Raw genomic sequence first — 57,671 nt, 5'->3', positions numbered from 1 at the left:
GACACTTTACCGTCTAATCCGTAAGCAATCGTTGTTAGTAGTCCCCGATTGGATAAAGTAGGTACTTCGCCCGTATTCATCACGATAAAAGCACCGGTACCATATGTATTTTTAATCATTCCTTTTTCTAATGCCATTTGACCAAATAAAGCGGCCTGTTGATCCCCAGCAATTCCGGCGATGGGTACTTGAACACCAGAGAAACTGTAGCCAGCTGTATAACCATAAATTTCAGATGATGAATGTACTTCTGGCAATAGCGAACGAGGAATATTCAATAGTTTTAGGATTTCATCGTCCCATTTTAAGTCATGGATATTAAACAACATAGTTCGACTAGCGTTAGTATAATCAGTCGCATGCACCTTACCATCTGTTAACTTCCATAAAATCCAAGTATCAATGGTACCGAATAATAAATCACCATGTTCGGCCTTTTCACGAGCTTCTGGAACATTATCCAAAATCCACATAATTTTAGTGGCAGAAAAATAAGAATCAATAATTAACCCCGTTTTATCATGGATGAGGTCTTGATAACCATCTTCTTTTAATTGATCAGCAATGTCACTAGTTTGTTTAGATTGCCAAACAATTGCATTGTAGATGGGTTCCCCGGTGTTTTTGTCCCAAATAACGGTTGTTTCTCGTTGATTAGTTACTCCAATGCCTCTAACTTTATAAGGAGGAATCTCTGATGTGATTAAAGCTTCGGAAATGACTGTTTGCACTGCATTCCAAATTTCGTTTGCGTCATGTTCAACCCAACCAGAATTAGGAAAATATTGGGTGAATTCACGTTGAGCTTGTGCTACGATTTCACCTTTATGATTAAATAAAATGGCGCGGGCACTAGTAGTACCCTCATCAATTGACATAATATATTGTTGATTGCTCATTAAAAATTCTCCGTTCTAATAAGTTGTGACAATTCAATCTCTCGAACTTCAGTATAGTAGATTTAATGTAAAAATACCTTAATTTTAGACATTTATTATTTTTACTTAAGATAATAGTCGTTGGTTTCATTGCAATAGCATAATATAAAAAGATCAAATTATACAAATATTATACATGGAACTATCAATTATTACCTAGTAATTAATCATTATTTTAATAAGAAATGGACGCCTACTTTTAATGTTACAATCCCACTGACTATGCGCTATAGGACTGAGTTTATGATATAATACTTTGACAAATAATTTAGAACGGAGAATAAAAATGTCTGAAAAACAATTATATTCGGCTTGTACGAGTATTATTATCGGCAAGAATGCAAGCGTTGATGGCTCAATTATGATTGGCCGAAACGAAGATTCTAAAGCCTCATGGCCTAAAAATTACATAATGCATGACCATGAAGAATTTAATGATGAACAAAAATTTGTTTCTAAAGATAATCAATTTGAAATGCAACTCCCTAAAATCAAGTATAAATACTCAGCAACACCCGAATGGACCGAAAAATTTGGTCTTTTCGAAGAAGATGGTATCAACGAATTTAATGTAGCAATGAGTGCGACTGAAAGTGCATATACTAATGAAAATGTTCTTAGCGTCGATCCTTTGGTTCCTAACGGCATTGGTGAAGAAGCTATGGTCACAGTTACCCTTCCATATGTTAAAAGTGCTCGTGAAGGTGTAGCTCGCTTAGGTCAGATTGTTGAAGAACATGGTACTAACGAAACTAATGGAATTTTATTTGCTGATCAAAATGAAGCTTGGTATATGGAAACAGCTGGTGGTCATCAATGGGTTGCTCAACAGATTCCAGATGATGGTTATGCAGTAATCGCCAATCAATTAGCTATTCAAGAAATTAATTTTAATGATCCCGAACATTTTATGTGGGCTACAGATATTCAATCATTTGTTGAAAATAATCATTTAAACCCTGATCTTTCAGGTAACAGTTTTAATTTTAGAAATATTTTTGGTACTGATAGTCTGCAAGATAAATACTATAATTATCCCCGTGTTTGGTATGGTTTGAAAATGTTTTCTCCAGAATTAGAATTTGAACCGTCCAGCAACGATATGCCTTTTGTTAATCACGCTAATCGAAAATTGAGTATCTTAGATGCCCAAAACTTCTTGAACTCACACTATCAAGGTACGCAGTACGATCCCCTTGGTGATGGTTCTGAACATGATAAGAAGAAATTTAGACCTATTAGTTTAGCTAGAACTCAAGAAGCCCATATTCTACAATTACGCAGTAATGATAATAAATTGATGGCCGGCGTTCAATGGTTATCAATGGGTGTTGGTGCTCAAAGTGTCTTTGTACCTTTCTATACAGGCGCCAATAGCACGCCGGAAAGTTATCAAAATGCTCACGAAAAATATAATCCTGAAGATGCATATTGGATTTATAAATTAGCAGGAGTGTTAGTAGATGCTCATTATTCAGAATTGGGAGCTAAACTAAATGATACTCAGGCTGAATTGCGAATTGCTTTTAGAAAATCCATTTTAGATACTGATAAAAAATTAACCAATATGAACGCTGAGTCAGATATTATTGATGAACTTACCAAAGTAAATTTTGCTAATGCTGCCTTGGGAATTAAGAAGTATCGTGAGCTAACCAGTGAGCTAATCTATCTAGCTACTGATTTTTCACTATTAAATTATCATCACGATGTTAACTTATAACTAAATATTAAGGAGTGTTAGACTAATGACGACAAAATCCAAAATTTCTTTGGTAGGGCTAATCCTGATGATTTTTTCATCTATTTATGGATTTGCCAATACTCCCATTGCCTTTGCTCAAATGGGATATGCTAGTATTATTTGGTATATTTTTGCAGCAATTATTTTCTTTTTACCAGCTGGTTTGATGTTTGCTGAGTATGGTTCGGCTTTCAAGGATGAACATGGCGGCTTTTATTCTTGGCTTTCTAATTCAGTCGGTGAAAAATTTGCTTTTATTGGTACTTTTATCTGGTTATCTAGCTGGATTATTTGGATGGTTTCTACCTCTTCCAAGATCTGGGTACCTTTGACCACTATGTTTGCTGGTTCTGATCAAACTCAAACTTGGCATTTATTTGGTTTAGCTCCATTACAAACCGTGGGTGTTTTAGCTATCGCCTGGATGATTTTAGTCACATTTTCCACCGCTAAGGGTGTGGACTCTATTGCTCGAGTTGGTTCAGTTGGTGGAACTTTTGTAATGATTTTGACGGGAATATTTTTTATTGCTTCCATTGTGATTGTCATTGCTAATCATGGACAACTAGCCCAACCAATCAATGGTATGAGCAGTTTTATCAAATCGCCTAACCCTGATTTCCAATCACCGATTGCCCTATTATCATTCGTGGTTTACGCAATCTTTGCTTATGCCGGGATGGAATCATTAAGCGGAATTGTTGATGATTTAGATAAGCCAGAAAAAACTTTCCCTAAAGGGATTATGGTTGCTACTTTCTTTATTACCATCTTTTATTCCCTTTCCATTTTTCTTTGGGGTATCAGTGCCAATTGGATGAAAAACATTGGTGCTAGTCATGTTACCTTGGGAAATATTACTTATGTTTTAATGAACAATTTAGGGATTACGTTTGGTAATAGTATCGGCTTATCTCATTCTACTTCTCTGTTGATTGGTTCATTATTATCCCGTTTTACTGGCTTGGCCATGTTTTTAGCTTACTGTGGTTCGTTCTTTATTATGACTTATTCACCACTTAAATCATTCATCATGGGATCTCCCAAAGAGCTTTGGCCTAAAAGAATGACTAAATTAAATAAAAACGGTATGCCAGGTTTTGCCATGTGGATTCAAGCGGCCGTGATTTGCGTTATCATTGTTCTTATTTCCTTTGGCGGTTCCGAAGCACAAAAGTTCTATCAAATTTTAACTAACATGGGTAATATTTCAACATCAGTACCCTATCTCTTCTTAATTGGCGCCTTTCCAGCCTTTAAGAAGAAAAAAGATTTAGATCGACCTTTTGTAGCTTATCGCAATCCAGTTTTTACTAATTTTGTAGTTGGTTTTATCTTATTAGTAATTTCTTTAGGAATTATTTTCACGATTGCGCAACCGATTTTAAGCCATAATTATATGAGTGCCTTTTGGACAACAATTGGACCTATTTTCTTTGGTGGTGTTGCCTTAATCTTTTATGAAGTACAAACTCGAAAACAAAATCGAAATAAATAAAAAGAACCGCCATAATGGCGGTTCTTTTTATTTTTGTGGTTCTTCTTCATAATCTCCGTTAGGACAAACAACTTGTGTACCACCTTTAATCTTCTTTTCAACTAAGAAGTGGTGATCTTTAGGACAATCACGTCCGACCGGTTTATCCCAGGAAACAAAGTCACATTCCGGAAAACGGGAACAACCATAAAAGACTCGATTTTTCTTTGATTTTCGTTCAATAACTTGACCTTCTTTACATTTAGGACAAGTTACCCCAATTTCTTTAACAACGGCTTTAGTATTACGACAATCTGGAAAACGAGAACAAGCATGAAACTTACCATATCGGCCCATTTTGACAACCATTGGTGCCCCGCAAATATCACAGTTAAAACCGGCAGGATCATCCTTAATTTGAACTTTTTCCATATTCTCAGTAGCTGATTTCACTTCTTTAGAAAAAGGCTTATAGAATTGGTCAATTACTTGAACCCAATTCTCTTGTCCTTCTTCAATTTCATCTAATTCATTTTCTAGATTAGCGGTGAAATCAACATTAACAACATCCGGGAAATAGTCAACAATGATAGAGTTAACAATCTCTCCTAATTCAGTAGGTTCGAAGCGCCGACCTACTAATTTGACATAGTAACGTCGCTGAATGGTATCTAGAGTTGGTGAATAAGTAGATGGACGTCCTACACCGTTCTCTTCCAAAGTTTTAATCAACGTTGCTTCGCTAAAACGTGCGGGCGGTTGAGTGAAATGTTGATCTGGTTTGTTATTAACCATTTGGACAGTATCGCCTTTTTCCAAATCTGGTAAAAGATTATCTTTTTCTTTACCGTCACCATAAACTTTTAAGAATCCATCAAATTTCAACTTAGATCCGTTAGCTCTAAAGGAAACTTGATTTTGTTCAATAGTCACACCCATGGTATCCATAATAGCCGGAGTCATTTGACTCGCCACGAATCGTGACCAAATTAGTTGATACAATCTAAATTGATCTTTATTTAGATATTCTTTGATGCTTGCTGGTGTTCGATAAACGGAAGTTGGCCGAATACCTTCATGGGCATCTTGGGCCCCTTCTGGGAGTTTACCCTTAATGGGTTTAGTAGCCGCATACTCTTCACCATATTCCTCATGTAAAAACTTTGATGCTTCATGTTTAGCCACTGTCGAAATTCGAGTAGAATCAGTTCGCATATACGTTATTAATCCTTGATTACCATCTTTACCAAGATTAATACCTTCGTATAATTGCTGTGCTGCCATCATAGTTTTTCGTGTTCTAAAGTTTAACTTACGGTTAGCTTCTTGTTGCATAGTACTAGTGGTAAACGGTGGTTGTGGTTGACGTTTACGTTCCTTTTTAGTGACTTTAGTAATATCAAAGTCGCCTTTTAAATCAAGTTGTTCTAGTACCGCTTGAACGGCGTCATTATCATTTAGCTCTGTTTTTTTACCATTGATTCCGTAAAAACTGGCATTAAATTTACTACGACCTTTTTTAAACTGGCTATCAATCGTCCAATATTCTTTAGGAACAAAATTATTTATTTCATTTTCTCGTTGAATGATCAACCAAAGAGCAATGGATTGAACACGACCTGCACTCAATCCCTTTTTAACTTTTTGCCAAAGAAGCGGCGAGATTGAGTATCCGACTAATCGATCTAAAATGCGGCGAGCCTGTTGGGCATCAACTAAATCCATATCGATTGATCTAGGGTGGTTAAAAGACTCCTTAACCGCCTCTTTAGTAATCTCGTTAAATACTACCCGATTATCTTCATTGGGGTCTAACTTTAAAATATGGGACAAATGCCAGGCAATTGATTCTCCTTCTCGATCCGGATCGGCAGCCAAGTATACTTTCTTAGCTTTTTTAGCTGCTGATCTGAGTTCCTTAATGGTTTCTCCCTTACCACGAATGGAGATGTAGTGAGGTTCATAATCATTTTCAATATCAACGCCCATCGTACTTTTAGGTAGATCTCTAACATGCCCTTTACTCGCAATAACTTTATATGATCGGCCTAGGTATTTTTCGATGGTTTTAGCCTTGGCTGGTGATTCAACAATTACTAAATTCTTTTTAGGTGCTTTTCGTTTAGTTTTACGTTTTGGTTTTGGTTTTGCTTTAGTTTTAGTCGTACTTGTCGTCAAAATACGTGTCTCCCTTTACTGCAGTCTAGGTTAATTTTTACTTCATAATATAGTAGAAATAAAAACTACGAATCTATCACATAATATTGCACCAAAAGAAAACTGTCAACTAACAAACTCTTCTAAAATCGCTTCCGGCCGTAAAATAGGTTTAGCTCCTGCTTCAATTAATTCATTAGTTCCTATTGAAATGGGACTTAAAATAGATCCTGGGACAGCTAAAACATTGCGGTTATTTTGTAGGGCCAAATTAGCAGTAATTAAGCTACCTGAGTGCTGAGCCGCCTCCGTAACCAAAAGAGTTTCTGTGATGCCAGCAATAATTCTATTGCGTTCGGGGAAATGGCTTCGGTACCCACGGGTGCCATTTGGATATTCACTAATAAGTAAATGATTGTTAGCAATATCTTGTTGTAATTTTTTATTTTTAGCAGGATAGAAAATATCTAATCCCGTTCCAATAACAGCAATTGTACTACCCTGTAAATAAATAGATCGATAATGAGCCAAACTATCTACCCCGTCAGCTAATCCAGATACAATGGTTAACTTTTGACATATTGTCGGTGTTAAAAGTTTTTCCAATACTTTTAATGAATAGTTTGTGGCCTTTCGAGAACCAACTATTGCTAGACTGGGTGTATTTATTAATTGCCAATTACCTCGATAAAATAAAATTAGTGGTGGTTCATATCCTTCTTTCAATTTTAAGGGGTAACTGTCGTCACTAATACATACCCAACGTTCTCCCATCACTAATTCATTAACCGTCGTCGGTGATTGCATTAACCAATTATACGAATTACTAAATTGATGACGAAATTTAGTGATATGACCAACTTGACATAATTTTTTAGCTGAAATATCGTCCCATTTGGACTGCTGTTGAGCCCATTGGTAGATTAATCCTTTTCCTTTAATTCCAATTCCCTTACACAAATGAATTCGCAATAAAAAATCTCTTAAAAGCATGCTAACACCCTTTTAAGAGAAATACGTAAACCTTTTATTTAATATTTAATGCGTCCATAACCGGTTTAAATGATCTTCGATGAATGGGAGTTACCCCAAACTCAGCTAAGGCCTTTAAATGAGCTTTTGTACCATAGCCATCGTTATGAGCAAATTCATATTCTGGATACTGTTGATCATATTCACTCATCATCTGATCTCGGTAAACCTTAGCTAAGATACTGGCCGCTGACACACTAATGCTTTTGGCGTCAGCTTTAATCAAAGATAGCTCTGGTATTGCCATATCAATAGACATAGCGTCAATAATTAACTGTTGCGGAGTAATGTTAAGATCATTAACAGCCGCACGCATAGCTAATTTAGTTGCTTCATATATATTGACTTCATCAATTATTTGATTATCAATAACGCCAAAACCATATGCCAGTGCTTCCTGCTTAATTTGGGGTGCCAAGAGCTCTCTAGTAACTTTAGATAGTTGCTTAGAATCATTAACAGCAATAAGATCAAAATCACTAGGCAAAATAACGGCCGCCGACACTACTGGACCAGCTAGTGGTCCGCGACCAACTTCGTCAATTCCTGCGACATAGTTAATCCCTTTATGCCAAAAACTTTGTTCATAAGTAAACCGTTGCCGAAAAGCCTGTTGCTGTTTTTCAGCTGTTTGGAGTCGCTTAATAGTTTTACTGATTGCTAATTGAACACCCTTACGATCATCTTGAACCCAGTTCTTTAATCGTTCGTCATCTAGTGAATGAACTTGTTTTAATTGATCGTTAATTTCTTTCACAGTGATTCGTTTTGAACTACTCATCGTTATCAACGTCTTCCAATCGATCTAAAGTATAGCGACCAACTTTTTGGCTGCGAATATCTTGAATAATTCTTACTGCGGCTCGTTCGTAATCATCACGCATACCAATTTTTTTGGTAATTTCTAATAATAAATCAGGAGTTGTATTTTCTAAATCAGTCTCAGATAAATGATAACGTTCTTGTAATTGAGTTGGGTAATATTTCTTGAAATAATTTAATCCAAAAATTGCCACATCATCACTATGAAAGACACTATCTTTAACAGCACCCGTTAACGCTAATTTATCAGCAATGGTTTGATTTTGAAACTTAGGCCATAAGATTCCGGGAGTATCCAATAATTCTAATTCTTTTCCAGCTTTTAACCATTGTTGTCCTTTAGTAACACCTGGTCGGTTACCAACTTGAGCTGCTCTTCGTTTTACCAAACGATTCAATACAGTTGACTTACCAACATTAGGCACACCTACTGCGATGGCCCTAATTGGGCGTTGCTTCATACCCTTTTCTTGTTCACGAGCTAATTTATCCTTCACTAGTGGCATAATAGTGGCAATGATCTCATTCACGCTAAAACGTCCCTTAGCATCAATTGCAATCGCTGCACTATCTTGTTTATGAAAATATTCTAGCCATTGTTGTGTTAGTCTTTCGTCAGCTAAGTCTCGTTTAGTTAAGATATAAAGATGGGGTTTTCCCTTAGAAATACGAGCAATTTCTGGATTGAGCGAGGAATAAGGGGCCCGTGCATCGATTAATTCAAATACAATATCTACCAGAGAAACGTTTTCTTCGAACTGTCTAATTGCTTTGGCCATGTGACCAGGATACCATTGAATTGTAACTGCCATAGTAACCTCCTAATTGCTTTCTTTATATTCGGACCATATTTCATCAAAAATAGTCATACTAGGTAAATAACTCGCGTTCTCCTCTAAATACTTAGATAAATCATCAAAATTATCTGCTTGCTTAGGAAAAGATTGATCATAAAAAGCATTATTTGCAAATTCCGCTACTGCTTCGGTGCTATCCGGATTACGTTTGGTCATTAAAAATTGATAAAAGGTTCGTCTCATGGTGAACTCCAATCTTTTTTAAGAATTTTGGTTTGGTAAAATCATTTCAAATACAAATTTACCAGAGCCACTCATATCCATTTTCTTAGCCCGATAATTAATACCATCATTATTGATGTGATTGATATCTAAGTATATTTCATTTTTAGCCGGGTTCATTGTCACCCAATCAGGTAATTTATAGCTTTTTTGCACTAACGCCATCACCACACTAATAGGTAATCGGAGTTTCCCTACGGATAATTTAGTTGCCTTTAACGTAACATTACCGTTGGACTCTACATTAGGAGTTAAAAAGAGTGAATAATTAACCGGACTTCCCAATACAGTTACCGTTCCGTAAACAATGGCTTGATCCTCTATTTTAAAATGGTATTGGTTAGTTTCACCAGCCTGTTGCTTGTTTAAATAATAATCAGACAACGCGTTAATTTGTTTTTTATTAAAAGTAGCTGCTACTGGTGTATTTTGGGTGCTACTTACACCAGTAGTAACTGGCTTTTTTGGATTACTCTTAATTAAGAATATAGTAGTCAATAATCCTAATACTATTAGAATTATTAGTCCCATAAAGCCCCATTTCCAGGGATTAATTTGTTTTTTGGCTTGATTTCTCATTGTATTACTCCTTTAACCAATTTTCATGTTGTTTCATTTCTTGATACAAATCATTGGTCATGATTTGATATCCCTTGTTATTGGGATGAAAATGATCTTGATTACTAATATAGCGATTAATTTCTTTACCTGAACCACTAAAAATATCTGATACCGATTTCGAATTGAGCATATTAGCATTATTCATGTTTCGTGATTCTTTTTCCAATTTTTGTTGTTCAACACGACTATTAAATTGACCATGAGATAACTGTTTATCAATGGAAATAAAATAAGCATCCTTAGTTTGCTTAACCACTTTTTCGCTTGTTAAATTCAATTGATTAACAGCCTTGGAAATGTTTTTAACCTGTGGGAAATAAACATATAGTGGGTTGTAAATACCAAACACATAGATTTGAGCATTAGCATTAAGCTTTCTGATTTCACCTAGTAGTTGTGATTCATGCTGTTCAAATTTTAAATTATTTTGATTTAAATTGCGAGACAACTGATTGCCAGTATCTGTGGGATGATTTTTAAAAAATCCAATCAAATCATTACCACCTGTTGTAATAGTAATAACATCAGCCTTTTTTAAACTATTTCGGACCTTACTATTATGCTGAACCCGTTGTGTAATTGGAGCCGTGGTTTCACCAGCAATTCCATAATTATCCGTAACCATTTCAGCCTTATTACTTCGATTAATTTTTTGGCGAATTAAACCGACATAACCACCCTTATTAGTATCGTCACCAACTCCTTGAGTTAAAGAATCACCGACTGCTGTAAGTTGAATATGTGGTTTAGATTGATGCTGTATTTGGTTATTACTATAAAAAATACCTCCTCCAATAGCTAACAGCATGATAATTAAAAAAATAAAAACTTTATTGCGCTTTTTTTTACTTGTTGATTTAGTTGGCATTATGTTCACCTTTAATGACTTTGTTATTTGAATAATTCATTTTAGCAATTTTAATGATTAACAATCCAATTAAAGAGTTATTTTTATAAAAAATAAAAGACTGGTTTAAAAGAGCTCGACCAGTCTTTTTATTTATCGATGATCATTATAATAAAGCAATGCGAATGCTCCCTCGCCCGTATGGGTCGCAATAATTGGAGTCGTTCTCCTAAATAAGAAAGAAACATCTGGGAACGTTGTTTTAAGTTGTTCCGCTAATTCTAAAATTAAATCCGTTTCAGTAACGTATGAAATACAAATTTGTTGAATATTATTTAGGCTTTTCATATTTTCAATGACGTTATTGAAGTATTTTTTAACTGATTTAACCCCGCGACCTTTGGAACGAATTTTAATCTTACCATCATCATCAGTCACTTCTAGAACCAATTTAATATTTAAAAAGTTAGTAATCGCACCAGCAACTGGATGAATTCGCCCACCCTTGACAATATTATCTAAGGTCATCACACCCAGAAATAAATAACTATTGTCCTTAACAAAATTAACTTCATTAAGAACCTCTGTCATACTGGCGCCAGTTTGTGCTTTTTTAGCAGCAGCTAATACTTGATATCCCAAGCCTCGATCGGTTGTACCACTGTCAAACACAGTCACATCTGCATCACTAATAGTTGCCGCCTGTCTAGCTGAATTAACAGTTCCACTAATGGATTCCATCATATTTATTGATAGCACTTGACTACCATCAGCACCTAATTCATTAAATGTATCTACAAACTTGCCAATCGCTGGTTGACTAGTTTTAGGTAAACTTTTACTAGTCATCATTTTTTCGACAAATTCATCGTTATTAATATTTTCACGATCTACATAGATTGTGTCATCAATCATAACGGTTAATGGAATGATTGTTATATTATATTTTTTAATTTCTTCTTCGGTTAATCCAACCGAGGAATCAGTCACAATTTTAATGTTTGCCATTGACTCCACTCGTTTCCTTAATATTTCTAACACTATCTCACATTATAACAGACAATGTAATTATATCCATTGTGAAATTACACTCATTTTTGTCTTTCAAAAATCTCAAAAGTACAAGCATAAGAATTATAATCATCAGCAATGACATTGTGAGAACTAACTAATTTAAACTGGGAATAATCAATTACTGGCATAAAAGTATCGCCAGCAAAATGACCGTGTATGGTTGTTTTATACAGTTTATCTACATACGGTAATAGTTGTTTAAAAACTTGGGCCCCGCCAGAAATAAAATACTCTTTATCGGGATTTTTACTCATCAATTCCAATAATTTAGTCAAACTGGTGACCTTGGTAACTTCATCAGATAGATCATTTATTTGAGTAGTTAAAACGATATTTTCTCTTCCTGGTAAAACTCGTTTATAACTATCAAATGTCCGTTTACCTGACACTAACGGGTGGCCCATGGTGGTATTCTTAAAATATTTCATATCAACCGGTATATGCCATGGTATCTTACCATCCCGACCAATGACACCATCAATATCTTGAGCCCAAATAAAGGAAATCATCTTATCCCTCCCTAAACTGCTACTGGTGCTTTAATAGCTGATTGAGCATGATAGTCAACTAACTTAATATCATTCATCTCAAAATCTGCTAACTTCGTTTTAGCCGGATTAAGCCATAAAGTAGGTGCCTTTAAAGGAGTCCTGGTTAACTGCTCATTAACTTGATTTAAATGATTAGAGTAAATATGGGCATCTCCTAAAGTATGCACAAAATCTCCCACCTCTAATCCAGTTTCTCTAGCAATCAAATGAGTTAATAATGCATAACTAGCAATATTAAAGGGAACTCCTAAAAAGATATCTGCTGAACGCTGGTAGAGTTGGCAACTTAGCTTACCATTAGCCACGTAAAATTGAAACATCGTATGACATGGTGGTAAAGCCATACTAGGAATATCTTCTGGGTTCCAGGCCGATACAATTAGTCTCCGAGAATTAGGATTATTTTTAATTTGTTCAATAACGTCATGAATCTGATCAATTGTTTCACCAGATGAAGTTTTCCATTTACGCCATTGACTGCCATATACTAGTCCTAAATCACCATATTTATTAGCGAAATTGTCATCAGATAGAATCTGATCACAGAAGGCTTTCTTTTGAGTTTGATAAATTTGATTAAATTTTTCATCATCCTCTGCTCGATGTGCAAAGTCAGTCATATCTGGACCTGAATAATCATTAGAATTAACGTATTTTTCAAAAGCCCATTCATCCCAAATATGATTATTATGCTCTAACAAGAATTTAATATTAGTATCACCTTTTAAAAACCAAAGTAATTCACTTTTAATTAACCCAAACGGAACCTTTTTAGTAGTTAAGATCGGAAATCCTTCGTTTAAATCAAATCTCATTTGGTATCCAAAGGTGCTCAGAGTTCCTGTATTAGTTCGATCACCTTTTTGATGACCATGATCTAAAACATAACGCTCTAGGTTTAAATACTCCATTTCATTCATTTTAATTTACCTTTCCCACTAGTCTACGTACTGACTCAAATATTCCCAGCGTTCCATCTTTTGATTGATTTGTTGATCTAATTGATCTTTTTGCGTTTGCAAGTCAGCTAATTTATCATAATTAGCACTGTTTTCTAACATTTGATCATCGATAGCGACTTTTTGATTCTCGAGTTTATCGATATCATCTTCTAAATGATCCCATTCCATTTGTTCCGCATAGGTTAGCTTCGTTTTAATTTTTTTAGCAACTGGTTCTTTTTTACTGCTCTTAGTAACAGAATGGTTATTGGCATTTTTTTCGTTTACCTTGGCCTGCTTAGTTGCCGTATTTAATTGATTTAAGAATTCAGTAAATAGTCCACGTTGTTCCTCGATAACCCCATTTCCTTTAAAGAATAGTAAACGATCCGCTACTTTATCTAAGAAATAACGATCATGAGAAACGGTAATAACCGTTCCTTGAAATTGTTGAACGTAATTTTCTAAAACGGTTAATGTTGCAATATCTAAGTCGTTAGTTGGTTCATCAAGCAACAAAACATTGGGCTGCTCCATTAAGAGCTTTAATAAATATAGTCGTCGTTTTTCGCCACCTGATAATTTACGAATTAAAGTACCGTGCATAAATTTTGGAAACAGGAATTGTTCTAACAGTTCGGCAACGCTAATTTTTTCGCCATCCTTATTAACTACTTGTTGTCCTATTTCTGATAAATAATTAATGACTCGTTTATCTTCTGGGATGGGTTCAATTTGTTGAGTGTAGTACCCAATTTTAACCGTCTCGCCCACTTTTAAAATACCACTATCTAAATTTAGACGTTCGGCTAAAACATTTAATAAACTAGATTTACCAGCACCATTTTCACCACTAATACCGATGCGTTCGCCACCTTGAATAAGGGTATTAAAATCTTTAAGAATAACTTTATTTTCAATGGTTAAATTACCATCTTCAATTTCAAAAACCTGTTTACCTAATCGTTGTTGCCCTAAATTGATATCCACGGTTTCTTCAGTTTGCAAGGTATTGACATTTTCTTTTAGTTCATTAAATCGATTAATACGTGCTTGTTGTTTAGTGGAACGTGCCTTAGCTCCAGCTTTCATCCAATCTAATTCTGTTTTATATAGTTGTTGCCGTTTGTGTTCGGCGGCCACTTCACCTTCAACCCGTTCAGCCTTTAAACGAACATATTCTTGATAATTACCTTGGTACTGATAAAGATTGCCAAACGATAATTCCCAAATCTGGTTAGCGACTCGGTCCAAGAAGTAACGATCATGTGTTACTAATAAAATAGCTCCTTTATAAGCGGCCAAGTATTTTTCTAGCCATGCAATAGAATCAAAATCCAAATGGTTAGTGGGTTCATCTAATAATAATAAATCTGGTGATTGAATTAACACTTGGGCTAACCCGACTCGCCGACGTTGTCCCCCAGATAAGTCTTTTATTTTCTGTTCATAATCATAAATCTTTAACTGAGTTAGGATAGTTTTAACATTATTTTGAACGTTCCATGCATCAAATTCGTTCATTTTGGCCTCAGCATTTTCATACCGTTTTTGCCATTTTTCGTTTTCTGGTCGATTAGAATAATTATTTAGGGCATTTTCATACTCTCGAATTACTTGATAAATTGCTTGGGATCCAGAAAATACTGCTTCCATGATAGTCATATCGGCTGGTAATTCTGGATCTTGTTTTAAGTAAGCAATTGTATACGAATTTGAAGTAGTAATTGTTCCCGTAAAATCATGATCGGTACCCATCAATGCATTAAGCAATGATGATTTTCCCGTTCCATTGGTTCCAATCAACCCAATTCGATCTTGTTCATTAATAATGAAATTTAACTTGTTAAAAAGTATTTTTTCACCATAAGTCTTAGTAAGATCTTCTACTCGCATTGTTTGCATTAGTTATTTATCTCCATATATTCTTTACTAGCATTAATTAATGCTTCTTGTTGATTGGGTATTTGTCCATTAACTACTTGTTGTTCTAAAAAGGTCAGTAAATTACCAAGTTGTGGTCCAGGAGTTACAACTTTTTGTTCCATCAAATCTTTGCCAGTTACTACTAAATCTTTCTTATTAGTAATTGGTAATTGATGTAATTTCTGCCTTAACTGTTCAAAGTCTCGCTTGGGTTGAGTGATATTTGCTACTGCAATCGCATTTTCTACTCCGATTGTACCCGCTTGATAAATATCCCAAACCGTAGCCGATTGGATTTTATTTAATAATTTAACCGTGACTTCTACATCATTAATTATCTTATTAGAAGTTTTCCACCGTCTTAACCACTTAGCAACTTGCTGATCGTTAATTCCAATTGTAATTGCTAACAAGCTCCAAACCTGAGCTTCATTATTTAATGCAATATCATTTTGAGATAGTTGCGATAACACAGTGGCACTATCGGATAACCCTGGTAAATACTGGAATAAATTAGTTTCTATTAGCTGAGCCAAACCATTTGCTGCCGCTTGACCTAGCATTAACTTAATAAACTCTTCATGGATTCGTTCTAACGCAATTTTTTCTAGTAATTGAGCGTGATCTTTAATTGCCAATTTGGTATTAGTTTCAATTGAAAAGTTTAATTGACTGCTAAAACGAACGGCTCTCATCATACGTAATGCATCTTCATGAAAGCGTTCGTTAGGATCACCAACGGCCTTAATAACTTTATTGGTTAAATCAGTTAATCCGCCAAATAAATCCGTAATATCGCCATGATCGTCCATTGCCAAAGCATTAATTGTAAAATCACGACGTTTTAAATCATCTTTTAACGAGCGGACAAAAACTACTTTATCAGGACGACGATAATCTTGATAACCAGATTCAGTTCTAAAAGTTGTTACTTCATAGCCAGTTCCATGATCTAATACCATCACTGTACCATGTTCAATGCCCGTATCTACCGTTCGATTAAAAATTTCCTTAACTTCTGCTGGATAAGCACTAGAGGCAATGTCTACATCATGAATTGGTTTTTCCAAAATAGTATCGCGCACTGATCCTCCAACAAAATAAGCTTCATAACCAGCGGCTCGTATCGTTTCAATTATTGGAAGAGCCAGTTTAAATTGTTCTGGTAAATTCGTTAATTTCATGGTCTCTCCTCCTCGTTAAATGTGTCTATGATTTATGATAACAGATAATATTGACTGACAAAAGCGGTCGTTATAATCCCTGTGAGGACAAATAAAAAATCCTTGGCTTAAATACTTGCCAAAGATTTAATAATTATTCATTGTAAAGTTCTTCATCTAGTAGTTCAGTAATTTCTGCATCACCAGGTACCAGTTTTAAGTAATTGGTAAATAGTTGTGTGGCCTGTTCATGATCGCCAGTGGTCCGGAAAAACAATCCCGCTTCTTTAAGAAAATCAGCATTATCTTGTAACTCTCTTTCAGCAATTTCATAATTATGCTTAGCTGCTTTCCCATTCCCTAATGAATTATTGGCTGTTGCTAAGTTCCACGCCAACATAGCATCAAATTGATCTGTTTCTTGCATTGGTTCTAGCAACTCAATTACATCACTAAAGTCTTCATGTTTGATATACCAGGCTGACAGTCTGGTAATAATAGCCAAGTTATCTGGATCAACAGCTAGTCCTTGTTTTAAATAATTTAAAGTCAAATCATCTTCACCCACCATTTGAGCAATATTGGCAGCCTTTAGCCAAAGTTGTTCATTATACTGATCCACACTAAGACCTTCTTGGATAGTTTTAAGAGCTTGACTGTTTTCATTTTTTTGAACATAAGCATCCGATAAATAGGAATATAAAGTAGCATACTGAGGATCAGTATCACGTAATTCCTCGAATTCTTTGATTGCTGCTTCGTAATCTTTTAGATTGAAATAAGTAAAAGCTAACTCAAATCGAGTATCTGGAGTTAAATCCACTGGTTTAATTTGTTGTAAGTAACCTAAGGCTTGTTCAAAGTGGCCTGTTTCAGCATATGAGACCCCTAAACGATCAACTAAGTTAACATTAGCCATCGCTAAATTGCCTCGCTTAATCAAGCTTAAATAGAGATTAACGGCTTTGTTAAAGTTTCTGGTAGAAAAATAAAATTCGGCTAGAGCAAAACTAATAATATCTTCATCTGGTGCCAATTGACGAGCCATTAATAATTTTTGTTCACTAATCTCAAATAATTCTTGAGTTTGATAAAGATCAGCCGCTACCAACAGTGATTGAACGTAGACTGGGTCATCTCGATTAATTTGAGATAAATAATCCAGTGCTAGTTCATCGTCTTCATCATCAATTGCCAGTTCGGCCAAATGAATTTTAATTTCTCCTTCATCAGGATACTTACCTAATAATTGTTGATAGATTTCTTTAGCATTTTCCGTAAATCCTAATGAATACAATTCTTCTGCTAAGGAAAACAATAAATCATCGGTATCATTTTTTAATGCTAACTGAAAAGATTTTTGAAAATCATCTAGTTGACCTGATTCTAATTGATCTAGTGCTGTTTCTGAATAGCTCATAAAATCACCTCATTGTGTTGTTCAACCAAAATAAAAAAGCCAGGCGACAAATGCCGTTCTGGCTTAAACAGATGAATACTATTTAACAGCATCCTTCAAAGCTTTACCAGGCTTAAATGCTGGTACTTTGCTTGCAGGAATTTGAATTTCTTGACCTGTTTGTGGGTTGCGACCCTTACGAGCGGCACGTTGACGTACTTCGAAGTTACCGAAACCGATCAATTGTACTTTTTCACCCTTAGCTAAGCTAGCTTGGATTGATTCAAATACAGCATCAACGGCAGCAGTAGCATCTTTTTTAGTCAAACCAGTTGCTGATGCAACATCACTAACTAATTCTGCTTTGTTTGCCATGAGTAATTCACCTCCTCAACAAATAGGTATGTAAAACTACGGAATTAAACAAAACCATAATTTTAGAAAAAAATACTAATCAAGTACCTTTTCTTTTTCAAAGATAGCACAAGAACCGCGTCATTGCAATGTTTTTTACCTTAATTATAGTTGTCTAGTTGATAGTTTTACCAATTTTTATTTTCTATTTCGTTTAATTAATCTAATCGGAGTTCCACTGAAATCAAAATGATCTCTAATTTGATTTTCCAAAAAGCGAGCATATGAAAAATGCATCAATTCGGGATCATTAACGAAAACAACAAAGGTTGGTGGTCCAACTGCTACTTGAGTAGCATAGTAAATTCGTAGTCGTTTTCCACTAACTGTTGGGGTCGGATGAATAGCTACCGCATCCATAATAACATCATTTAAAGCCGATGACTGAACCCGACGCTTATGATTAATGTTAACTTGTTTAATTAAATCAGGTAGTTTTTCAATTCGTTGTTTAGTTTTAGCGGATACAAAGATAATAGGAGCATAGCTCAAATACTGAAATTCGTTTCTAATTAAAGTTTCAAAATCTTTTTGAGTATGATTGTCCTTTTTCAAGGTATCCCATTTATTAACAACAATGATAATTGCTCGACCAGCCTCATGGGCGTATCCCGCAACCTTTTTATCTTGTTCCCGTAAGCCTTCTTCGGCATTAATCACAAAGAGGACCACATCACTTTCATCAATTGCCTTCATTGCACGCATTACACTGTAACGTTCAGTATTTTCATAAACCTTACCGCGTTTTCGAATACCGGCAGTATCAATCATAGTGAAATCAGTATCGTCAGTTGTAAAGTGCGTATTAATGGCATCACGAGTAGTACCAGCAATATCTGATACAATAACTCGTTGCTCCCCTAAAATAGCATTAACCAATGATGATTTACCGACGTTAGGACGACCAATTAAACTGAATTTAATACTTTGATCATCTTCATCATCAGTTTTTTCACTGAAATGACTAATAACTTGATCTAGTAAATCACCTAATCCTAATCCGTGAACTCCAGAAATGGGATATGGTTCACCAAAGCCCAATGCATAAAAATCGTAAATATCTTCACGCTTTTCTGGATTATCAACTTTATTCACCGCTAATACAACTGGTTTATCAGAACGATACAAGATTTTGGCCACTTGTTCGTCATCGCTAGTTAAGCCTTCTTTACCACTAACAATAAAAATAATTACGTCAGCTTCATCAATCGCAATTTCGGCTTGACTCTTAATTTGTTCAACAAACGGAGCATCACTAATTTCGATTCCACCAGTATCAATCATGGCGAATTCACGACCCAACCATTCCCCGTGGGCATAAATTCGATCTCTGGTTACACCAGGAGTGTCTTCAACAATAGAAATTCGATCTCCAGCAATTCGATTAAAAATCGTTGATTTACCGACGTTAGGACGACCGATAATAGCAACTATTGGTAGTGTCATAATTATCACTTCCTTTTCAATTCATTTCATTTTTATGAAAAAAAGATTATCCCTTCAACAAGGATAATCTCTTTTAAAGTTTGTTAACCTAGTTTTGGTCAGAATCGTTAAGATCTTTTCCAATAATATCGCCTAAAGTAAAACCAGTTTCTTCTTCAGGAGCATTCTGAATTGAATTATCTGAAACAGGAGCTGATTCTCGCTTGTTGTCTTGTTTCTTGGCACCTTCTGGTTCAGGTAACAATGCCTTGATAGAAAGAGCTAAACGACGACGTTCTGGATCAACACTTAATACCTTAACTTGAACTTTTTCACCAGTGGTCAACTTATCAGCTGGAGTGGCAATATGTTCATGGGCAATTTGTGAAATATGAACAAGTCCTTCAACACCAGGGAAGACTTCAACAAAAGCACCAAAGTCAGTAAGACGCTTTACAGTACCTTCAAGAACGGCTCCTGCAGGGGCTTTATCTTCAATACCATCCCATGGTTCTGGCAATGTTTGCTTAATTGAAAGTGAAATACGATCACGGTCAAAATCAACTGAAAGTACTTTAACAGTAACTTTTTGTCCCGCTTTCAATACATCAGAAGGTTTGTTAACTCGTTCATATGAAATTTCAGAAACATGAACCAATCCATCAACACCACCAAGGTCTACGAAAGCACCAAAGTTAGTTAAACGTGCGACAGTACCTTCCATAACGTCGCCGTCTTTAATAGTTTCCATTAATTTTGCTTTATTAGCTGCCTTTTCTTCTTGCACAATGGCTTTGTGTGAAAGAATAAGACGATTTGAAGCTGGATCAATTTCGATAATTTCAACTTCGAGTTCTTGACCCTTAAATTGATTTAAATCTTCAACGAAACGATCTGAAATCATTGAAGCAGGAATAAATCCACGAACACCAGCATCAACTACTAAACCACCTTTAACCACTTGGGTAACAGGTACTTTGATAGTTTCTTTATTTTCAGCTTTTTGTGCTAATTCATCCCAAACTTTGCGTGCTTCTAATCGACGTGAAGATAGCAAATAGCTACCGCCTTCTTTATCGTTACCAATCTTAGAAGTAACGACGAGGCTCAATGTATCTCCGGCCTTAAAATCATCTACTGATTGGTTAGATGAAAGTTCACGTTGTGGAACAACACCTTCAACACCAGTACCTTCAATCCCAACAATTAATTGTTGACTATCATCAATGGCCAAAACTTCACCAGTAACTACGTCTCCGATCTTAACCTCACTCACACTATTTAAAGCATCAAGCAAGTCTTTGTTTTCACTGCTATCTTGTTCACTCATGCGACATTTCCTCCTTGAAACAACTCTATTATAGATTTTAGCGTAAAATGACAATTAATGCTAGTTAATTGCCTAATTACTAGTTAAATATTTTTCAATGATCGTTGAAATTTTTTCAACAACCTCATTAATAGTCATTGAAGTTGTATCAACTTCAATGGCATCCTTGGCTTTTACTAACGGTGATAATGCCCGATGAGAATCTTTATAGTCTCTATCTCTAATTTCTTGTTTTAAGACTTCTAGAGATGTATCCATTCCTTTAGCTATGTTTTCTTTATAGCGACGTTCTGCCCGTTCATCGACACTAGCGATTAAAAATATTTTAACCTCAGCATTGGGCAATACGGTTGAACCGATGTCTCTTCCATCCATTACAATACCACCCTTAGCAGCAAGAGCTTGTTGTTGATCACTTAATTGCTTTCTAACAGAACCTATAGCCGAAACTGCCGAAACAGAATTAGTTACTTTTTCAGAACGAATAGCCTCAGTGATATCTTCACCGTCAATAAATACTTTTTGACCATTTTCAGTTGGCTTAAATGAAATCACTGAATTTTGCACAATTTTAGTAATTGCAGCTTCATCATCTAAATCAACTTTATTTTGTAATACTTTATAAGTGATGGCCCGATACATTGCTCCGGTATCACAGTAAATATAGTTAAATTTTGTAGCTACTAGCTTTGCTACTGTGCTTTTACCAGCCGATGCTGGGCCATCAATTGCTACTTGAAGTCCATTTTTATGCATTTACATTTCCTACCTTAAATAAAATTACTATTTCACTTTTAACTGTTGACCCGGATGAAGTTCAGACGCTGATGATAAACCATTCAACGCCATTAATTCAGAAACGGTCATTCCATTATTGACCGCAACTCGATAAATTCCTTGTCCTTTACCAACAGTGGCATAGTGAGTACCAGTACTAGAACTGGCAGTTGCAGAAGTAGCTGAACTAGCACTGTTACTTGTTGCACTAGAATTATTAGTATTAGCTGTATTACTGTTGTTAACAGTATTTTGACTAGTAGTAGATGATTGGCTAGAAGCATCATTTTGACCATAGTTATTATTTTGACTACTATCATCAGTCTTGCTATTGCTATTACTGCTTTCACTAGTGGAACTCGTTTTGTCCTCTACACTCTCACTACTTGCATCAGTAGAATCTGTCTTCTTAGATGATTCTGTAGCTGACTTCTCTGAAGATTTTTTTTTTGAAGAACTGGTAGCTTTAACCTGCTTACTAGTTCTCACACTACTAGATGCCTGAGCCTTAGACTCCTCTTTACCTAATGCACTTTGCTTAGACAACCCATAGACAATGGAAGCCACTGCAATTAATGCAATAATTGCGATCAATCCGACAGTCAATAAATTATGGCTTTTGTTTGCTTTTCTCATTTGAGTACGAGAAAGGTTACCGTTAGCATCCCGACTTTCGGAAAAAGTTTGGTTCCATGGTTGATCCTTTTTATTATCTGGTTCCATTTAATTAATAGCCTCCCTACACTTAAGAGCATATAAATCATTATTAAGTGTACCATCTTTTGCAATCAAGAATTTTAATTTTTCACTAAAAATAATTGGTGTAAAATTGTTCGCCACTGAGTTTGTGAAGTGTTTGCTTTAGTCGGCTTTAGCCATCGCTTATTAAATTCCTGCCAAGCTAACTGACCTTCATCCTTATCACAACAAAAGTCCTGAATATTATTATTTACTGATTGTTCATCAAAATAATTCAAGATAAATTGACGACGACATGTTCTAGTAAAAACATAATTTAACATTTGTTGTAATTCATTTTGTCGAGTAAACTCACGTTGCTTAAATATTTGTTGTACTTTTTTAACTTCGTAATCATGCCGCCAATAATAAGTTAATAGTTGTGCCTGTTCTGACTCATTATCCGGTTGGGGATGTCGCCAATAATAATCAATGATATTACTATCAATCACTGAATGACTATTTAATGAAACTTGAATATATTCATCTCCAGGCGCATATAATAATATTGCTAAACTAGGTTGTCCGTCCCGTCCTGCACGACCAATCTCTTGAACGTAATTTTGTAGATTGCCTGGTAAATGATAATGCACTACATACCGAATATTATCCTTATCAATCCCCATTCCAAATGCACTAGTAGCACAAACTACATCAACTTGATTTTGCATAAACTGTTGTTGAATAGTTAATCGTTGATCAGCATCTAAATCGGCATGATAAGCTAAAATTTTTTTATCCGTTTTCTTATTCAATAAATCGGTGATTACCTCGGCCTGTTTTTTACTACTAAAATAAATAATCCCCGCACCGTTTAATTGTTTAACTATTTTAATTAATTGTTGATCTTTGGCTTTCACGTTTTCAAAGTTTTGACCGGTTAAAAAAATATTAGAACGATTAACTGATTCCACAACCTGATAAACCGCATCGATCTGTAAATTTAATTTGGCTAAGATATCGGTGCGAGTTTCTTCATCAGCAGTTGCTGAAAGCATTAAAGTTACCGGATGATTTAAAGTTTTAATTACGTCTTTAATAGATAAGTATTCTGGACGAAAATCCGATCCCCATTCTGACACACAATGGGCTTCATCAATAACCAATAAGCCGATTTTAGCTGTTTTTAACGCCCTAATGACCTCTGGTTGGGCCAGCATTTCTGGTGAAAGGTAGATGTAATTGTATAAACTTAGATGGCTTAGTATAAACTGCTTTTCACCATAAGACAACATTGATGTGATTGCTACCACCTGACGTGAGCCCATGGCTTGAAGGCGACTGACTTGATCTTGCATTAGCGAAATTAACGGTGACACAATTAATACTTTTTGACGAGTTAACAAGCCATAGTATTGATAAATTAAAGTTTTACCACTACCGGTCGGCAAAACTGCCAACGTGTCCTGGCCTCGCTGCAGTGCAGTAATTACCTCCTCTTGTCCCGGGCGAAATTCGTCGAATGAAAAATTATTCTTTAAAAAGGTAATTCTCTCTTCATGTTTCAAGCCGTTTACTCCTATATATCTGATAAAGCCTAAATTCAAAAAAATCAATTTCGTTCTTATTACTTAACTGAGTATAACTCATGGTAATTAAGTCATCCGTAGCAATATCATGTAGTTCGGTAACAATTTTTGCTGAAATAAATCGCTGATAATCAAATTTTTCTACTGGTAACCAGATAGCTACTTCTAGTAAATGTTCTTTTATGGTGGATGTTTTCACCTGACGGTAACGTGCTAAATCAGCAAAAGAAAGATTTTGTTGTTCACTCATTTCATATGTTTGCCTAGCACTATGAGAGATAACTGGTCGACCTAAGCTTCGCGACAACGGTTGCCATAAGGAAAAACCAGCTTCATCTACTTGTAAGAAAAATAACCAAATTAACTGGTTTTTAACAAAGATCACAAAAGTTAGATCTATATCATATTTATCGGCCAATTGCTGATTAGTTAACCCCGAATAATTATGCCCCCGAAAATTACTAATAAAAAAATTAGCTAAATTAGAATTCAACGGTTGCAAAAAGTTAGTGAGAGTTTGATTAATTTTTTGGACTAGTTGGTTAGTCTTATTATTGTGAAACCAGTTTTTGACGACTAAACTATCAAAAAGGCCAGTCGGACTGGGATAATAAGAACGATTCTGATAACTAAATTCAGAAGCTACCTGAATCGCTAAAATCAACCGTTGACCAAAATGATTCAAATCAATATCTATAGGTTGAGTAATAGGAGCTAAGGGCAGAATACTTTGTAATTGTTTTTTTCTGTTTGCTCCTTTGGTAGTTAATCTAAATTCGTGATGATCGTTCAATTCAACAATGTTATCTTGTTTTAATTTAAGCAACATTGCGGACTCAAACGATATTTTTTCTCCCCTCAATAGTCCCACTTCATTAATAATTTGATATTGTAATCCCCAATAAAGGGTGGAAACGGTCTTTTTGCCACCTAAAATATTTTCAATCACTTTGGGGCGGCGCCATTGAACCGCTGATCCGTGCCAAATAATAAGATCAAATGAATTCACACATTTCTCCTTTAGTTTTAGCGCTGCTTTATTTGTGGGGTGGGATAACACGATAACTGAAATCGATCATTAATAAATTCAGCAAAATAAACTTGCGAAACACTATCAATTCCACGCTTAGTTAATTCATCTCGCAACCAATTTAAATCTTTTCCCATCGATTCTAGCGTGTCAAAGTCAACGGTTCCATCTGTAATAACAGGGAAATTAGTATTATTTTCTCCCTGTAAAATGACGGTTAACTGACCATTAGTTTCTAAAATGGCTCGCTTAACTGTTTGAATATCTGTTACCCCAGCAATCCGCAATTTTAAATAAATATCTTTTGCCGCCAGATTAGCTTTTAAACAATTATCAACTAAAATTTCACCGTTTTTAATAATGGTAATGGGTATCCCCGTGACAAATTTTTTAAAGCGCCCCACATGAATAGTTAAATATCGCATAATTAAAATTAGGAGTGACCAGATAACCAAAACCATTACAAATTGCAATAGAGTAATTGCCGGGTTGTAAATAACACCACCAACAATTCCCCCTAAAACATAATTCTGAATTTGGTCCATTGCTGAACTCGGAGCTAAATTGCTCTTCCCAGTTAGATTAATTAAAATCACAATAAAAATAAAGCCAACTATTAATTTTACAATGATATCAGAATAATTAAACATTATTTTTGACCCACCACTTCTATTTTGGTATTTACGGTATCTATTTGCATTTTTTCAATTAGATATCCTTGCTGATTGCTATCCATCAAAATTTGATAATAAGTATTATCATGAGTATCTCGGATAATCATATTAGTATTAATTGTAGCAGAATTAATTTGTAAATCATGAGTGGCACTATGATTATGCTGAGCTATTTTATTCATAATTTTAATCATGGACTGGCTTTGTCCCTGAAGATTACGAATATCATTAATTTGATTTAATTGTACAAAAGTTAAAAATAGACCCACAAAAATAAAAATAATGGATAAATCACGATATTTAATTAAAGTTTTATTCTGACGATACTTGATAGAGAAAAAGGCAATTACCACAATTAGTAAAATAATTATTGCAATTTTAACTGGATTGAGTGGCTGTTCTTGTCTCACTAAGTAATCATACGTATAAAAAGTCAAAATTCTTCTCCTGGTAATTTATTTTTTATAAAATGAATAGCTACATTTAATTGCAAAAATAGTACCCAACTTCTCAAACAGAAGTTGCGTACTATTAATTAACTTTTTAGTCTAGGTAAAACCCGTTGCACTACTATTTCAAAGAGGCCTCCCACTAAAACTCCCTTAATCAAGTTAAAGGGGGCAACGGCGTAAACCACTAATTTAGCAATAGGTAAAGATAGTTTTAACCCAACTAAATTAAGGTATAGTGGCGTGACTACTAACCAGTTTAAGATTGACATAAAAATCATTAAGCTAATTGCCATCCCTAATAAATTAACTGTCCAACGAATAGCTTTAGAACGATTTTTAGTCCAACGACTGAAATAGTAATAGCTTTCTAGCAAAATTATGGAAGCGGCAAATGAGGACCCCACCCCGATTAAATTAGCTATGGATGCCCCGGTCGTAACCCAATATAGCAATGACTTAACGGCGGCAATTATAACACCGCCAATTGGTCCCATTAAGACGGTTCCAATTAAGACTGGTAAATCACTGAAATCAATCTTCATATATGGAACTAAGGGAATAATGGGAAACGAGAAAAACATTAATACATACGAGCACCCCGCCAAAACAGCCGAACGAACAATATCTGAAGTAACCAACCTGGTATGACCATGGTTTTCCATTGAAAACACTCCTTATCCAATGATTATCTTCAAAAAAAGACCCCGCCAAAAACAGGGTCTCTGTTCAATCAAACTTCAATTGAACCTTCTTTATACCAGACTTTACTGTCGGTTTCGGAGTTACACCGAATCAACTAGATTACCCACCATAAGGATAACTAGGTCGCGGACTTTACCGCCGGTCGGGAATTGCACCCTGCCCTGAAGATACATCAATTATTTATTTATCCTAAATATATCAAAGACAAAATAATTGTCAACTTATTTTAATCCAACTTTTTTCTTTAGTTCTTCAACTTCATGTGGCTTTAAGCGACGCCATTCACCTGGTTGGAGTCCTTGTAGGGTTAAAAAGCCATATGATTCTCGACTTAATTTCATTACTGAATGACCAACGGCACTCATCATTTTTTTAACTTGATGATTTCTACCTTCGTGAATTGTTAACGAAACAATACTAGTTTTGGCGTCTTCATTGGTTTTAATTAATTTAACTTTAGCTGGAGCACTTTTTTTATCATCAATCATGACTCCAACCCGCAATTGTTTTAAATCGTTATTGGATACAATCCCTTTAACTTTTGCTACATAGTTTTTTTCAAATTCATATTTGGGATGAGTCAATCGGTTATCTAATTCACCATCATTAGTCAGTAATAATAAACCGGAGGTATCGTAATCAAGTCGTCCCACTGGATAAATTCGTTCTGAAACGTTCTCAAAAAAATCTAAAACCGTTTTTCTTTTTTTATCGTCCTTTACAGTAGTTACAACCCCACGAGGTTTGTATAACAAATAATAAACATGTTCTTCTTTACTAATAGGAACCCCATTTACAATAATGGTATCTTTGTCAGTTACTTTGGTTCCTAATTCCTTTACTACCTTACCATTAACCTTAACTTCACCATCGGTTATCATACTTTCGGCTTTTCTACGAGAAGCTACTCCCGCTTGAGCCATTACTTTTTGTAATCTTTCAGCCATAATGTTTCCTCTCTTGTTTAATTCAACGAAATATTTTGATCAATCGTGTCCGGTAATTTAGGTAAATCATCAAGTGATGAAATATTAAAGTAACTTAAGCCAAAATTACTCAATGAGTATAACTTAGGATGGCCTACTTCTTCTTTAATACCAGTAATTACCAATATGTTTAAATCTAATAAATGTTTAATACTACCACTAGAATTAACTCCTCTGATTTGATCAATTTCTATTCTAGATATTGGTTGATTGTAAGCCACAATCGCTGCAACCTCAATCGCTGCAGTCGATAATTCATGCGGTCGATTGTTACTAATGATATTATTGATTTCCGTTGCTAATTGAGTCTTAGTAGCCAGTCGATACGCTCCATCAGTAACCGTAACTTCAATACCTAAATTGGGGTCGTTCTCAAATTTAGTCATTAGTTTTTCCACTAATTGTCGACAAGCCGCTTCTGATATATTCATCGCCATTGCCAAATCACGAAGGTTAATTCCGTCACTACCAACAGAATAGATTATGGCTGATAGTTTTGCTAAATTACTCATCTGATTGTCCTCGTTTTGTAATCAAAATATCAGTATTTAAGGTTTGTGATAAATGAACCTCACCACTACGACTCATTTCTAAAATACTTAAAAAATTAGTTACTAAAGCTTGTCGATCATGGTGAGGTAACGTCTTAAAGTAAAATGAATCATCCATTTTTAAACGGGTCCTAATTAGCTCACTCTGATGTTTAATTGAATATTGCCAGTGAACCGTTACTTCTCCAGCTAAAAGGTGCTTATTTTGTTGTCTTAATCTATAAATATAAGCATTAGCCAAATTTTTAACATTTTTTTTACTAGGAATTATCAGTACTGTGGTCTTTTTTTCTAATTTAACAGGGGGAATTGTAAACTGCTTTCTAGCAAGCCGTTCCCCCTTTTTTAAATACTCAAAAATTGGTTGATAACGTTGATACTCTAATAATCGTTGTTTCAATTCTTTCCGAACTTTTTCATTATCTTCCGTATCCTGAGCATTTTGCTCAGTTATTGGAAGTAATGAATATGCTTTTAGTTTCATTAATGTTGAAGCCATCACATAATATTCACCGATAATCGGCAAATTTAATTTTTCGGCGTTTTCAATAAAATCAATATACTGATTAGTAACTTGCACTATTGAAACATTAAAAATATCCATTTGATTTTTTTTAATCAAATGTAGTAACAACTCCAAAGGTCCACTAAAATCGGTTAATTGTAACGTTGGCAGTGACCTAACCATGACGCAGACTCTCTTCCCATCGCTGACAAATGTTTCTAGTGTCTAAATTACCGACAATTTTACTTTCCGGAAATCTTTGGCTTAATTCAGACAATATTTTATTATAAGTCAATTGTTCTTTGTTACTGGGGGTACATACTAATTGATGAAGTACCAACTGTGAGTTTTTTTGTTCTAATCCAACCAGTCCAGACCAATTATTGTTATCATCTCGATATAAAAACAAGTAACGAGACTCAGATCCGTCATACCATTGCATTTCTTGATTGACCAAATCCATGCTAGTCAAATTATCTACTAACGATAAGAGTCCCATCGTAATCTTTTCATAGTCTTTACGATATTGATAAAGCATTTAAACACCTCTTTATTACTTTACGCTCGGGGATGAAATTGATTATACATTTCCGTTAAATGTTGATGAGAAATGTGCGTATAAATTTGGGTAGTAGAAATATCTGAATGTCCTAATATTTCTTGGACAATTCGTAAATCTGCTCCGTTTTCTAATAAGTGAGTGGCAAATGAGTGTCTTAAAGTATGGGGATGAATATCTTTAGTAATATTAGTCTTAGTAACGTATTTTTTAAGCATTTGCCAAATACTTTGACGAGTTAAGTGATTTCCTCGAGCATTTAAATAAACATAATCATTATTTGAAGACTTAGCTTGTAAGTTAGGACGAACCTCAGTTAAATATTGATTCAACCAATCAATTGCAACATCACTTATAGGGATAATTCGTTCTTTATCACCTTTACCAATTGTTTGAATTAAATGCATTGTTAAATGTAAATCGCCTAACTTAAGGTTGATTAACTCGCTCACCCGTAACCCAGTTGCATACATAGTTTCTAAAATACTACGGTCCCTTAATCCTAATGGCTTTTTAATATCTGGAGTAGCTAAGAGCTCGTTGACTTCATCAACAGTTAAAACATCTGGCAATGTTTTAGCCTTTTTAGGAGTGTCGATTTTAGCCATTGGATCCGTTTTAATATATTGGAATTGTTGCAAAAACAAAAAGAATTTTCGTAAACAAGAAACCATTCTAATAACAGTATTACGTGCTTTATTTTCTCCGGACAATTCATCTAAAAAATCTAAAATTAAAAATTGATCCACAGCTCCCCAACGATCAACTCGTTGACTAAAATAGCGTTGTGCTTCAGTTAAATCCTGACGATAACTAACTAAAGTATTATGTGATAGGCCCCGTTCTACTTGTAAATAATGTAAATAGTCATTAATTTCATTTATCATCATTTTGTTCAATTAATTCAATACCAGTTTCCGTTTGCTTAATCATTTTAGCTTTAAGTAAATGACCTACAGCCCGCTTAAATGCGCCTTTGCTAATACCAAAAAAAGCTTTGATATCAGCAGGATCACTATGATCAGTATATGGTAACGAACGTGATATTTCATGTTGTAAAGTAGCTAACAACATGGCCGCATCACCATCAATGGCTTGATAAGCACGTGGTTTGGTTGATAAATTAATACTGTCATCACGTAAATAACCAATTACTCGTGCCGAAACTTGTTCACCTAAACGAGGTTCTTCAACTCGTTCGCTGGGGTGCAAAAAGGCCAAATTATAGTCTTCCGTTAACAATCGTGTTCCCGCCATTTTCAAACGATAGGCCGTAGCTTTAATATCTTTATTTTTTAAATCTTTTTTTGGTGGACGAGCAATGGCAGCAAAAATCTCTTCATCAGCCAAATGCCCCCATAAGCGGCCCTTTTTATCGATACCAAGATCAATCAGTAAACGATCGCCTTCTTTAGGCCATAACGAACGCACCGTTGGTAATTCATCTAGTGATACCACAACATCTTTATTAGGTAAGCCAATATCAACAAAGACTCCCAGTCCATGACGTTGACTAACTACTGTAGCAAAACCATAATGATCAACCTGGATTTCTGGTTGAAATCTAGTAATTTGTAGTTTATGTTGTTCATTTTCGTAAGTAAAGCCAGTAAAGTTAGAACCTAACTTAAGTGGTTTTTTAATTTCTGTTTTATCTAACTGATATGTTGTCCCATCAATTTGAACAAAATAATTTTGATCATTTTGATCGGTCACTTGACCAGTTTGGACGTACCCTATTTTTTCGATTGTGTCCAACTCCGTTTCCTTATTCTGATACCATTCTACACGTTTTAACTCTTAATTTCGACTTATAAAGAAAAAGAGCTTGGGAAATCCCAAGCTCTTTTAATTGTTATTCAATTAAATTAAATTGAGTTTGAAGCACCATGATACACAATTCCACGATGAGAATCAACAGTAACTAACTCACCATCAGAAATCTTGCTAGTGGCACCTTCAGCGCCAACAATAACTGGTAATCCCATTGAAATACCAACTACGGCTGCATGTGAAGTTAAGCCACCATTTTCAACGATTAAAGCACTAGCTTTTTCGATAGCTGGCATGTAGTCTTTATCAGTTGTTTTAGTAACTAATACACTACCTTCAGTTACCTTACTAACTGCATCAGCAGCGTTATCTGCAACAACCGCTTTACCAATAACAGTTTGGTCACCAACACCTTGACCTTGAACCAATTTAGAACCGATTAATTGGACTTTCATCAAGTTGGTAGTACCACTTTCCCCAACTGGCATACCACCAGTAATAAGAATTAGGTCACCTTCTTGAGCAAGACCAGTTTCGACTGCCTTCTTAGAAGCAAGTTCAAAGATTTCGTCAGTACTTGCAGGTTCGTCAACAACGATCGGAGTAACACCCCAGTTAATCATCAAACCACGACGAGTTTGTTCGTCAAAAGTAATTGCCAAAATATCAGCATCTGGATGATATTTAGAAATCATACGTGCAGTATAACCTGATTTAGTAGCAGCAACAATTGTCTTAATACCCAATTCTTTGGCAACACGAGTTACGGAATCACCAATGGATTCAGTAACATCATTAGCAGCAAAGGCTGGACGTGGAGTACCAAATTCAGGGAAGGCATTTTCTGCCTTAACGTCAATTCTAGCCATAGTAGCAACAGCTTCTACAGGGTAGTCACCATTAGCACTTTCACCAGAAAGCATAGTTGCATCAGTACCATCAAAAACAGCATTGGCAACGTCAGATGCTTCGGCACGAGTTGGCCGTGGATTTTCTTGCATTGAATCAAGCATTTGAGTAGCAGTAATAACTGGCTTACCAGCCGCATTACACTTACGAATCAAAGTCTTTTGAACCAACGGAACGTTTTCAGCAGGGATTTCAACACCCATGTCACCACGGGCAACCATCAAACCATTAGAAACTTTGATGATTTCGTCGAAGTTATTAATACCTTCTTGAGATTCAATCTTAGGGAAGATTTGAACATGTTCCATATTCTTTTCTTCAAGAAGAGCCCGAATATCAAGAACATCTTGAGGTTTACGAACAAATGAAGCAGCAATAAAATCAATATCATGATCCAAACCAAAACGAATGTCGTCTGAATCTTTTTCAGTAATACCAGGCAAGTTGATTGAAACACCAGGAGCGTTAACCCCTTTACGTGATCCAAGCATACCATCATTTTGAGCAACAACAACTAATTCTTTATTAGCATCGTCTTTCTTTTCGATAACTGTATCAAGCAAACCATCATCAAATAATACGTGACCGCCTTCATGAACATCATCGTATAGACCTGGGTAGGTAACTGCAATCTTTTCAGGAGTTCCTTCAATACTATCATCCATAGAAATACGGAAAGTGTCTCCGGTATGGAATTCAATTTTGCCACCTTTTTGAACGGTAGTTCGAATTTCAGCACCCTTAGTATCAAGCATAATACCAACAGTCTTACCAGTTTTCTTTTCAGCTTCATGAACTTTATTCATTCGATCTAAATGTTCTTCATGATCACCATGTGAAAAGTTGAACCGGAAAACATTTGCGCCAGCTTCAATCAACTGAGCAATAATATCAACATCGGTACTTGCTGGTCCTAAGGTACTTACGATCTTTGTCTTTTTCATAAGTAGTATCTCTCCTTTTAGCTTGCGAATTATCATCTTGTCCTAATTCAAAATCTGAGTCAGCACTTGATTTTTCGCCATATTCAAAAGGTATTCTAACACTTTTATTTTACAATGTCTTGTAAATGTTACTGAAGCTTAAAACAGTTATTGACGGGCATTGTTGATATTTAGTGAAAGAAAGCCCTTACTTATATTTTTAATTTTTTACTGTAAAATAACGTTATTTTCACCGAATAATTCTTTTAATCGTTGATTAGTTTGTTCGTCATTACGCAAATCATATCTAGCATTTAATTTCCTAGTAATTCGATGATTGGCCTCAAAAATAATAACAGAAGTATTACCTACTACCCCTTGGCCTAACTTTGCAATATTATTAACCGCCTGATTATACTGAGTCATATCCGTAATTCTAATAAACCATGTCTGTTGTTTGGCAGATGATTTTATTTTACGAGCAACATTTTCAGCAGGTTGCAAACAATTAGCAATAAACTGCATTTCTTGCCGATATTCAACTGAACCATTAACCATAATTACCATTTCTTTGTGTAACCATGATTCGTTTTGATCGAATTGTTTAGGGAAAATGGTTACTTCAATATCACCAGTTTGATCAGAGCCAGATAAAAAGGCCATTTGCTGTCCTTTTTTGGTTCGAATGGTTTTTATCTTTGAAACATATAATAAAATGGTTTTATTTTTTTGACCAACAACTAAATCAGCAACGTTAGTTAACGAAAATTGTTGATTTAATTTTGTAAATTTTTCGACTGGATGCCCCGATAAATATGCTCCTAAATATTCATTTTCTTTTTCCAATTTATCAGTTAAAGAAAAATCATCCCGTCTAGTAATCTGTGGAGCTAGTATTTGCAGTAATTCAATCGAATTACCACTTAACTCAGTAGAGCTAATAAATTCTGGTACCGCTGCAATTAATTCAGCTCTATTAAACCCAAATTCATCAAAAGCCCCTACATAAATTAGCGGTTTTAATAGTTCTTCTTGTCGGTATTTTTCTGGTAATCGTTGCATGAAATTAGCAAATGATTTATAAGGGCCACCATTTTGACGCTCTTGCAAAATAGCCGCAACAAAATCTTTTCTTAATCCTTTAATTACTCCCAAACCAAATACAATTTGATTATCAGTAATTGTAAATTGATTTTCACTTAAATTGATATTAGGGCCCGTAACTGAAATATTAAGTGCCTTAATTTCAACTAAGTATTGTTTAATTTTATTACCATCATTTTTGGCAAAATTCAGTAAAGCAGTATAAAAAGCCTGTGGATAGTGAACCTTTAGATATGCTTCTTGAAAAGCAACAATACTATAAGCAACCGCATGCGATTTATTGAAGCCATAGTTAGCGAATTTTTCAATATAATCAAATACTTGAGTAGCTTCAACTGAAGAAACGTCGCGATGCTTAGCTCCTTCAATAAAGCTCGTCTTCATGTCATCAATTTCTTGTAATTTCTTTTTACTCATCGCTCGTCGTAAGATATCAGCCTGTCCTAACGAAAATCCGGCTAAGGCAGAGGCTACTTGCATTACTTGCTCTTGATAAACGATAATACCATAAGTTGGCTGTAGAATTTGTTTCATTACGGGTAAATTAAAGGTTACAGCCTGTTTCTGCCTTTTACGTTCAATTACCAATGATATATTATCAATTGGTCCCGGACGATACAAAGCATTAATTAAAACAATATCAGCAAAATTAGTCGGTTGAAAATCCACTAGTACTTGCCGAATTCCCTGTGATTCAAATTGAAAAATACCGTTAGTTTTTCCATTACTAAACAAGGAAATGGTGGTCGCATCATCTAACGGAATTTGATTTAAGTCAATTTGGTGGCCCAAGCTCTGTTTAATATTATCCATTACATCAGCTAATAACGTTAAATTACGTAAACCCAAAAAATCTATTTTGAGCAGTCCGACTAATTCAACATAATTTTTAGAGTATTGCGTCATCAATAATCCTTCGTTACCTGGCTGTAGTGGTACTTGTTTAACTAATGATTGTTGACTCAGTACTAAACCGGCAGCATGGGTTGAAAAATGTCTAGGTAAACCTTCAATTTTTTGAGCTGTCCTAAATATTTGAGCATTTAATGTTGAGTCAGCCACTAAGTTTTTCAATTTTTGAGAATTTGCATATGCTTCGGCCAGGTTGTGGTACCGCCCATTAGCTGGAAAAGCCTGACTCCAAACGCTTTGTTGCACAGGAGTTAATCCAAATGTCTTGCTCACATCCTTAATTGCTTGTTTAGCAGCTAAGGTACCAAAAGTAATAATTTGAGCTACATGATCATCACCATATCTATGGTGCATATAATTAATCACTTGATCCCGCTTATTATCCGGTAAATCAATATCTATATCGGGCATTTGATGACGCTCTGGATTTAAAAAGCGCTCAAATAATAAATCGTATTTAATTGGATCAACATTCGTAATTAACAAACAATAGGAAACTAAAGAACCCGCTGCGGATCCTCGTCCGGGTCCCGTCAAGATATTATGTTCATGAGCATATTTAATAACATCCCAAACAATCAAAAAATAATCATCAAAGCCCATTTGGTGAATAATACTTAATTCTCTTTCGAGTCGTTGTTGGTATTTATCGACATCTTGAATATTATTTTGTTGCATTCGGTGTTTTAATCCAGCTTCACTTAATGATCTTAAATACTGGGCCGAATTCATTCCATTGGGCACTGAGAATTTAGGTAACAACGGCGTTTGTTTTTCTAAATGCCAATCGACTTCACTGATTAATTGATTGAGGGTCTCAATTCCAGCTGTTATTTGTTGTTGCTGAAATTGCTTTAATTCATCAGCCATGGGAATTAACCAATTAGGCCCCAGTTGCTTGATTTTGGTTGTAATATCGTTCATTTTTTGATTAGCATTAATATTTTGAAGTACTCTTTTAGTAAACAAATCATCTGCATTTAAATATTCAGCCGTTTGAAAAGCAATAACACTAACTCCTAAATCAGTAGCATGTTTTTCCACCATTCGATTAATTTCTGGACTAGTATGATAACTAATTCCAACAAATACTTCGTTGTTGGATTGAAAGGCTAAAAGCTTTGCTAAATAATCATTAGCTTCATTGAGTGCTCCGCTAATTAAGTTTTTATAATAACCAGATTGCTCGGTCACAATTACCGCTATACCAGCTAATTTGCCTGCTAAATCAGCCATAGTAAAAGAATCATTAATCATTTTTTCACTAGAAATGGCCATTAGGTTACCATAGCCTATGTTATTTTTAGCAATCAAAATTATTTGATCTGTATTATTAATATCAGTTTCATCATTTAATTCCAGAGTAAGCCCAATGATTGGTTTAATATTATTTTTAACACAAGCGTCGTAAAATTCTACAGCACCATACATAACATTAAAATCTGTTAAGACCATTGTTTTATAACCACGGTCTTTAGCAGTAATTACTAAATCACTAATTTTAATGGGGCTTTTTAATAAACTGTACGAACTAATTACTTGTAATGGTACGTATTCCATTGGGTCACCCTCTTTCTAGTTAAATTATAGCAAATCTAATGTAAATCGCATTAAATAAATAGAGATTACGCTTTCATTGCCTAGTCAATTTGTGCTAAAATGAATATTATTGGTGAGGTGATAATATGCCTAGATGGATTAGTGGTAATTTAGCTGTTATTTTTTGGGCAATTCTTCTTGGAGAGGTAATCGGATACATTGTCTCTGCACTTGAAGGAATGCCATATAATATGATCAATATTGCTATTGTTGCTTCAGTAGCTGCATTAATTTTAGTTAATGGTGTTAGTCTACTGCTTAAGGACCAAGATTAAAAAAGTCGGAATATAATATTCCGGCTTTTTTTGTGCGCTTTTTTAATGTTTAAAGATTAATTCATTATTGTCAGTATCAATTTCCACAGTGTCGCCGCTACTAATGTCGCCAGCCACCAGTAATTTAGCCAATGGTGTTTCTACTGTTTTAGTCACAAAACGTTGTAATGGTCGTGCCCCAAATTGCGGTTCATAACCTTGCTTAGCAATCCAAACCTTAGCAGCATTAGTGATTTTTAAGCCAATTTCTTGTTCTTTTAGCCGTTTAGCTAATTGATCAACTAATTTTTGTACAATTAATTCCATATCTTGCAGCGTTAATGGCGTAAACATTATTGTATCATCAATTCGATTTAAAAATTCCGGTTTAAATCTGGCGTGTAATTGTTGTGAAACAGCCTGTTTGACATTAGCTGGAATGGTACCATCCGCTTTAGTTCCTTCAAGCAATAAATCCGAACCAATATTTGAGGTCATAATTAAAATTGTATTTTTAAAATCAATAGTCCGTCCCTGACCATCAGTTAAACGACCATCATCTAGAACCTGTAACAAGATATTAAAAACATCCGGATGAGCTTTTTCAATTTCATCAAACAAAACAATCGTATACGGATTACGACGAACCGCTTCAGTTAGTTGACCGCCTTCTTCATAACCAATATATCCAGGCGCAGCCCCTACTAAACGAGAAACCGACTCTTTTTGCATATATTCTGACATATCAATTCGTACCATATGATCTTCAGAATCAAATAAATTTTCCGCTAACGCCTTAGCTAACTCTGTTTTACCAACCCCAGTAGGACCTAAAAATAGAAATGATCCTAATGGTTTACTTGGATCTTGCAATCCGGCTCGAGACCGAATCACGGCATCTGAAACGGCTTCAACAGCTTCATCTTGCCCAACCACTCGTTGATGTAAATGGTCAGCCAAATGAAGTAGTTTTTCGCGATCACCTTCAACTAACTTAGCTACTGGAATTCCAGTTTGACGACTAACGACATCAGCAATTTGATCTGCGGTAACCGATTCTTCTACTAACCATTCATTTTCTCGATCAAGTGCTTCTAAACTGGCAATTTCTTTTTCCAATTCCGGAATAGTTCCATGTTGCAACACGGCCGCTTTATTTAAGTCATAATTACTTTCAGCCTGTTGCAAATCATTTTTAGCCTTATCTAATTCTTGCTTTTTACTACTAATTTTTTCCAATGATTGTTTTTCATCACGCCAACGAGCGTTTAATTCATTAACTTTTTCCTTAGTGCTAGCTAATTCACGCGATAATTCTTTTAATCGTTTCTTAGAATCATCATCAGTCTCTTCTTTTAAGGCGGCCTCTTCAACTTCTAGTCGCATTAATTGACGACTGGCTTGATCTAATTCAGTGGGGCTGGAATTCATTTCTACCCGAATTTCGGCTGAAGCTTCATCTACCAAATCAATTGCTTTATCCGGTAAAAACCGATCAGTAATGTAGCGATTAGATAATTTAGCTGCAGCTACTAAAGCATTGTCATGAATCTTTACGCCATGATGAATCTCTAGACTTTCTCGCAACCCGCGTAAAATCGTAACGGTATCTTCAACCGTTGGTTCCGCCACTAATACACGTTGAAATCGTCGTTCTAAGGCCTTATCTTTTTCAAAATTTTGACGGAATTCATCAATTGTTGTTGCTCCAATTAAATGCAGTTCACCTCGAGCAAGCATCGGTTTTAAAATATTACCCGCATCCATGCTCCCTTCAGTTTTACCAGCCCCGACAATTGTATGAATTTCATCAATGAACAAAATAATTTGCCCTTCAGATTTTTTTACTTCTTTTAATACTGACTGAAGTCGTTCTTCAAATTCGCCACGGTACTTGGCACCCGCGATTAAGGAACTCATGTCTAATTGAAAAATGGTTTTATTTTGTAAATTTTCGGGAACATCGTTAGTAGCAATTCGTTTGGCTAAACCTTCTACTACGGCCGTTTTACCAACCCCTGGTTCACCAATTAATACCGGATTATTTTTAGTTTTGCGAGATAAAATTCGAATTACATCCAAAATTTCTGCATCCCGACCGATAATTGGTCCTAGTTTATTTTCGCGAGCAGCCTTAACCAAATCACTACCATATTTTTCCAGTGCTTGGTAACCATCCTCTTGATTCTTAGAAGTCACGCGTTCACCACCCCGAATACTTGCGACTTCATTTCGAACTTTTTGTTCGGTAATTCCTTGTCGTTTCAAGTATTCAGTCAGTTTTTCACCACTTAATTTCATTAAAGCAATCGTTAAAGTATCTACGGCAATATAATCATCATTAAATTCATTTTTGATTTGTTCTGCTTGTTGCAATAATTGATACATATTATTAGACAATGATTGACCATAACTCACATTATCGCCAGCAACAGTAGCAATTTGATCAATTTCAGTATCTAATTCTTGTTCTAGTTCATCCAAATTTAATCCCAATTCAGAATAAATTTGCCGGGCTAATTCACCGGGTTGAACTAAAAATTTAAACAAGTGTGCCACAGTAATATTTTGTTGTTTTCGGGTCACAGCAATTTGTTGAGCTTGAGCGATTGCTTGTGATACCGCTTCTGTTAAATTATCTGGATTCATATATTCCACCCTTTTATTTGTATTTAAAAAGACTTGAAAATTAATTTTCAAGTCTAAGTAGTACTATTTTAACAAATATTGAGATGAAACTAAAATAATTTGACCAATTTTGACCAATTATTTTGCAGCATATAGTTTAGCAATTTCAACAATAACATCCGTTGCTTTTTCCATCACTCGTTCTGAAACAAATTCAAAACGGCCATGCATATTTTCACCACCAGCAAAAATATTAGGAGTAGGTAATCCCATAAAAGAAATTTTAGAACCATCTGTTCCACCCCGAACAGCAAAAATATTAGGTTTAACACCAACATTTTTCATAGCTTGTTCGGCGATATCAACTACCTCTGGATTAGCAGCGACTACTTCTCCCATATTGTAATATTCATCATGCATATCCAATGAAACTGTATTTGCACCATATTGCTGATTTAATTGGTTGACAATATCTTTTACTAATTGTTTACGCGCCTCAAATTTTTCACGATCATGATCACGAATAATATAATCGATTTCACTGGCATCCACAGTACCGTTGAAGGCGTATACGTGGAAAAATCCTTGACGATTATCAGTTTTTTCGGGACGATCAGCTGCAGGCAATTGGTTATGAAAATCCATAGCTACTTGCAATGAATTAACCATCACTCCCTTAGCGTCAGAAGGATGAACATTAGTTCCTTGTACCTTGATTTTAGCATCGGCCGCATTAAAAGTTTCATAATTGAGATCACCTTCTGGTCCACCATCAACGGTATATGCTACGTCAGCTCCAAAATCTTTTACATCAAAATGATTGGCTCCCGTACCAATTTCTTCATCTGGACCAAAACCTAATTTTAGTTCCCCGTGCTTAATTTCTGGATGATTCATCAAATAATTCACGGCAGCAATAATTTCAGCTACCCCAGATTTATCATCAGCTCCTAATAACGTAGTACCATCGCTAGTGATTAAAGTATCACCTTTATAATTACGTAAATTAGGGAAAATTGTAGGATCCAGGTTATATTTTCCAGCTTTATCTAGTTTAATTACTGATTCACCATCATAGTTTTTCACAAATTGTGGTTGAATATTTTCTGAATTAAAATCAGCTGTATCAATATGGGAAATAAATCCCACTACTGGAGTTGAATAATCAATATTAGCAGGTAAAGTAGCAAAAACGTAACCACTTTGTTCGTTTGTATGAACATCTTTTAGCCCCATTTGTGTGAGTTTCGTTTGTAAATGGTTCAAAAAAGCAGTTTCACGATTAGCTGAAGGAATGGTACTAGAGTTTGCATCTGAACGAGTATTAACTTTAACAAATTCAATAAAATCAGGAATTAGTTGTTCATACTTTGCCATAATAAAATCTCCTTTTTAAATAAATGTAAATGGGTCCGTATTAATCTGTGATTCAGCAACTTGCAATGACCAATCATTTTCGCTTGCCCATTGTTTAATCAATTGAGCTAATTTGGGCTTACAAATACTTTCAATATGGTGTCCAGGATCTATAACTGGTAAATCACTAGCTAACATATCATGACCAGTATGATAATAAACATCACCAGTAATGTAAACATCAGCTCCTTTTTGCTTAGCAATATGGTAAAACTTACCTCCATCACCACCCAAAATGGCCACGGTTTGAACCAAACGATCCAACTCATTAGCAACTACTCGTAATCCATTTACCTTAAAGGTTTTCTTGCATAGCTCAGCCAATTCTTTAACAGTCATTGATTGTCTTAATTTACCAATTCGCCCCATAGAATACTGTAAGCGGTGATCATCTAATTTAACCAAGTGATAAATTGGTTGATCCAACGGATGAACATCATAAAGTGCTTTTAATACATCGGTTAAGTGACCTTCAGAAACTTCAAATTCAATTCTAGTGTTATCCTGTTCAGCAGGAGTTTCTACTGCACTGGCACCTGGTTGTACTCCTACTGGCGTAACATATTGAATCAACCCATCCCATTGAAAAGTATAGCCACTAGAGCCATCGGCAGTAATTTCAGCACCAGCATCAACTAAAGACATTTGAACAGCGTTAGCATAAATTTTAGGTGCTTGTACTGTCAATGAATAAATAGCCTCCGTATACCCAGGCACTAATCCCGTTGTATCCACTAGCTGTAAAGCTTCAGCCAACCAATCATTTAATCCATTGTTAGCTGAATCTAAATTAGTATGAGCAGCATAAACCGTAATATGATGCTGAATTAAATCAGCATACATTTTATTTTGGGGATTACTTAAATCTAGATTTTTAGCTGGACGAAACATTACCGGATGGTGAGCAAAAATAAAATCGATATTGTTATCAATAGCTTCTTGTACCACTTCTGGTCTAACGTCTAGGGTTGTCATAACATTGTGAATCTCTGCATCTAAAGAACCAATTTGTAATCCTACTGGATCATTAGGCTCAGCAATTTGCTTAGGAGCATATTGCTCAAACCGTTCTACTAATTCTCTAACCTTCATTATTTAACACCTCACTGATCATCGTCACTTTATTTTTAATTTTTTCTACTTTCTCCTTGGGAACATGAACTGCTTGTTCTAAATCACGTAAAACCTGCTGATTAGTAGCTAGTTCATGACGCCATTTATTTAAAAAGGCGTCGTTTTGTACTTGCATTAATTTGGGGCCAAATCGTAACTGTTTTGAAGTATAGTGAACTACACTAACTACCGCTTTAGCAACAATTATCTCGTAAGTATGGCCACCTTCAGCTAAGATAGCTTCTTCAATAATTTCATAATGATTATTCATTAGCCACTCTCTAACAATATCTTCTCCAATATTAGGTTGTAAAATCAGTAGTGGTTGATTTTTAAGGACGTTTTGGCCTTCTGTTAGAATTTGACTAATTAAAGTTCCCCCCATTCCAGCAATGGTAATGGTATCAACATGATCAGTTGGCTCAATAGCCGCCAATCCATTAGCAAGTCTTGGGGTAATTATATCCAACAAATTAGCCTTAGTAATTTCATGAATGGCATTATTTAATGGCCCTTGGGCAACTTCACCAGCAATACCACTTGAGATGACGTTGGTTTCTGCTAAGTAAATGGGTAAATAAGCATGATCAGAACCAATGTCTGCCACAATACTATTTTTAGGAACAAAATCAGCGACCGCTTGAAGACGATCAGATAAATGAGAACTATTCATGAAATACTCCTTCGATAAGTAATTTAACTTTATTATAAGCTACCTAATTAAAAATATGTATAAAAAAAGCAGAGATTTCTCCCCGCTTTTTATCTATTTATCCTAGTTATTCTAGGAAATCTTTTAATTGTTTACTACGTGATGGGTGGCGCAATTTGCGTAATGCCTTCGCTTCAATTTGACGAATTCGTTCCCGAGTAACGCCAAATACCTTACCAACTTCTTCAAGCGTACGAGTGCGACCATCATCTAAACCAAATCTAAGTCGAAGTACATTTTCTTCTCGATCAGTTAAAGTATCTAATACCGTTTCTAACTGTTCTTTTAGCATTTCATAAGCAGCATGATCTGCAGGAGAAGTGGCATCTTGGTCTTCGATAAAATCACCCAAATGAGAATCGTCCTCTTCTCCAATTGGTGTTTCTAATGAAACCGGTTCTTGAGCAATTTTTAGGATGCCCCGAACTTTTTCAGTTGGCATATCCATTTCGGCCCCGATTTCTTCCGGTAATGGTTCACGGCCTAAATCTTGTAATAATTGGCGTTGAATTCTGATTAATTTATTGATAGTTTCAACCATATGGACCGGAATTCGAATCGTCCGAGCTTGATCCGCAATGGCCCGTGTAATTGCTTGACGAATCCACCAAGTAGCGTAAGTAGAAAATTTGAATCCTTTTCGGTAATCAAATTTTTCTACGGCCTTCATCAATCCCATGTTACCTTCTTGAATTAAATCCAAGAATTGCATACCTCGACCGACATAACGTTTGGCAATTGAAACTACCAACCGCAAGTTGGCTTCTGCTAGTTCTTGTTTAGCAGACTCATCACCATCTTCGATACGTTTGGCCAAACTAACTTCTTCTTCGGCTTTTAATAAAGGCACGCGACCAATTTCTTTTAAATACATTCTAACTGGATCATTAATCTTGACCCCGATTGGTGCTGAAACGTCAGCTAATTCTTTTTTAGTCACTTTTTTGGCGGCGTTTAAGGCCCGTGGATCTGGTTCACCATTTTCGTCCACAACACTGATACCGGAATCTTCAATTGATTCTAGTAATTCTTCAGTTTCTTTTTCATTTAAAGTATAAGGTTTGATAATCTTGGAATCTAATTCATTATAAACCAAGTGACCGATAGGTTTATTTTCTTTAACAATCGCATCAAATTCTTTTTTATATACCTTATCTTTTTCTTCTGCTTTAGTGGTCTTTTTTGTAGCCATAAAATGCCTCCCGTTTCAACCTATTGTCTAGTTCGTTTTTTCTTTTCGAGGGAAATGATTTCAATTGCTAGTCGCCGTTGTCGAGTACTGTCACCTAATCTAGCAGCTTCTTTCATTTCTGCCTTTTTTTGATCTAATTCATTTTGAATTGGTGTTTGATACATCATAATATTCAAATAATCATCAATTTCAGATTCGGTAATATTTTCTGGTAAATCTACCATATCCACAGCAATAAGCAATTGTTGAAGTGGTGCTTGTTTAATCATTGTTTCAAACGTTGCAATTTTAAATTCATCATGCGTTTCAAAATAACCTTCAGCTAATAAAAATAGCATTTGGTAATTTTCATGGATGAAAGCAAAATTAGACATGTTGGTAACTTTAAGCCATACATCTCTATCATACAACATTCGCTTCAAAATGCGACGTTCAGTTTTTTCAATTAGTGATAATGCTGGTTCAACAGTCATCGTAGGCCGATAATTAATCGGAGCAGAAATATTATTCTGAGAAGTAACTGGCGTCTTTGTTGCCGGTAATTGGTTTTTTAAAACCATTTTATCAATATTAAACTTAGCCGCTAACTGATTTAAATACAGATCTTGATCAATTGATGAATTAATAGTCGCAATTACTTTTAGTGCCGAATGGATATAATCACTTTGACCTGCTTCGGACGAAAGATTAAATTGATCCTGTAATTGTAGTAATTGAAATTCAACTTCAGTTTGTGCACCCTTCAGGAGTTCCCTAAAGGACTCTTCACCACGATTTCTAATAAATTCGTCCGGATCCATACCATCAGGAACCACCACTATTTTCACATCAAAATGGTGAGCCTGATTAAGAATATCAATGGCTCGTTTAGTAGCTTTTTGACCAGGCTGATCACCATCATAACTAATAAATATTTGATTTGTGATTCGTTTCAGATCGTAAACCTGTTCATCAGTTAGACTAGTTCCCATCGAAGCAACACCATTTACTATTCCAGCATTATAAGCGGTAATCACATCCATAAAACCTTCAAATAAAATTACTGAATGTTCTTGACGAATGTTAACCTTGGCTTTGTCCAGGTTGAAGATGGTTTTACCTTTATTAAATATTTCCGTTTCCGGACTATTTAAATATTTTGGCATTTCATCATTGGGCGTTAATAAACGTCCTGAAAAAGCAATCGTAGCACCACTAGCCTCACGAATCGGATACATAACTCGATCTACGAAGCGATCTAAAATATCGCCGCTTTGAGTTTCAGAGAAGAGTCCTGATTTACGTAATAATTGATAATCAATTTTACGTTCTTCAAACATTGGTTTTAGTAATCGCTGATCAGGAGCATAACCTAAATTAAACTCATTGATCATTTCGTCACTAACATCACGCTGATGAAGATAATCGAGAGCCGTTCGACCCAATTTCGTATTTACTAGAATATGATGATATAACTTGGCTGCTTCTTCGTACAAGTTAACTAGTTGACGATGACTAGAAGTTTCCTTAGTGGCAGTATTATCAGCTTGAATATATTCACTAGCTAACGGAAAATTTTCAATGGTAGCTACTTTTTGAACCGCTTCGGGAAAAGATAAATGCTCTAATTCCATCAGAAAAGTAAAAACATTACCACCACGACCACAACTGAAACAATGAAAAATTTGTTTAGACTCTGACACAGAAAATGATGGTGTTCGCTCCTCATGAAATGGACACAATCCAAACAAATTCTTACCAGATTGATGTAATGAAACATACTGACTAACGACATCCGTAATGTTGGTTTGCGAACGAATCTCTTCGACCACTGTGTCTGGAATCATCGCCATTAACTAGGCCTCCTCCAAAAAATCCTGAATTACTTGCAAAAGTCGCACCCAAAAACGGGTGCGACTAAACAATCAATATATTAAGAGATACTGAATTATACTAACATATTTATCAAATCTGAACAACTATTAGCCTTTGACAACTAATTGATTTAAATCACCCAGTTTTAAAATTAATTGAGCAAGTAAATTTAGTTCAGCTAACCGGTTATTTTTAATTTTTTCGTCATCAACCATAACCATAGTCTCTTCAAAGTAATTAGCGATAATATTTTGTAAATTAGCTAATTGATCATAGGCCTCATTAGCATTTAATTGGTTAAAGTTAGCCACTAACTTATTCACGGCTTGATATAAAGCCATTTCGGCATCATTTTCAAATAATGACTCATCAACTGAAAGGACAACCGGATTTTTAACTGCTATTCTAAGTACTCGAGTCAATGATTCAATTACTGCTTTAAATGAATCATCATCTTTGTGATCCATTAACACATTAGCACTTTCAATCATATACAAAATATTGTCACTGCTACTATTAGAAACAGCATCTACAATATCATAACGAACCTTATTATCACTTAAAAGTTGACGAACTCGATCTTTCAAGAAATCAATGACAGCTGCATTTTGCCCTTTTAAATCAAGTTGAGGCGCAACTTGAACGACCTGTTCTTGCAATTCAATTTGATTAAGTAATCCTTCCACGTCAATTAACCAATTTTCATGATTAATAATGCGAACGATACCGGAAGCTTGACGACGCAAAGCATATGGATCATTAGAACCACTTGGAATCATTCCCGCACTAAAGAAAGTCATGATGCTGTCTAACTTATCAGCAACCGCTAATACTGAACCAACTGTAGTTTCAGGTAGTTCACCATTAGCAGAAATTGGCATGTAGTGTTCTCGAATTGCTTGAGCTACAGTCGCATTTTCACCTTGAATTAGGGCATATTTTTCTCCCATAATCCCTTGAAGTTCCGCAAATTCACCAACCATGCCAGAGACTAAATCAAATTTATAAATTTCAGCTGCTCTGGATAAATCATTTTTTTGGTTATCATTAAGGCCAATTTTATCGGCCAAAACCGTTGCGATAACTTTTACTCGTAGCATCTTTTCATACATAGTGGAAATTTTGTCGTGGAAACTAACTTTCTTCAAGCGCTCAACGTAATCTGCAATACTACTCTTTTGATCTTCTTCAAAGAAGAACATTGCATCTTCTAATCGCGCGGTTAACACTTTTTCATTTCCAGCAATCACGTTTTCGATAAAATGATCATTTCCATTTCGCACTGAAATAAAATCAGGCAATAAGTTACCGGCTTGATCTAAAACATAGAAAAACCGTTGATGATCCTTCATTGAGGTAATTAAAACTTCATTTGGAATCTTTAGGTATTTTTCATCAAAGGAACCCGTAAAGGCCGTTGGCCATTCAACTAAGTTAGTAACCTCTTCTAAAAGATCTTGATCAATGTTGATCTGCCAGTTATTATCAGTCGCAATTTGATTAATTTGTTTTTTAATCAAATCTTTCCGCCGTTTAGGGCTAGCAATTACAAATTGTTCTGTTAATTTTTCCTCATATTCATCTGGATGATTAATTTCTACGTCATGACCCAAGAAACGGTGACCAGCAGAAATTTTATCAGTAGTAACGTCTAACACGTCAAGCGGAATAACTTCATTATTATATAAAGCAATCAACCACTTAATTGGGCGAATATAGTTAAGCTTAAATTCACCCCACTTCATCAAAGTAGGAAATGTCATTGAAGTAATAACATCTTTCATACCAGCTAAAACTTCTTGAACTGGTTGACCATTAATATGTTTTTTAACAAAGACATATTCAGTTCCCTTAACTTCTTTAAAGATGATATCAGAAACATCGGCTCCTTGACCTTTACTAAATCCAATGGCTGCCTTGGTCCAATTACCATCTGCGTCTTGAGCAATTTTTTTGGCTGGGCCTTTAACTTCTTCATCGATATCTGGTTGTTTGGCGGCTAAATCATTAACGATAACAGCTAATCTTCTAGGCGTCGCGAACATTTCAATTGAACCAAACTCAATTCGTTGATCTTTCAAGTAACTACTTACGCGTTGTTTTAATTGTTCCACACTAGGAGTAACAACATGTGCGGGCATTTCTTCTAAACCGATTTCCAATAAGAATTTATTTGCCATTGTTTTGGTCCTCCTCATTTAATAATGCTTGCCGTTTGGCTTCATCCTTAATCAAAGGAAAACCTAATTTGCGGCGTTCTTCAACGAATTCCTTGGCCACACGTCTAGCCATATTACGAATTCGAGAAAGGTATCCAGCTCGTTCAGTTACCGAAACCGCCCCTCTGGCATCAAGCAAGTTAAAAGTATGACTACATTTCAAAATATAATCATAGGCTGGATGAACTAAATTATCATCTAACAAACGCTTTGCTTCATTTTCATATTGATTAAAGAACTCCAAAAGCATCTCTTGGTTACTTTCTTCAAAACTGTATTTAGAATGTTCAAATTCAGGTTCCTTAAAAATATCGCCATATTTAACATTATCAGCCCATTCCAAATCAAATACTGAATTAACATCTTGAATATATGAACTGAGTCGTTCTAATCCATAGGTAATTTCTGAAGCAACAGGATCCATTTCTTGACCACCAACAATTTGGAAATAAGTAAATTGGGTGACTTCCATACCATCAAGCCAAACTTCCCAACCAACACCAGCACAACCCATTGAGGGGTTTTCCCAGTTATCTTCCACAAAACGAATATCATGTTCCAAAGGATCAATTCCTAGTTCCTTCAAACTATTCAAATAAAGTTCTTGAATATTTTCTGGAGAAGGTTTCATAATCACTTGAAATTGGTGATGTTGATATAAGCGATTAGGATTTTCCCCGTACCGACCATCTGCTGGTCGACGAGATGGTTCAATATATGCTGCGTTCCATGGCTCTGGTCCTACTGCTCTTAAAAAAGTATATGGACTCATTGTTCCAGCACCCTTTTCGGTATCATATGCTTGCATTAACATGCAACCTTGAGCAGCCCAGTATTGTTGTAATTTTAAAATAATTTGTTGTACGGACAAACTTTTAGTCATAATTTTCCTCCTACTCAAAATAAAAATCCCTATACGAAATATAATATCTCGTATAGGGACGATAATAATCGCGGTTCCACCCTAGTTCCGGTAAAATAAACCGGCGCTTAGTTAGTTTTAGCTCCAAAAGTGCCAGAAAACTAATTCCATTTTTCGGCTCTCACTATCCCGAAATCGCTTGAAATTTTCTCAGTCTCTCTCTTTTTTCATCACTAAATATTCATATGAAATCATAATAGTTTAGAACAAAAATTTTGTCAACTGACTATTACTCAATCTGTAAATCATCCAATTGATCCAAAAAGCGTTTGCTTTTAGGTATCACCCCAACACTATGTTCGTAAATTTGATCTAAAGTTTGGCGAATTTTTTGTTTTGTTGGTTTTTGGACTTTGATGTCATTAATCTTAGTTAAATTAATTTCTGAGAACAGGCGTAAATAATAAATGGTTCTTGCATCTAATCTCAATCGGTATGGATCTAGGTGCCAATGGCTTTGACATAACAAGCCACCATATTCTTCTGAATAATCAAACGGCAAATCGGTTCGATGACAGACCACACAATCACGCCAATTAGGAGCAACTCCAAATGCCGCTAATAACTGTACCTCAAAAATGTTAGAAATAATTTCGGCATCAATGCCTTTATCAATTAGTTCAAGACCTAATTGAACTTGATTATATACAACCGGAATAACATTTCCATCCTGATAAGCTAAGTCAATTAACGAAAAAATATAAGTCGCATATGCATTTTTGACAATATCAGCTGAAATATTTTTAAAATGTTTAATATCCTTAGTACTATTCAAATAAGACAGACCATCTGACACCACGCTACCAGAAAATACGCCATAAGCAAATGGCAAAATAGCTGCCTTCATTTTAAACTTAGGACGCTTGGCACCGCGTATCAAAAACATCTTTTTACCAAACTCCTTGGTTAAATATTTTACTAAGAGATCTCGGTCACGATACGGCTTAGAATACATAACAATCCCAGTAAAATCTGTTAATTGTCGTTGTTGCCTCAAAATTTACCTCTTTATAAACTAATAATCATTTTTTTGATAACCGTATGATTCAAGTAATGATGCCTTGTCCCGCCATCTTGGTTGTACTTTTACCCAAAGCTCAAGGTAAACTTTACTTCCCAAAAGATTTTCAATATCTTTACGAGCTAAGGTACCAATTTTCTTTAACATGGAACCTTTTTTACCAATTACAATTCCCTTTTGACCGTCTCTTTCAACGATAATAGTTGCTTGAATATGCACTTTATCATTTTCATTACCTATCTTGTCGATATAAACAGCCACTGAATGTGGAATTTCCTGACGAGTTAATTGCAAAACTTTTTCACGAATTAATTCCGAAATGATAAATCGTTCTGGGTGATCAGTCACTTGATCATCAGGATAATATTGCGGCCCCTCAGGAAGGGTATCAATTAATTTATCAATTAACTGGCTAACATTATTTCCTTGTAGAGCCGAAATAGGAAAGACTTCTTTAAACGGCAAAGCTTCTTTATATTGTTCAATTATTGGGAACAAATCATCTGGTGAAATTTCATCAATTTTATTAATAACTAAAAAAATTGGTTTATCAACGTTTTTAAGTCGATCAATAATAAAGTTATCACCTGCGCCACGACGCTCAGTAGCGTTAACCATAAATAATACCGCATCGACTTCTTTTAAAGCCGATAAAGCAGACTCCATCATAAAGTCCCCTAATTTATTTTGAGGTTTATGAATGCCGGGAGTATCAATGAATACAATTTGAGCATCATCTGTAGTGTATACGCCTTGAATTTTATTTCTCGTTGTTTGAGCCTTATCACTCATAATAGCCACTTTTTGACCAACTACTCGATTAAGAAAAGTTGATTTGCCGACGTTAGGACGCCCTACAATGGCTACAAAGCCCGAATGAAAATCTGGATTTTGCATTTTTATCCTCCTATATGAAAATATTGAATAACTGCTGGAACAAACACTAAACCACCAACGATAATCGCAAAAATTGCAGATAATAAAACGCCACCTGCCGCAATATCCTTAGCACGTTTAGCTAACAAATTAAACTGATGATCAACAATTAAATCAACCACATTTTCCACAATGGAATTCACAGCTTCTGATCCTAAAACAGTAAACATTGCAACCGTTAACCAAAGCCAATCATTAATACCTAACTGAAAAATAATACCAAAAATAATCACTATTAAACTAATAATTACATCGAAACGAAAATTTCGTTCTTCCTTAATCAAACGTCCTAAACCATCAAGCGCATGTCTTAGTGATTGCGGAAAGGAGTTATTTTTCGTGATTTGTTTTTTATCTCGTAAGGCCATAATCGTCTAAAATCTTTCTTTGTAGTGGAAACATAACTGCTTCGTCTTCTGGTTTCATGTGGTCATAACCGTTTAAATGCAGAAAACCATGAACAACTAAAAACCCAAGTTCACGCTCATAAGAGTGATCTAAAAATTCGGCTTGTTCAGCTACTTTATCGATAGAAACAAAGATATCACCAATATTTTCTGGAATTTCTTGAGCCATTTCATCATCCATAATGACTGGAAAATCAGTATCATCGTCACCATCTTCAATAGCAAAACTAATAACATCCGTGGCCCGATTAACTCCACGATATTTTTTATTAATTTCTTGAATTTCGTCGTTGTTAACAAAAGTTACTGACATTTCAGTATCATCCGCTAATTCAATATATTTACCAGCATAATTCAAAATGTTTTTTACTAAATCAATATGTTCTGCAGGAACCCCATCTTTAGTATTATCAAATATTTCTAAATCCATTTACATACTCCTCTTTATTGTCCAGTTTGCTCGTAAGCGTTGATAATCTTTGCCACTACTGGGTGGCGTACCACATCTTCTGACGTGAATTCAACAAAATTAATACCATCAACTTCACGTAAAATTTGTTGGGCTTCCACTAAACCACTATGACGTTTATTAGGAATATCAATTTGTGATACATCACCGTTTACAATCATTTTAGAACCAAATCCTAGACGAGTAAGAAACATCTTCATTTGCGAATTAGTGGTATTTTGAGCCTCATCTAAAATAACGAAAGCATTATCTAATGTTCGCCCCCGCATATAAGCTAACGGAGCAATTTCAATTACATTGCGTTCAATAAGCCGCTCCGTATGTTCGACCCCATAAATAGCATTTAAGGCGTCATAAATTGGCCGAAGATATGGATCAACCTTGTCCTTTAAATCGCCAGGTAAAAAGCCCAGGCTTTCACCCGCTTCAACAGCTGGTCGAGTTAAAACAATTCGATCCACTAAGCCCTTTTTTAAAGCTGCAACGGCCATCACTACTGCCAAAAACGTTTTTCCAGTTCCGGCCGGTCCAATGCCGAAAGTAATATCATTGTGCTTAATAGAATTAACGTATTGTCGTTGACCAAAAGTTTTAATTCTAATGGCCTTGCCCTTAGCATCTTTTAGGAGCACATGATTATACAAGTCTTGAAAATAACCTAAAGTGCCTTTTTGAGCCATTGAAACAGCACTAACAATATCGCTACTGTTAATGGTGATATCATGATCAACTAGTGCAACTAGATTATCAATAACTGTCTCGGCTAAATTAACCGGTTCTTCAGCTCCAGAAATTTTCAGACTAGTGCCAAAGACATTAATTGATACATTTAAACCTTCTTCAAGGATAGTCATAAAAGCATTTTGGGCTCCCACAACCGCTAAAAGCGTATCGGCATTATCAATATTTACTTCACGAGTAATTAACTTTTCGTCATTTATTTCTGTCAAATAAGTGAGCTCCTTTACTTTTTATTGAAGGGCCTGTTTAACTGCTGCTTTGACTTCATTACCGTCTGCCTGCCCTTTTAATTTAGGCATAACCGCACCCATAACTTTACCAAAGTCACTCATAGAACTAGCATTCACATCTTTGATAGTTTGAGACACTACTTGTTGAATTTCTGCCGTGTCCATTTGTTTAGGAGCATATTTTTCGGTGATTTCAATTTGAGCTTTTTGTTCATCCGCTAAATCATCACGACCGCCTTTTTCAAATTCAGTTAGTGATTCTTTTTGTTGCTTTAATTCTTTTAGAATTACTTCATCAGCTTCTGAGTCTGAAAGTTCATGTCCTAATTCAATTTGTTTATTAGTTAATTGTGATTTAAGTCCCCGAATAACGGTTAATGATAACTTATCACGCGACTTCATGGCTGTTTTTAGATCTGCATTTAATTGTTCTTGTTTGTTCATTATTCAGGTATCTCCTTAAGTTTTTATAGTTTAATTTTAACATTAAAAAAGATCAGAACCTAATAAATTAGGTCCCGATCTCAAAATACGCTTAGAAACGGCGCTTCTTCTTATTATTACGTTTACGTGCTGCTTCTGATTTTAACTTTTTCTTGACACTTGGTTTTTCGTAAAATTCGCGTTTACGATATTCCTGAAGTGTACCGCTTTTTGAAACTGTTCGTTTAAAGCGTCGAAGAGCATCATCAAGAGACTCGTTTTTTCGAACGACTGTCTTTGCCATATGAAATTCCCTCCCTCCGCGCTTGAAATGTAACTGTTACAAAGCAAAAAAACAATACTTAACAACGGTCCAGAGTAAATTATACATAAGTTTGTAAAATACGTCAACAATTTGTGACAAAAAGTATTTGCATGCTAAAATTAATAAAAAAACGAGGTATTTCAATCATGGCTAAAACGATTAATTTCTTCATTATATCTGATTCTAGTGGCGCAACTACTCAAACAGTAGCTCAAACAGCGGCATCCCAATTTCCTACTTTAGAACCTAAACTGCATCGTTTTCCGTTTGTTCAAACCGAATCTATTTTAACTGGCATTTTACATATGGCCCAAGAACAACAAGCAATGATTTTTCATACTCTAGTTAACCAGGAACTTAGTGATATGGTTACTAACTATGCTAAAGACCATGGCTTATATTCATTTGATTGTATTCAGACACCCATGGGCTTCATCACTCAAGCTACTGGGTTAATTCCAGAAAATGTTCCAGGACTAATTCATGATCTTAATCCAGCTTACTTTAGTCGAATTGACGCAATGGAATTTGCCGTCACTAATGATGATGGTAAGAACCCTAAGGGGATGCTAGAAGCCGATATTGTACTATTAGGTGTCTCTCGTACCTCTAAAACACCCTTATCCCTTTATTTAGCTAACCAAGGCTTACGGGTAGCCAACCTGCCAGTGGGTCCAGATTTAAAGATTCCTGCTGAATTAAAACAAGTTGATCATAATCGGATTTTTGGTTTAACTAATAGTCCAGAAAAATTAAGTCAAATTAGACGTCAACGTATGCTTGCATATGGCCTTAATGCCGAAACTCCATATTCAGATACCAGTCATATTCGTCAAGAATTAGAATATGCCATCAATTTATATAGACGGATTGATTGCTTGACCATTAACGTCGCTAATAAATCCATTGAAGAAACGGCCTCGATCATCCTGGAAAGTCTTAACATTGATTTGCAAAAATAACTAAAAAGCAACCTGGTTTTTCATATCTTCAATAATATTATCATTCATTCGCTGGTTTCTTAGCATAGCTACTTCATAGCCATGTGGATTATAAGTGATTTTTTTATTATCAGTATCTTTAAGAATTGGTGTTTCTAAAATTTTAGGAATATTAGTTAAGCTGGGATGGTGGGCAATTTGGTTAAGTGCCTCAAATCCAATTGTTCCTAAACCAATAATTTCATGACGATCTTTATGGCTACCCATTTCGTTTTTAGAATCATTTAAATGAACTACTGCTAATTTATCTAAACCAATCACATCATCAAATTCTTTGAGTACTTCATCAAAATTATTTTTAACATCATAACCAGCATCATTAGTATGACAAGTATCAAAAGTTACTGAAATTTTTTCAGGATTATTAATTTTTTCAATGATAGCTGCGATCTCCTCAAAACTACGACCAACTTCAGTTCCCTTACCAGCCATCGTTTCTAGAGCAATTTGTACTTTTTGATTAGGATCAATCACTTCATTTAAGCCGTCCGCAATTTGTTGGATGGCTTTTTTAGCACCTGCACCAACGTGAGCGCCTGGATGTAAGACAATTTGCTTTGCTCCAATAGCTTCTGCTCGCTGAATTTCAGATTTTAAGAATTCAATACCAAATCTAAAATTTTCTGGTTTAGTGGTATTTCCTAAATTAATAATATATGGTGCATGCACGACTACTTGTTGCAATCCGTGAGCAGTCATATATTCTTCTCCTTCGGTTGCCCTAAATTTTTCAACTGGTTTTCGTACTGTATTTTGGGGAGCACCTGTATAAACCATAAAGACATTTTCATTAAATGATTGTGCTTCTTGGGCTGCTCCTAGAAACATTTCCGTTCCCTTCATGCTAACGTGTGAACCAATTAAAAATGAATTATCCATGATCTTCTCCTTTAATTACTTCTTGGATTAAATTACTAACTTGTTGTGCTGCATGACCATCATCCCAACTACAAAATTGTTGATTGAACTCCGCTAATTTTTGACTATACACCTGGTTTATTCCCGTACGATGCCAACTAGCAATTTTTTGATAAAAATCCTGGGTTTGAGTTACCAAAGGACCAGGTAAATATTGTTGATCATAAGGAAGATAAAATCCTCGCAGTTTATCTTTATAATGTGGTAAGTCATACGCGAAAAATAACATTGGTCGCTTTAAATTAGCATAATCAAACATAACTGACGAATAATCAGTTATTAAAAGATCCGTAATTAAATATAGTTCATTAATATCATGATTAGGAATCACAAAAACCCGTCCTTCAAATCCACTAATGTCAATTTGATCAGCAACTAAATAATGGGGTCTAATGATTAGAATTGTATCATTATCAACTTGTTTAAAAAACTGATTTAAATCAAATGGTAAGGTAAAATGATACTTTCCTTGTTGAATAAAATCATCGTCACGCCAGGTTGGTGCATACATAATAATACGCTTAGGAATTTTACCCAGTATTCGCTGCTTTAAAGTTTTAATAGCAGGCGCGTTATTTTCTTGATATAAAACATCATTTCTAGGATAGCCAATTTCTAAATAGCGATTTTTAAAATTAAATGCCCTGGTAAAAATATTCTCAGAATATTGATTAGGTGCAATTAAGTAATTCCAGCGACTAGCCTCTTTACTAAAATCAGCGTGATAGCTCGCTGTTGTTTGTCCCGGAATTTCCACGTTACTAATATCAATCCCCAGTTTTTTTAATGGGGTTCCATGCCAAGTTTGAATATAAGTCGTCTGTTTATTTTTCTTCCACCAGGTTGGCATTCGTGAGTTCATTACCCAAAATTGAGCCCGAGCAATAATACTTACCCATTGGGGAGTAAATCGCTTAATAATTCGTATGTTGGGGTGCTCTGCTTTTAACCGGCGATATTCACTAGGTTTAACACTAAAATACATTTTCTCTGCTAATTCAGGTTTATTTTTAATAAGCTGTTGGTAAATAGCCAAAGGATTATCGTTAATATTCTTACCGTTAAAACTTTCAAAAATCATTTGCCCTTTTTTAACTGATAAACAAAGAAACCCATCGTTCATCACGATGAGTCCCTTACGAGCAATTAATTTTAATTTATCAATTAATTGTTTTTTCATAAAATTGCTCCTTGACTTAAACTAAATCCACAAATTTAGAACGGAACTTAAAGTGTAAATGTGATCCTACAAGTAAGAAGAATAGCACAAAGCCCCAAAATACTAAGTTTAAAGTCGTATTTTGCCAGAACCACGTGTGGCCCAACATAGATTCTCGAAAACCAGACACCACGTAAAAGAACGGATTTAATTGCAGAATTCTAACAATGGGTGCTGGAAATGCATCTGTTTGGAAGTTAAATAAAACACCAGACATATAAAATAGCATTCTCATAAATGATTGTAACAAAATATGGTAGTCACGAACCAAAATAGAAATAGTCGAATTAAAAATACCAAATGCTAGTAACCACGCAATCATGGCAATGAAATAATAAATCCATTGAATCCAATAAATTGTTGGGTGAACTCCATGAAGCAAACCAACCAAAATAGACACAACTAACATTGTCCAAAATGAACTTAAGTTACTAAAAATTTTAATCGTTGGTAATATGCTCACTGGAAATTTCATTTTCGAAACCATTCCAACTCGTTGGTAAATACTCTTTGAAGCATCCAGTGTAGCCCGGTTCATGTAAAACCAAGGCGTAATACCAATTACCATCCAGGCTAAATAACTAACCCCACCAGTTGCATTACCTTTTTTCAAACCAATCCCAAACACTAGCCAGTAAATACCAATTTGAATTAGTGGATAAAGATACTCCCAAACTAATCCCAGATAGTGGCTCTGATACTCTGCCTTATCAGTGTATCGAGAAATTCGAGAAATAATTCCGAAGTTGGAAACTTGCTCCTTTAGCAACATATATACTTCTTTCAAAATTAAGACTCCTTATTCTTTCTATTATTTTTAGTAACGTATTTGACGTAACGTCGAACAACTCGACCGGTCGCTTGACCATCATTATAAGTATTCCATTTTTCGTTAAATTTATTAAAATCGGTTTCTTGTCGACTTAAAATGGCCGCTTTTAACTCAGCCAACGTTTTAACTGGTTTAGATGGCAACCAACTTAAGAAATCATCTTGTATACCAGGATT

The 57,671-nt window shown here is 35.3% G+C and carries 55 protein-coding genes and 1 riboswitch (2 of these 56 only partly in view); of the genes, 4 read left to right on the top strand and 51 right to left on the bottom strand.

Annotated features, from left to right (window positions below; translation table 11 throughout):
• A protein-coding gene (gene glpK / locus HII32_RS06760; protein ID WP_172189646.1) for a glycerol kinase GlpK crosses the window boundary here: on the bottom strand, positions 1–899 show its 5' portion. 613 nt of this gene lie to the left of the window's left edge; the window shows 899 of its 1,512 coding nt (coding positions 1–899); its start codon is at positions 897–899; its stop codon lies off the left edge, out of view.
• A 325-nt stretch (positions 900–1,224) separates the two neighbouring features.
• On the opposite strand from glpK, the gene HII32_RS06755 reads away from it, so the two are divergent.
• A complete protein-coding gene (locus HII32_RS06755) occupies positions 1,225–2,661 on the top strand; it encodes a C69 family dipeptidase (RefSeq protein ID WP_172189644.1) in 1,437 nt (478 codons plus the stop codon).
• A 25-nt stretch (positions 2,662–2,686) separates the two neighbouring features.
• Positions 2,687–4,180, top strand: coding sequence for a glutamate/gamma-aminobutyrate family transporter YjeM (gene yjeM / locus HII32_RS06750; RefSeq protein WP_172189642.1), 1,494 nt, complete (start codon positions 2,687–2,689; stop codon positions 4,178–4,180).
• A gap of 27 nt (positions 4,181–4,207) precedes the next feature.
• Here yjeM and topA read toward each other — a convergent pair whose 3' ends face one another.
• The 31 genes from topA to dnaE form a co-directional block, all read right to left on the bottom strand.
• A complete protein-coding gene (gene topA / locus HII32_RS06745; RefSeq protein ID WP_216655664.1) occupies positions 4,208–6,337 on the bottom strand; it encodes a type I DNA topoisomerase in 2,130 nt (709 codons plus the stop codon).
• A 105-nt stretch (positions 6,338–6,442) separates the two neighbouring features.
• A complete protein-coding gene (gene dprA, locus HII32_RS06740; protein WP_172189640.1) occupies positions 6,443–7,309 on the bottom strand; it encodes a DNA-processing protein DprA in 867 nt (288 codons plus the stop codon).
• A 34-nt stretch (positions 7,310–7,343) separates the two neighbouring features.
• Positions 7,344–8,129: a ribonuclease HII gene (locus tag HII32_RS06735; protein WP_172189630.1), complete on the bottom strand. Its 786-nt coding sequence runs from the start codon at positions 8,127–8,129 to the stop codon at positions 7,344–7,346.
• Positions 8,122–8,982, bottom strand: a complete 861-nt coding sequence (gene ylqF / locus HII32_RS06730) for a ribosome biogenesis GTPase YlqF (RefSeq protein WP_172189628.1) — start codon at positions 8,980–8,982, stop codon at positions 8,122–8,124. The genes HII32_RS06735 and ylqF overlap by 8 nt, the downstream gene beginning before the upstream one ends.
• Before the next feature lie 9 nt (positions 8,983–8,991).
• The gene (locus HII32_RS06725; RefSeq protein WP_172189626.1) at positions 8,992–9,210 is read right to left on the bottom strand and encodes a YozE family protein; all 219 of its coding nucleotides are present in this window, start codon (positions 9,208–9,210) and stop codon (positions 8,992–8,994) included.
• 18 nt (positions 9,211–9,228) lie between these two features.
• The gene (locus HII32_RS06720) at positions 9,229–9,828 is read right to left on the bottom strand and encodes a YpmS family protein (RefSeq protein ID WP_172189624.1); all 600 of its coding nucleotides are present in this window, start codon (positions 9,826–9,828) and stop codon (positions 9,229–9,231) included.
• Between the two features lie 4 nt (positions 9,829–9,832).
• Entirely contained in the window at positions 9,833–10,738 is a 906-nt protein-coding gene (locus tag HII32_RS06715) for a GDSL-type esterase/lipase family protein (RefSeq protein WP_172189622.1), read from the bottom strand.
• 132 nt (positions 10,739–10,870) lie between these two features.
• The gene (locus HII32_RS06710; RefSeq protein WP_172189621.1) at positions 10,871–11,725 is read right to left on the bottom strand and encodes a DegV family protein; all 855 of its coding nucleotides are present in this window, start codon (positions 11,723–11,725) and stop codon (positions 10,871–10,873) included.
• A gap of 83 nt (positions 11,726–11,808) precedes the next feature.
• Positions 11,809–12,300: a dihydrofolate reductase gene (locus HII32_RS06705; protein WP_172189619.1), complete on the bottom strand. Its 492-nt coding sequence runs from the start codon at positions 12,298–12,300 to the stop codon at positions 11,809–11,811.
• A gap of 11 nt (positions 12,301–12,311) precedes the next feature.
• Entirely contained in the window at positions 12,312–13,262 is a 951-nt protein-coding gene (locus tag HII32_RS06700; protein WP_216655663.1) for a thymidylate synthase, read from the bottom strand.
• A gap of 18 nt (positions 13,263–13,280) precedes the next feature.
• A complete protein-coding gene (locus tag HII32_RS06695; protein ID WP_172189617.1) occupies positions 13,281–15,188 on the bottom strand; it encodes an ABC-F family ATP-binding cassette domain-containing protein in 1,908 nt (635 codons plus the stop codon).
• The gene (locus tag HII32_RS06690) at positions 15,188–16,393 is read right to left on the bottom strand and encodes a CCA tRNA nucleotidyltransferase (protein WP_172189615.1); all 1,206 of its coding nucleotides are present in this window, start codon (positions 16,391–16,393) and stop codon (positions 15,188–15,190) included. The genes HII32_RS06695 and HII32_RS06690 overlap by 1 nt, the downstream gene beginning before the upstream one ends.
• 133 nt (positions 16,394–16,526) lie before the next feature.
• Positions 16,527–17,792, bottom strand: a complete 1,266-nt coding sequence (locus HII32_RS06685; protein ID WP_172189613.1) for a tetratricopeptide repeat protein — start codon at positions 17,790–17,792, stop codon at positions 16,527–16,529.
• A 78-nt stretch (positions 17,793–17,870) separates the two neighbouring features.
• Positions 17,871–18,146, bottom strand: coding sequence for an HU family DNA-binding protein (locus tag HII32_RS06680; protein ID WP_172189611.1), 276 nt, complete (start codon positions 18,144–18,146; stop codon positions 17,871–17,873).
• A 177-nt stretch (positions 18,147–18,323) separates the two neighbouring features.
• A complete protein-coding gene (der, locus tag HII32_RS06675) occupies positions 18,324–19,631 on the bottom strand; it encodes a ribosome biogenesis GTPase Der (protein WP_172189609.1) in 1,308 nt (435 codons plus the stop codon).
• An 88-nt stretch (positions 19,632–19,719) separates the two neighbouring features.
• Positions 19,720–20,940: a 30S ribosomal protein S1 gene (gene rpsA, locus HII32_RS06670; protein ID WP_172189607.1), complete on the bottom strand. Its 1,221-nt coding sequence runs from the start codon at positions 20,938–20,940 to the stop codon at positions 19,720–19,722.
• Between the two features lie 72 nt (positions 20,941–21,012).
• Positions 21,013–21,696 (bottom strand): (d)CMP kinase, encoded by a 684-nt coding sequence (gene cmk / locus HII32_RS06665; RefSeq protein WP_172189605.1) that lies wholly within the window; start codon positions 21,694–21,696, stop codon positions 21,013–21,015.
• A gap of 27 nt (positions 21,697–21,723) precedes the next feature.
• Positions 21,724–22,440 carry a LysM peptidoglycan-binding domain-containing protein gene (locus HII32_RS06660; RefSeq protein WP_172189604.1) on the bottom strand — a complete coding sequence of 239 codons (717 nt, stop codon included), beginning with the start codon at positions 22,438–22,440 and terminating at the stop codon, positions 21,724–21,726.
• A gap of 74 nt (positions 22,441–22,514) precedes the next feature.
• A complete protein-coding gene (locus HII32_RS06655) occupies positions 22,515–23,963 on the bottom strand; it encodes a RecQ family ATP-dependent DNA helicase (RefSeq protein WP_216655662.1) in 1,449 nt (482 codons plus the stop codon).
• Positions 23,953–24,993 (bottom strand): helix-turn-helix domain-containing protein, encoded by a 1,041-nt coding sequence (locus tag HII32_RS07890; protein WP_172189602.1) that lies wholly within the window; start codon positions 24,991–24,993, stop codon positions 23,953–23,955. The genes HII32_RS06655 and HII32_RS07890 overlap by 11 nt, the downstream gene beginning before the upstream one ends.
• Before the next feature lie 17 nt (positions 24,994–25,010).
• Entirely contained in the window at positions 25,011–25,664 is a 654-nt protein-coding gene (locus HII32_RS06645; RefSeq protein ID WP_172189600.1) for a DUF421 domain-containing protein, read from the bottom strand.
• The gene (locus tag HII32_RS06640) at positions 25,664–26,125 is read right to left on the bottom strand and encodes a DUF3290 family protein (RefSeq protein ID WP_172189598.1); all 462 of its coding nucleotides are present in this window, start codon (positions 26,123–26,125) and stop codon (positions 25,664–25,666) included. Before HII32_RS06640 ends, HII32_RS06645 begins: the two co-directional genes overlap by 1 nt.
• A 98-nt stretch (positions 26,126–26,223) precedes the next feature.
• Entirely contained in the window at positions 26,224–26,802 is a 579-nt protein-coding gene (locus tag HII32_RS06635; protein ID WP_172189596.1) for an ECF transporter S component, read from the bottom strand.
• Between the two features lie 79 nt (positions 26,803–26,881).
• Positions 26,882–27,015, bottom strand: a riboswitch (FMN riboswitch).
• 48 nt (positions 27,016–27,063) lie between these two features.
• Entirely contained in the window at positions 27,064–27,789 is a 726-nt protein-coding gene (locus HII32_RS06630) for a pseudouridine synthase (RefSeq protein ID WP_172189594.1), read from the bottom strand.
• A gap of 17 nt (positions 27,790–27,806) precedes the next feature.
• Positions 27,807–28,340, bottom strand: a complete 534-nt coding sequence (scpB, locus tag HII32_RS06625; RefSeq protein ID WP_172189592.1) for an SMC-Scp complex subunit ScpB — start codon at positions 28,338–28,340, stop codon at positions 27,807–27,809.
• Complete coding sequence (locus HII32_RS06620) at positions 28,333–29,067, bottom strand: segregation and condensation protein A (protein WP_172189590.1); 735 nt, start codon at positions 29,065–29,067, stop codon at positions 28,333–28,335. Before HII32_RS06620 ends, scpB begins: the two co-directional genes overlap by 8 nt.
• On the bottom strand, positions 29,060–29,422 hold the full coding sequence (locus HII32_RS06615) for a reductase (protein WP_172189588.1): 363 nt from the start codon (positions 29,420–29,422) through the stop codon (positions 29,060–29,062). Before HII32_RS06615 ends, HII32_RS06620 begins: the two co-directional genes overlap by 8 nt.
• 20 nt (positions 29,423–29,442) lie before the next feature.
• Positions 29,443–30,330, bottom strand: coding sequence for a site-specific tyrosine recombinase XerD (xerD, locus tag HII32_RS06610; RefSeq protein WP_172190038.1), 888 nt, complete (start codon positions 30,328–30,330; stop codon positions 29,443–29,445).
• Complete coding sequence (locus HII32_RS06605) at positions 30,320–31,201, bottom strand: CvfB family protein (protein WP_216655661.1); 882 nt, start codon at positions 31,199–31,201, stop codon at positions 30,320–30,322. Before HII32_RS06605 ends, xerD begins: the two co-directional genes overlap by 11 nt.
• A gap of 110 nt (positions 31,202–31,311) precedes the next feature.
• A complete protein-coding gene (pyk, locus tag HII32_RS06600; protein WP_172189586.1) occupies positions 31,312–33,069 on the bottom strand; it encodes a pyruvate kinase in 1,758 nt (585 codons plus the stop codon).
• Positions 33,070–33,276: 207 nt separating this feature from the next.
• The gene (dnaE, locus tag HII32_RS06595) at positions 33,277–36,624 is read right to left on the bottom strand and encodes a DNA polymerase III subunit alpha (protein WP_172189584.1); all 3,348 of its coding nucleotides are present in this window, start codon (positions 36,622–36,624) and stop codon (positions 33,277–33,279) included.
• A gap of 125 nt (positions 36,625–36,749) precedes the next feature.
• On the opposite strand from dnaE, the gene HII32_RS06590 reads away from it, so the two are divergent.
• On the top strand, positions 36,750–36,938 hold the full coding sequence (locus HII32_RS06590; RefSeq protein WP_216655660.1) for a YjzD family protein: 189 nt from the start codon (positions 36,750–36,752) through the stop codon (positions 36,936–36,938).
• A gap of 42 nt (positions 36,939–36,980) precedes the next feature.
• Here the strand turns inward: HII32_RS06590 and clpB are convergent, their stop codons facing one another.
• The 15 genes from clpB to rpsU all read right to left on the bottom strand — a co-directional run bounded on the left by clpB (position 36,981) and on the right by rpsU (position 53,504).
• Positions 36,981–39,566, bottom strand: a complete 2,586-nt coding sequence (clpB, locus tag HII32_RS06585) for an ATP-dependent chaperone ClpB (protein ID WP_172189582.1) — start codon at positions 39,564–39,566, stop codon at positions 36,981–36,983.
• A gap of 117 nt (positions 39,567–39,683) precedes the next feature.
• Positions 39,684–40,922 (bottom strand): peptidase T, encoded by a 1,239-nt coding sequence (gene pepT / locus HII32_RS06580; protein ID WP_172189580.1) that lies wholly within the window; start codon positions 40,920–40,922, stop codon positions 39,684–39,686.
• Positions 40,923–40,937: 15 nt separating this feature from the next.
• A complete protein-coding gene (locus tag HII32_RS06575) occupies positions 40,938–42,053 on the bottom strand; it encodes a Nif3-like dinuclear metal center hexameric protein (RefSeq protein ID WP_172189578.1) in 1,116 nt (371 codons plus the stop codon).
• Positions 42,043–42,747 carry a tRNA (adenine(22)-N(1))-methyltransferase gene (locus tag HII32_RS06570; RefSeq protein WP_172189568.1) on the bottom strand — a complete coding sequence of 235 codons (705 nt, stop codon included), beginning with the start codon at positions 42,745–42,747 and terminating at the stop codon, positions 42,043–42,045. Before HII32_RS06570 ends, HII32_RS06575 begins: the two co-directional genes overlap by 11 nt.
• A 106-nt stretch (positions 42,748–42,853) precedes the next feature.
• Positions 42,854–43,978, bottom strand: a complete 1,125-nt coding sequence (gene rpoD / locus HII32_RS06565) for an RNA polymerase sigma factor RpoD (protein WP_172189566.1) — start codon at positions 43,976–43,978, stop codon at positions 42,854–42,856.
• A gap of 20 nt (positions 43,979–43,998) precedes the next feature.
• Positions 43,999–45,810: a DNA primase gene (gene dnaG, locus HII32_RS06560; protein ID WP_172189564.1), complete on the bottom strand. Its 1,812-nt coding sequence runs from the start codon at positions 45,808–45,810 to the stop codon at positions 43,999–44,001.
• A 129-nt stretch (positions 45,811–45,939) separates the two neighbouring features.
• Positions 45,940–48,012, bottom strand: a complete 2,073-nt coding sequence (gene glyS, locus HII32_RS06555; RefSeq protein ID WP_172189562.1) for a glycine--tRNA ligase subunit beta — start codon at positions 48,010–48,012, stop codon at positions 45,940–45,942.
• Positions 48,002–48,934, bottom strand: a complete 933-nt coding sequence (gene glyQ / locus HII32_RS06550; protein WP_172189560.1) for a glycine--tRNA ligase subunit alpha — start codon at positions 48,932–48,934, stop codon at positions 48,002–48,004. Before glyQ ends, glyS begins: the two co-directional genes overlap by 11 nt.
• A gap of 268 nt (positions 48,935–49,202) precedes the next feature.
• Positions 49,203–49,970 carry a DNA repair protein RecO gene (gene recO, locus HII32_RS06545; protein WP_281355391.1) on the bottom strand — a complete coding sequence of 256 codons (768 nt, stop codon included), beginning with the start codon at positions 49,968–49,970 and terminating at the stop codon, positions 49,203–49,205.
• Positions 49,971–49,988: 18 nt separating this feature from the next.
• A complete protein-coding gene (era, locus tag HII32_RS06540) occupies positions 49,989–50,891 on the bottom strand; it encodes a GTPase Era (RefSeq protein ID WP_172189558.1) in 903 nt (300 codons plus the stop codon).
• Positions 50,892–50,893: 2 nt separating this feature from the next.
• Positions 50,894–51,298 carry a diacylglycerol kinase family protein gene (locus HII32_RS06535; protein WP_172189556.1) on the bottom strand — a complete coding sequence of 135 codons (405 nt, stop codon included), beginning with the start codon at positions 51,296–51,298 and terminating at the stop codon, positions 50,894–50,896.
• Positions 51,282–51,767, bottom strand: coding sequence for an rRNA maturation RNase YbeY (gene ybeY / locus HII32_RS06530; RefSeq protein ID WP_172189554.1), 486 nt, complete (start codon positions 51,765–51,767; stop codon positions 51,282–51,284). The genes HII32_RS06535 and ybeY overlap by 17 nt, the downstream gene beginning before the upstream one ends.
• A 14-nt stretch (positions 51,768–51,781) precedes the next feature.
• Positions 51,782–52,747 (bottom strand): PhoH family protein, encoded by a 966-nt coding sequence (locus HII32_RS06525; RefSeq protein WP_343034684.1) that lies wholly within the window; start codon positions 52,745–52,747, stop codon positions 51,782–51,784.
• A gap of 30 nt (positions 52,748–52,777) precedes the next feature.
• Positions 52,778–53,221, bottom strand: a complete 444-nt coding sequence (locus HII32_RS06520; protein WP_172189552.1) for a GatB/YqeY domain-containing protein — start codon at positions 53,219–53,221, stop codon at positions 52,778–52,780.
• A gap of 91 nt (positions 53,222–53,312) precedes the next feature.
• Positions 53,313–53,504, bottom strand: a complete 192-nt coding sequence (gene rpsU / locus HII32_RS06515) for a 30S ribosomal protein S21 (protein WP_172189550.1) — start codon at positions 53,502–53,504, stop codon at positions 53,313–53,315.
• Positions 53,505–53,671: 167 nt separating this feature from the next.
• Here rpsU and HII32_RS06510 point away from each other — a divergent pair, with 167 nt between their 5' ends.
• Positions 53,672–54,487: a pyruvate, water dikinase regulatory protein gene (locus HII32_RS06510; protein WP_172189548.1), complete on the top strand. Its 816-nt coding sequence runs from the start codon at positions 53,672–53,674 to the stop codon at positions 54,485–54,487.
• Here HII32_RS06510 and HII32_RS06505 read toward each other — a convergent pair whose 3' ends face one another.
• The 4 genes in view from HII32_RS06505 to HII32_RS06490 are tightly spaced (at most 16 nt apart) and all read right to left on the bottom strand, a layout consistent with a single transcriptional unit that may run on beyond the window.
• The gene (locus HII32_RS06505) at positions 54,488–55,405 is read right to left on the bottom strand and encodes a deoxyribonuclease IV (protein WP_172189546.1); all 918 of its coding nucleotides are present in this window, start codon (positions 55,403–55,405) and stop codon (positions 54,488–54,490) included.
• Positions 55,398–56,624, bottom strand: coding sequence for a CDP-glycerol glycerophosphotransferase family protein (locus HII32_RS06500; protein WP_172189544.1), 1,227 nt, complete (start codon positions 56,622–56,624; stop codon positions 55,398–55,400). The genes HII32_RS06505 and HII32_RS06500 overlap by 8 nt, the downstream gene beginning before the upstream one ends.
• Before the next feature lie 16 nt (positions 56,625–56,640).
• Positions 56,641–57,450 carry an ABC transporter permease gene (locus HII32_RS06495; RefSeq protein WP_172189542.1) on the bottom strand — a complete coding sequence of 270 codons (810 nt, stop codon included), beginning with the start codon at positions 57,448–57,450 and terminating at the stop codon, positions 56,641–56,643.
• A 2-nt stretch (positions 57,451–57,452) separates the two neighbouring features.
• Positions 57,453–57,671: the final stretch of a CDP-glycerol glycerophosphotransferase family protein gene (locus tag HII32_RS06490; RefSeq protein ID WP_343034673.1), read on the bottom strand. It continues 954 nt past the right edge of the window; the window shows 219 of its 1,173 coding nt (coding positions 955–1,173); its start codon lies beyond the right edge, outside the window — the gene reads right to left on this strand; its stop codon occupies positions 57,453–57,455.

Source organism: Lentilactobacillus kribbianus (genome assembly GCF_013184075.1).
GTDB classification, from domain to species: Bacteria; Bacillota; Bacilli; order Lactobacillales; family Lactobacillaceae; genus Lentilactobacillus; species Lentilactobacillus kribbianus.
The sequence above is the reverse complement of the archived record's forward strand: the minus strand, read 5'-3'. Positions and strand labels throughout refer to the sequence as shown.

What these genes read in the sequence shown, in the direction of transcription:
- HII32_RS06620 (WP_172189590.1), bottom strand. Translation starts at nt 29,067, where the DNA reads ATGGTTAGGTCACTGCCAACGTTACAATTAACCGATTTTAGTGGACCT.
- rpsA (WP_172189607.1), bottom strand. Translation starts at nt 20,940, where the DNA reads ATGAGTGAACAAGATAGCAGTGAAAACAAAGACTTGCTTGATGCTTTA.
- era (WP_172189558.1), bottom strand. Translation starts at nt 50,891, where the DNA reads ATGCAAAATCCAGATTTTCATTCGGGCTTTGTAGCCATTGTAGGGCGT.
- HII32_RS06695 (WP_172189617.1), bottom strand. Translation starts at nt 15,188, where the DNA reads ATGCAAACAATGCGAGTAGAAGATCTTACTAAGACTTATGGTGAAAAA.
- HII32_RS06755 (WP_172189644.1), top strand. Translation starts at nt 1,225, where the DNA reads ATGTCTGAAAAACAATTATATTCGGCTTGTACGAGTATTATTATCGGC.
- HII32_RS06735 (WP_172189630.1), bottom strand. Translation starts at nt 8,129, where the DNA reads ATGAGTAGTTCAAAACGAATCACTGTGAAAGAAATTAACGATCAATTA.
- glyS (WP_172189562.1), bottom strand. Translation starts at nt 48,012, where the DNA reads ATGGCAAATAAATTCTTATTGGAAATCGGTTTAGAAGAAATGCCCGCA.
- HII32_RS06520 (WP_172189552.1), bottom strand. Translation starts at nt 53,221, where the DNA reads ATGAACAAACAAGAACAATTAAATGCAGATCTAAAAACAGCCATGAAG.
- HII32_RS06660 (WP_172189604.1), bottom strand. Translation starts at nt 22,440, where the DNA reads ATGGAACCAGATAATAAAAAGGATCAACCATGGAACCAAACTTTTTCC.
- der (WP_172189609.1), bottom strand. Translation starts at nt 19,631, where the DNA reads ATGACACTACCAATAGTTGCTATTATCGGTCGTCCTAACGTCGGTAAA.
- rpoD (WP_172189566.1), bottom strand. Translation starts at nt 43,978, where the DNA reads ATGGCTACAAAAAAGACCACTAAAGCAGAAGAAAAAGATAAGGTATAT.
- HII32_RS06710 (WP_172189621.1), bottom strand. Translation starts at nt 11,725, where the DNA reads ATGGCAAACATTAAAATTGTGACTGATTCCTCGGTTGGATTAACCGAA.
- HII32_RS06680 (WP_172189611.1), bottom strand. Translation starts at nt 18,146, where the DNA reads ATGGCAAACAAAGCAGAATTAGTTAGTGATGTTGCATCAGCAACTGGT.
- xerD (WP_172190038.1), bottom strand. Translation starts at nt 30,330, where the DNA reads ATGATAAATGAAATTAATGACTATTTACATTATTTACAAGTAGAACGG.
- HII32_RS06575 (WP_172189578.1), bottom strand. Translation starts at nt 42,053, where the DNA reads ATGAAGGTTAGAGAATTAGTAGAACGGTTTGAGCAATATGCTCCTAAG.
- HII32_RS06510 (WP_172189548.1), top strand. Translation starts at nt 53,672, where the DNA reads ATGGCTAAAACGATTAATTTCTTCATTATATCTGATTCTAGTGGCGCA.
- HII32_RS06645 (WP_172189600.1), bottom strand. Translation starts at nt 25,664, where the DNA reads ATGTTTAATTATTCTGATATCATTGTAAAATTAATAGTTGGCTTTATT.
- dprA (WP_172189640.1), bottom strand. Translation starts at nt 7,309, where the DNA reads ATGCTTTTAAGAGATTTTTTATTGCGAATTCATTTGTGTAAGGGAATT.
- HII32_RS06500 (WP_172189544.1), bottom strand. Translation starts at nt 56,624, where the DNA reads ATGAAAAAACAATTAATTGATAAATTAAAATTAATTGCTCGTAAGGGA.
- HII32_RS06590 (WP_216655660.1), top strand. Translation starts at nt 36,750, where the DNA reads ATGCCTAGATGGATTAGTGGTAATTTAGCTGTTATTTTTTGGGCAATT.
- HII32_RS06725 (WP_172189626.1), bottom strand. Translation starts at nt 9,210, where the DNA reads ATGAGACGAACCTTTTATCAATTTTTAATGACCAAACGTAATCCGGAT.
- HII32_RS06535 (WP_172189556.1), bottom strand. Translation starts at nt 51,298, where the DNA reads ATGGCCTTACGAGATAAAAAACAAATCACGAAAAATAACTCCTTTCCG.
- ylqF (WP_172189628.1), bottom strand. Translation starts at nt 8,982, where the DNA reads ATGGCAGTTACAATTCAATGGTATCCTGGTCACATGGCCAAAGCAATT.
- HII32_RS06615 (WP_172189588.1), bottom strand. Translation starts at nt 29,422, where the DNA reads ATGCTTTATCAATATCGTAAAGACTATGAAAAGATTACGATGGGACTC.
- dnaE (WP_172189584.1), bottom strand. Translation starts at nt 36,624, where the DNA reads ATGGAATACGTACCATTACAAGTAATTAGTTCGTACAGTTTATTAAAA.
- HII32_RS06700 (WP_216655663.1), bottom strand. Translation starts at nt 13,262, where the DNA reads ATGAATGAAATGGAGTATTTAAACCTAGAGCGTTATGTTTTAGATCAT.
- HII32_RS06720 (WP_172189624.1), bottom strand. Translation starts at nt 9,828, where the DNA reads ATGAGAAATCAAGCCAAAAAACAAATTAATCCCTGGAAATGGGGCTTT.
- dnaG (WP_172189564.1), bottom strand. Translation starts at nt 45,810, where the DNA reads ATGGCGATGATTCCAGACACAGTGGTCGAAGAGATTCGTTCGCAAACC.
- scpB (WP_172189592.1), bottom strand. Translation starts at nt 28,340, where the DNA reads ATGAGTAATTTAGCAAAACTATCAGCCATAATCTATTCTGTTGGTAGT.
- HII32_RS06505 (WP_172189546.1), bottom strand. Translation starts at nt 55,405, where the DNA reads ATGGATAATTCATTTTTAATTGGTTCACACGTTAGCATGAAGGGAACG.
- glyQ (WP_172189560.1), bottom strand. Translation starts at nt 48,934, where the DNA reads ATGACTAAAAGTTTGTCCGTACAACAAATTATTTTAAAATTACAACAA.
- HII32_RS06685 (WP_172189613.1), bottom strand. Translation starts at nt 17,792, where the DNA reads ATGAGCTATTCAGAAACAGCACTAGATCAATTAGAATCAGGTCAACTA.
- HII32_RS06705 (WP_172189619.1), bottom strand. Translation starts at nt 12,300, where the DNA reads ATGATTTCCTTTATTTGGGCTCAAGATATTGATGGTGTCATTGGTCGG.
- pyk (WP_172189586.1), bottom strand. Translation starts at nt 33,069, where the DNA reads ATGAAAAAGACAAAGATCGTAAGTACCTTAGGACCAGCAAGTACCGAT.
- ybeY (WP_172189554.1), bottom strand. Translation starts at nt 51,767, where the DNA reads ATGGATTTAGAAATATTTGATAATACTAAAGATGGGGTTCCTGCAGAA.
- HII32_RS06630 (WP_172189594.1), bottom strand. Translation starts at nt 27,789, where the DNA reads ATGGCTGAAAGATTACAAAAAGTAATGGCTCAAGCGGGAGTAGCTTCT.
- HII32_RS06690 (WP_172189615.1), bottom strand. Translation starts at nt 16,393, where the DNA reads ATGAAATTAACGAATTTACCAGAACAATTTAAACTGGCTCTTCCAATA.
- HII32_RS06570 (WP_172189568.1), bottom strand. Translation starts at nt 42,747, where the DNA reads ATGAATAGTTCTCATTTATCTGATCGTCTTCAAGCGGTCGCTGATTTT.
- HII32_RS06715 (WP_172189622.1), bottom strand. Translation starts at nt 10,738, where the DNA reads ATGCCAACTAAATCAACAAGTAAAAAAAAGCGCAATAAAGTTTTTATT.
- pepT (WP_172189580.1), bottom strand. Translation starts at nt 40,922, where the DNA reads ATGGCAAAGTATGAACAACTAATTCCTGATTTTATTGAATTTGTTAAA.
- HII32_RS06635 (WP_172189596.1), bottom strand. Translation starts at nt 26,802, where the DNA reads ATGGAAAACCATGGTCATACCAGGTTGGTTACTTCAGATATTGTTCGT.
- clpB (WP_172189582.1), bottom strand. Translation starts at nt 39,566, where the DNA reads ATGAATCCAGATAATTTAACAGAAGCGGTATCACAAGCAATCGCTCAA.
- rpsU (WP_172189550.1), bottom strand. Translation starts at nt 53,504, where the DNA reads ATGGCAAAGACAGTCGTTCGAAAAAACGAGTCTCTTGATGATGCTCTT.
- yjeM (WP_172189642.1), top strand. Translation starts at nt 2,687, where the DNA reads ATGACGACAAAATCCAAAATTTCTTTGGTAGGGCTAATCCTGATGATT.
- cmk (WP_172189605.1), bottom strand. Translation starts at nt 21,696, where the DNA reads ATGCATAAAAATGGACTTCAAGTAGCAATTGATGGCCCAGCATCGGCT.